Origin of the sequence: Xanthobacter sp. YC-JY1, assembly GCF_021730305.1 — a bacterium.
Taxonomy (GTDB): domain Bacteria; phylum Pseudomonadota; class Alphaproteobacteria; order Rhizobiales; family Xanthobacteraceae; genus Xanthobacter; species Xanthobacter flavus.
Window position 1 is genome coordinate 113837 of the sequence record NZ_CP032674.1, and the last position, 55315, is coordinate 169151.

55 protein-coding genes (2 of these 55 cut by a window edge) are annotated in these 55315 nt (G+C 69.2%); 17 read left to right on the top strand and 38 right to left on the bottom strand.

What is annotated here, in order from left to right; translation table 11 throughout:
• The 5 genes from lspA to D7006_RS00585 all read left to right on the top strand — a co-directional run.
• On the top strand, positions 1-113 hold the 3' portion of the coding sequence (lspA, locus tag D7006_RS00565) for a signal peptidase II (RefSeq protein ID WP_169123250.1). The gene continues 418 nt to the left of window position 1, outside the view; 113 of the gene's 531 nt are visible here — the last part of the coding sequence; the start codon falls outside the window, past its left edge; its stop codon occupies positions 111-113.
• Positions 114-165: 52 nt separating this feature from the next.
• On the top strand, positions 166-900 hold the full coding sequence (locus D7006_RS00570; protein ID WP_237355146.1) for a hypothetical protein: 735 nt from the start codon (positions 166-168) through the stop codon (positions 898-900).
• 127 nt (positions 901-1027) lie between these two features.
• On the top strand, positions 1028-2437 hold the full coding sequence (locus tag D7006_RS00575) for a pitrilysin family protein (protein WP_237355147.1): 1410 nt from the start codon (positions 1028-1030) through the stop codon (positions 2435-2437).
• A 116-nt stretch (positions 2438-2553) separates the two neighbouring features.
• A complete protein-coding gene (locus D7006_RS00580; protein ID WP_229646150.1) occupies positions 2554-3846 on the top strand; it encodes a pitrilysin family protein in 1293 nt (430 codons plus the stop codon).
• 177 nt (positions 3847-4023) lie between these two features.
• On the top strand, positions 4024-4980 hold the full coding sequence (locus tag D7006_RS00585) for a hypothetical protein (RefSeq protein WP_237355151.1): 957 nt from the start codon (positions 4024-4026) through the stop codon (positions 4978-4980).
• Between the two features lie 24 nt (positions 4981-5004).
• Here D7006_RS00585 and D7006_RS00590 read toward each other — a convergent pair whose 3' ends face one another.
• A complete protein-coding gene (locus D7006_RS00590; RefSeq protein ID WP_237355153.1) occupies positions 5005-6126 on the bottom strand; it encodes a linear amide C-N hydrolase in 1122 nt (373 codons plus the stop codon).
• A 310-nt stretch (positions 6127-6436) separates the two neighbouring features.
• Here D7006_RS00590 and D7006_RS00595 point away from each other — a divergent pair, with 310 nt between their 5' ends.
• Complete coding sequence (locus D7006_RS00595) at positions 6437-6829, top strand: acyl-CoA thioesterase (protein WP_024276778.1); 393 nt, start codon at positions 6437-6439, stop codon at positions 6827-6829.
• A 69-nt stretch (positions 6830-6898) separates the two neighbouring features.
• On the opposite strand, the gene hrpB is transcribed toward D7006_RS00595, so the two are convergent.
• Positions 6899-9406, bottom strand: coding sequence for an ATP-dependent helicase HrpB (gene hrpB / locus D7006_RS00600; protein WP_237355155.1), 2508 nt, complete (start codon positions 9404-9406; stop codon positions 6899-6901).
• A gap of 133 nt (positions 9407-9539) precedes the next feature.
• On the opposite strand from hrpB, the gene D7006_RS00605 reads away from it, so the two are divergent.
• The 3 genes from D7006_RS00605 (at position 9540) to D7006_RS00615 (ending at position 12667) form a co-directional block, all read left to right on the top strand.
• Complete coding sequence (locus D7006_RS00605) at positions 9540-10544, top strand: WD40 repeat domain-containing protein (RefSeq protein ID WP_237355157.1); 1005 nt, start codon at positions 9540-9542, stop codon at positions 10542-10544.
• A gap of 150 nt (positions 10545-10694) precedes the next feature.
• Complete coding sequence (locus D7006_RS00610; protein WP_169123244.1) at positions 10695-11444, top strand: acetoacetate decarboxylase; 750 nt, start codon at positions 10695-10697, stop codon at positions 11442-11444.
• A 71-nt stretch (positions 11445-11515) separates the two neighbouring features.
• Positions 11516-12667 (top strand): patatin-like phospholipase family protein, encoded by a 1152-nt coding sequence (locus D7006_RS00615; protein WP_229646169.1) that lies wholly within the window; start codon positions 11516-11518, stop codon positions 12665-12667.
• 12 nt (positions 12668-12679) lie between these two features.
• Here the strand turns inward: D7006_RS00615 and D7006_RS00620 are convergent, their stop codons facing one another.
• Together D7006_RS00620 and D7006_RS00625 are read right to left on the bottom strand one after the other, a co-directional pair.
• The gene (locus D7006_RS00620) at positions 12680-13468 is read right to left on the bottom strand and encodes a sulfite exporter TauE/SafE family protein (protein ID WP_237355159.1); all 789 of its coding nucleotides are present in this window, start codon (positions 13466-13468) and stop codon (positions 12680-12682) included.
• A 15-nt stretch (positions 13469-13483) separates the two neighbouring features.
• On the bottom strand, positions 13484-14134 hold the full coding sequence (locus D7006_RS00625; protein ID WP_169123242.1) for a glutathione S-transferase family protein: 651 nt from the start codon (positions 14132-14134) through the stop codon (positions 13484-13486).
• Between the two features lie 382 nt (positions 14135-14516).
• Between D7006_RS00625 and D7006_RS00630 the strand changes: the two genes are divergently transcribed.
• The 4 genes from D7006_RS00630 to D7006_RS00645 all read left to right on the top strand — a co-directional run bounded on the left by D7006_RS00630 (position 14517) and on the right by D7006_RS00645 (position 19222).
• Complete coding sequence (locus D7006_RS00630; protein WP_229646171.1) at positions 14517-15734, top strand: polyhydroxyalkanoate depolymerase; 1218 nt, start codon at positions 14517-14519, stop codon at positions 15732-15734.
• A gap of 191 nt (positions 15735-15925) precedes the next feature.
• Positions 15926-17143, top strand: coding sequence for an MFS transporter (locus D7006_RS00635; protein ID WP_237355160.1), 1218 nt, complete (start codon positions 15926-15928; stop codon positions 17141-17143).
• A gap of 249 nt (positions 17144-17392) precedes the next feature.
• Positions 17393-18823: a homospermidine synthase gene (locus D7006_RS00640; RefSeq protein WP_237355162.1), complete on the top strand. Its 1431-nt coding sequence runs from the start codon at positions 17393-17395 to the stop codon at positions 18821-18823.
• A gap of 36 nt (positions 18824-18859) precedes the next feature.
• Positions 18860-19222: an MmcQ/YjbR family DNA-binding protein gene (locus D7006_RS00645; RefSeq protein ID WP_237355164.1), complete on the top strand. Its 363-nt coding sequence runs from the start codon at positions 18860-18862 to the stop codon at positions 19220-19222.
• Positions 19223-19306: 84 nt separating this feature from the next.
• Here the strand turns inward: D7006_RS00645 and D7006_RS00650 are convergent, their stop codons facing one another.
• Together D7006_RS00650 and D7006_RS00655 are read right to left on the bottom strand one after the other, a co-directional pair.
• A complete protein-coding gene (locus tag D7006_RS00650) occupies positions 19307-19861 on the bottom strand; it encodes a GNAT family N-acetyltransferase (protein WP_229646175.1) in 555 nt (184 codons plus the stop codon).
• A gap of 270 nt (positions 19862-20131) precedes the next feature.
• Complete coding sequence (locus tag D7006_RS00655; RefSeq protein ID WP_169123237.1) at positions 20132-21262, bottom strand: type III PLP-dependent enzyme; 1131 nt, start codon at positions 21260-21262, stop codon at positions 20132-20134.
• A gap of 828 nt (positions 21263-22090) precedes the next feature.
• Here D7006_RS00655 and hemA point away from each other — a divergent pair.
• Complete coding sequence (gene hemA, locus D7006_RS00660; protein ID WP_169123236.1) at positions 22091-23374, top strand: 5-aminolevulinate synthase; 1284 nt, start codon at positions 22091-22093, stop codon at positions 23372-23374.
• Between the two features lie 58 nt (positions 23375-23432).
• Here hemA and D7006_RS00665 read toward each other — a convergent pair whose 3' ends face one another.
• The 7 genes from D7006_RS00665 to D7006_RS00695 form a co-directional block, all read right to left on the bottom strand.
• Positions 23433-24257 (bottom strand): phosphodiesterase, encoded by an 825-nt coding sequence (locus tag D7006_RS00665; protein ID WP_237355165.1) that lies wholly within the window; start codon positions 24255-24257, stop codon positions 23433-23435.
• A 3-nt stretch (positions 24258-24260) separates the two neighbouring features.
• The gene (locus D7006_RS00670) at positions 24261-25301 is read right to left on the bottom strand and encodes an ABC transporter ATP-binding protein (RefSeq protein ID WP_237355167.1); all 1041 of its coding nucleotides are present in this window, start codon (positions 25299-25301) and stop codon (positions 24261-24263) included.
• Positions 25298-26089 carry an ABC transporter permease gene (locus tag D7006_RS00675; RefSeq protein ID WP_169123233.1) on the bottom strand — a complete coding sequence of 264 codons (792 nt, stop codon included), beginning with the start codon at positions 26087-26089 and terminating at the stop codon, positions 25298-25300. The genes D7006_RS00670 and D7006_RS00675 overlap by 4 nt, the downstream gene beginning before the upstream one ends.
• A gap of 9 nt (positions 26090-26098) precedes the next feature.
• Positions 26099-26917, bottom strand: a complete 819-nt coding sequence (locus D7006_RS00680) for an ABC transporter permease (protein WP_169123232.1) — start codon at positions 26915-26917, stop codon at positions 26099-26101.
• 21 nt (positions 26918-26938) lie between these two features.
• Positions 26939-27964: an ABC transporter substrate-binding protein gene (locus D7006_RS00685; RefSeq protein WP_237355168.1), complete on the bottom strand. Its 1026-nt coding sequence runs from the start codon at positions 27962-27964 to the stop codon at positions 26939-26941.
• A gap of 9 nt (positions 27965-27973) precedes the next feature.
• A complete protein-coding gene (locus D7006_RS00690; RefSeq protein ID WP_237355170.1) occupies positions 27974-29035 on the bottom strand; it encodes a LacI family DNA-binding transcriptional regulator in 1062 nt (353 codons plus the stop codon).
• A 181-nt stretch (positions 29036-29216) separates the two neighbouring features.
• On the bottom strand, positions 29217-29816 hold the full coding sequence (locus tag D7006_RS00695) for a hypothetical protein (RefSeq protein ID WP_237355172.1): 600 nt from the start codon (positions 29814-29816) through the stop codon (positions 29217-29219).
• 199 nt (positions 29817-30015) lie between these two features.
• Here D7006_RS00695 and D7006_RS00700 point away from each other — a divergent pair, with 199 nt between their 5' ends.
• Together D7006_RS00700 and D7006_RS00705 are read left to right on the top strand one after the other, a co-directional pair.
• A complete protein-coding gene (locus tag D7006_RS00700) occupies positions 30016-30738 on the top strand; it encodes a response regulator (protein ID WP_229646182.1) in 723 nt (240 codons plus the stop codon).
• Complete coding sequence (locus D7006_RS00705; RefSeq protein ID WP_237355174.1) at positions 30735-32084, top strand: ATP-binding protein; 1350 nt, start codon at positions 30735-30737, stop codon at positions 32082-32084. Before D7006_RS00700 ends, D7006_RS00705 begins: the two co-directional genes overlap by 4 nt.
• A 72-nt stretch (positions 32085-32156) precedes the next feature.
• On the opposite strand, the gene D7006_RS00710 is transcribed toward D7006_RS00705, so the two are convergent.
• The 8 genes from D7006_RS00710 to D7006_RS00745 form a co-directional block, all read right to left on the bottom strand.
• Entirely contained in the window at positions 32157-33038 is an 882-nt protein-coding gene (locus tag D7006_RS00710) for a 3-hydroxybutyryl-CoA dehydrogenase (RefSeq protein WP_169123228.1), read from the bottom strand.
• A gap of 90 nt (positions 33039-33128) precedes the next feature.
• Positions 33129-34073 carry an electron transfer flavoprotein subunit alpha/FixB family protein gene (locus D7006_RS00715; RefSeq protein WP_237355176.1) on the bottom strand — a complete coding sequence of 315 codons (945 nt, stop codon included), beginning with the start codon at positions 34071-34073 and terminating at the stop codon, positions 33129-33131.
• Positions 34073-34822: an electron transfer flavoprotein subunit beta/FixA family protein gene (locus tag D7006_RS00720; protein WP_237355177.1), complete on the bottom strand. Its 750-nt coding sequence runs from the start codon at positions 34820-34822 to the stop codon at positions 34073-34075. Before D7006_RS00720 ends, D7006_RS00715 begins: the two co-directional genes overlap by 1 nt.
• 132 nt (positions 34823-34954) lie before the next feature.
• Entirely contained in the window at positions 34955-35686 is a 732-nt protein-coding gene (locus D7006_RS00725) for a rhomboid family intramembrane serine protease (protein ID WP_237355178.1), read from the bottom strand.
• Positions 35687-35844: 158 nt separating this feature from the next.
• Positions 35845-36441: a cob(I)yrinic acid a,c-diamide adenosyltransferase gene (locus D7006_RS00730; RefSeq protein ID WP_229646216.1), complete on the bottom strand. Its 597-nt coding sequence runs from the start codon at positions 36439-36441 to the stop codon at positions 35845-35847.
• A 5-nt stretch (positions 36442-36446) separates the two neighbouring features.
• On the bottom strand, positions 36447-36641 hold the full coding sequence (locus D7006_RS00735) for a twin transmembrane helix small protein (protein WP_169124918.1): 195 nt from the start codon (positions 36639-36641) through the stop codon (positions 36447-36449).
• 19 nt (positions 36642-36660) lie between these two features.
• Positions 36661-37161 carry a TspO/MBR family protein gene (locus tag D7006_RS00740; RefSeq protein ID WP_371745141.1) on the bottom strand — a complete coding sequence of 167 codons (501 nt, stop codon included), beginning with the start codon at positions 37159-37161 and terminating at the stop codon, positions 36661-36663.
• 118 nt (positions 37162-37279) lie between these two features.
• Positions 37280-37726, bottom strand: coding sequence for a host attachment protein (locus D7006_RS00745; protein ID WP_169124916.1), 447 nt, complete (start codon positions 37724-37726; stop codon positions 37280-37282).
• 270 nt (positions 37727-37996) lie between these two features.
• Between D7006_RS00745 and D7006_RS00750 the strand changes: the two genes are divergently transcribed.
• The gene (locus D7006_RS00750) at positions 37997-38335 is read left to right on the top strand and encodes a hypothetical protein (RefSeq protein WP_237355180.1); all 339 of its coding nucleotides are present in this window, start codon (positions 37997-37999) and stop codon (positions 38333-38335) included.
• 22 nt (positions 38336-38357) lie between these two features.
• Here D7006_RS00750 and D7006_RS00755 read toward each other — a convergent pair whose 3' ends face one another.
• From D7006_RS00755 to D7006_RS00835, 17 genes are all read right to left on the bottom strand, one after another.
• The gene (locus D7006_RS00755) at positions 38358-40742 is read right to left on the bottom strand and encodes a Tex family protein (protein ID WP_237355181.1); all 2385 of its coding nucleotides are present in this window, start codon (positions 40740-40742) and stop codon (positions 38358-38360) included.
• Between the two features lie 264 nt (positions 40743-41006).
• Positions 41007-41948 carry a phosphotransferase enzyme family protein gene (locus D7006_RS00760; protein ID WP_237355182.1) on the bottom strand — a complete coding sequence of 314 codons (942 nt, stop codon included), beginning with the start codon at positions 41946-41948 and terminating at the stop codon, positions 41007-41009.
• Positions 41949-42101: 153 nt separating this feature from the next.
• Positions 42102-42701, bottom strand: a complete 600-nt coding sequence (locus D7006_RS00765; RefSeq protein ID WP_169124913.1) for a HupE/UreJ family protein — start codon at positions 42699-42701, stop codon at positions 42102-42104.
• A 36-nt stretch (positions 42702-42737) separates the two neighbouring features.
• The gene (hypE, locus tag D7006_RS00770) at positions 42738-43820 is read right to left on the bottom strand and encodes a hydrogenase expression/formation protein HypE (protein ID WP_256444951.1); all 1083 of its coding nucleotides are present in this window, start codon (positions 43818-43820) and stop codon (positions 42738-42740) included.
• On the bottom strand, positions 43817-44941 hold the full coding sequence (gene hypD / locus D7006_RS00775; RefSeq protein WP_237355183.1) for a hydrogenase formation protein HypD: 1125 nt from the start codon (positions 44939-44941) through the stop codon (positions 43817-43819). The genes hypE and hypD overlap by 4 nt, the downstream gene beginning before the upstream one ends.
• An 11-nt stretch (positions 44942-44952) precedes the next feature.
• Positions 44953-45252 carry a HypC/HybG/HupF family hydrogenase formation chaperone gene (locus D7006_RS00780; RefSeq protein WP_237355184.1) on the bottom strand — a complete coding sequence of 100 codons (300 nt, stop codon included), beginning with the start codon at positions 45250-45252 and terminating at the stop codon, positions 44953-44955.
• A 197-nt stretch (positions 45253-45449) separates the two neighbouring features.
• Positions 45450-46925: a sigma-54 dependent transcriptional regulator gene (locus D7006_RS00785; protein WP_169124911.1), complete on the bottom strand. Its 1476-nt coding sequence runs from the start codon at positions 46923-46925 to the stop codon at positions 45450-45452.
• Positions 46922-47911 (bottom strand): hydrogenase nickel incorporation protein HypB, encoded by a 990-nt coding sequence (gene hypB / locus D7006_RS00790; RefSeq protein WP_237355186.1) that lies wholly within the window; start codon positions 47909-47911, stop codon positions 46922-46924. Before hypB ends, D7006_RS00785 begins: the two co-directional genes overlap by 4 nt.
• Positions 47911-48252 (bottom strand): hydrogenase maturation nickel metallochaperone HypA, encoded by a 342-nt coding sequence (gene hypA, locus D7006_RS00795; RefSeq protein WP_237355188.1) that lies wholly within the window; start codon positions 48250-48252, stop codon positions 47911-47913. The genes hypB and hypA overlap by 1 nt, the downstream gene beginning before the upstream one ends.
• On the bottom strand, positions 48245-49219 hold the full coding sequence (locus D7006_RS00800) for a nickel-dependent hydrogenase large subunit (RefSeq protein ID WP_237355190.1): 975 nt from the start codon (positions 49217-49219) through the stop codon (positions 48245-48247). Before D7006_RS00800 ends, hypA begins: the two co-directional genes overlap by 8 nt.
• Positions 49216-50106 (bottom strand): [NiFe]-hydrogenase assembly chaperone HybE, encoded by an 891-nt coding sequence (hybE, locus tag D7006_RS00805; RefSeq protein WP_237355192.1) that lies wholly within the window; start codon positions 50104-50106, stop codon positions 49216-49218. The genes D7006_RS00800 and hybE overlap by 4 nt, the downstream gene beginning before the upstream one ends.
• An 8-nt stretch (positions 50107-50114) precedes the next feature.
• Positions 50115-50969 carry a hydrogenase expression/formation protein gene (locus D7006_RS00810; RefSeq protein WP_237355197.1) on the bottom strand — a complete coding sequence of 285 codons (855 nt, stop codon included), beginning with the start codon at positions 50967-50969 and terminating at the stop codon, positions 50115-50117.
• A 12-nt stretch (positions 50970-50981) separates the two neighbouring features.
• Positions 50982-51386 (bottom strand): hydrogenase, encoded by a 405-nt coding sequence (locus tag D7006_RS00815; protein WP_169124905.1) that lies wholly within the window; start codon positions 51384-51386, stop codon positions 50982-50984.
• Complete coding sequence (locus D7006_RS00820; RefSeq protein ID WP_237355198.1) at positions 51386-51718, bottom strand: HypC/HybG/HupF family hydrogenase formation chaperone; 333 nt, start codon at positions 51716-51718, stop codon at positions 51386-51388. The genes D7006_RS00815 and D7006_RS00820 overlap by 1 nt, the downstream gene beginning before the upstream one ends.
• Before the next feature lie 3 nt (positions 51719-51721).
• Positions 51722-52348: a HyaD/HybD family hydrogenase maturation endopeptidase gene (locus D7006_RS00825; protein ID WP_237355199.1), complete on the bottom strand. Its 627-nt coding sequence runs from the start codon at positions 52346-52348 to the stop codon at positions 51722-51724.
• Between the two features lie 410 nt (positions 52349-52758).
• Positions 52759-53514 carry a Ni/Fe-hydrogenase, b-type cytochrome subunit gene (gene cybH / locus D7006_RS00830; protein ID WP_237355200.1) on the bottom strand — a complete coding sequence of 252 codons (756 nt, stop codon included), beginning with the start codon at positions 53512-53514 and terminating at the stop codon, positions 52759-52761.
• A gap of 12 nt (positions 53515-53526) precedes the next feature.
• Positions 53527-55315, bottom strand: partial view of a nickel-dependent hydrogenase large subunit gene (locus D7006_RS00835; protein WP_169124901.1) — the 3' portion only. Its footprint extends 26 nt past the window's final position; the window shows 1789 of its 1815 coding nt (coding positions 27-1815); its start codon lies beyond the right edge, outside the window; it ends in the stop codon at positions 53527-53529.

The window sequence follows — 55315 nt, forward strand, 5'->3', positions numbered from 1 at the left end:
TTGTTGTGGGCGTGGGACTGCTCCTTTACGATGCATTTCTCGGTGGCGCCTCAAAATCGCCGCCCTCGGCCGCGCCAATGGCGCCCCGGTCCGAAGCTGAGCGCGAGCCGTGAGAGCGCACGCTTTGAGAACGCATCAGAGGATGGCATCGAGGACGTGAGACCCATGCGAGAGATTTCCCTTTTCCCGCATAGCGCTGATGCCGCGCCGCGCGCGGCGGGCACCATCCTGTCCCCCGCATTCCGCCTGATCCCGCTTCGTGTCGGGGGCGGCGCGCTGCTCGCCACCTTTGCCCTCATGCTTGCCGCGCCCGCACCGGCCGCCGCGCAGAGCCTCGACGGCAGCACCAATATCTTCGACAGCGCCATGCAGATGCTTGGTCTGAAGGAGGAAGAGGAGAAGCCGGAGATCGACTATCGCGAGCGCGCGCCCCTGGTGGTGCCGCCGCGCGTGCCCGACGCGCTGCCACCGCCGCAGAAGAGCGCCGCGGATTCCCATCCCAACTGGCCGAAGGACTACGACCTTCAGCGCCGCAATGCCGCGGCGCAGGCGGCCAAGCAGCCCATCGTGCGTGACGATCCGGGCAAGCCGCTGATGCCGTCCGAACTCAACCGCGGCAAGAAGCGGGCGGTGGGCAACAGCACCTCGCCGACCGAGCCGGTGGGCGCGGGCTCAACCCGCGACGTGCTGATGCCCAGCCAGCTCGGCTCCTCCGGCTTCCCGGGGCTCGGCGGCCTGACCGGCAAGCAGGAGCAGCTCACCTTCAATGGCGAGCCCAACCGCGAGAACCTGATCCAGCCGCCGCCCGGCTACCAGACGCCCGCCCCCAATGCCCCCTATGGCGTGGTGGAGGAGAAGAAGGAGCCCTGGAAGATGCCGACCCTGTTCGATCGCCAGTGACGGACGCGAGGGACGGACACAGGGACCGGACGGAGCGGGGCAGCGGATGAAACCGCGGCGGCCCGTCCTTTTAAGCGGCGGCGGGCACCCTATCTTTCCTTGACGGACGCGCTTGCGGGCGCGTCGAATGCCGAAAGATCCTCACGTGCAGATGAGCCGTCTCGCCATGGTTGCCATTCTCGCCGCTGGAGCGGCCGCATTTTCTCCCCGCCTCGCTGACGCGGCGGGCCCCGAAGTCACCGAATTCAAGCTCGCCAACGGCCTTCAGGTCATGGTCATCCCCGATCACCGCACCCCGGTGGTCACCCACATGGTGTGGTACAAGGTGGGATCGGCCGACGAGCAGCCGGGCAAGTCCGGCATCGCCCACTTCCTTGAGCACCTGATGTTCAAGGGCACCGATGCGCACCCGCAGGGCCAGTTCTCGGCCGAGGTGGCGCGCCTCGGTGGCCAGGAGAACGCCTTCACCTCGCAGGATTACACCGCCTATTTCCAGCGGGTTGCGAAGGAGCACCTGGAGACCGTGATGGGGTTCGAGGCCGACCGCATGCGCGGCCTCAAGCTCTCCGACGAGGTGGTGCTGCCCGAGCGCGACGTGGTGCTGGAAGAGCGCCGCATGCGCACGGACAATGATCCCGGCGCCCGCCTCTCCGAGGTGCTGCAGGCCACGACCTACGTGAACCACCCTTACCAGCATCCCATCATCGGCTGGGAGCACGAGATCAAGGGCCTCAACCGCGAGGACGCGCTGGCCTTCTATCGCCGCTTCTACGCCCCCAACAACGCCCTGCTCGTGGTGGCCGGTGATGTGGACCCGGCCGAGGTGAAGGCGCTGGCGGAAAAGACCTACGGCAAGGTCGCCCAGGCCGACACCCCGCCGCGCAACCGCCCGCAGGAGCCGGAGCCGCGCGCCCATCGGCGCGTGTCGTTGGCTGACCCGCGTGTCGCCCAGCCGAGCCTGCAGCGCTCCTACCTCGTCCCCTCGGCCCGCACCGCGGCGCCGGGCGACGCCGAGGCGCTGGAAGTGCTCTCGCACATTCTCGGCGGCGGGCAGACCAGCCGCATGTACCGCACCCTCGTGGCCGAGAAGGGCCTCGCTGCCGGCGCCGGTTCCTGGTATCAAGGAACCGCCTACGATGCGACGCGCTTCGTCGCCTATGCCTCCCCGCGTCCGGGCGTGAGCCTCGAGACGCTGGAGGCGGCCGTCGACGCGGTGGTTGCCGAGCTGCAGGAGAAGGGCGTCGACGACCTGGAACTGGCCCGCGCCAAGACTCGGCTCATCGCCGACACCATCTATGCGCAGGACAACCAGGCGACGCTCGCCCGCATCTATGGCGCCTCCTGGGCCACCGGCCTCTCCGCCAAGGACGTGCGCGAGTGGCCGGAGCGGCTCAAGGCCGTGACCGCCGATCAGGTGCGCGACGTGGCCCGCCGCTATCTCGTCACCGACCGGGCCGTGACCGGCTATCTCAAGCAGACCGAGCCGAAGGCCGGCGACGCGGGCAAGACGGACGGCAAGAAGGACAATCGCTCGTGACGGCGGCCGTCCCGGCTTTCGAGGTGTTCCGTTCGCCGGCCCGTTCGGGCCGGCGCGCCTTTTTCGCGGGCGCGGGCCTTCGCCCTGCCGCCCGGCTCTTTCTTGCGATGGTTACGATGGCCCTTTCCCTTCTCGCCGCCGATACGGCGCAGTCCCAGTCGAGCCGCATCACCGAGGTGACGAGCCCCGGTGGCATCAAGGCCTGGCTGGTCCATGACACCACGCTTCCGCTCATCGCCTTCGAGTTCGCCTTCCTCGGCGGTGCCGCCCAGGATGGCCCCGAGCATGCCGGCCTTGCCAACCTCGCCTCCTCGCTGCTGGACGAGGGCGCCGGCCCGATGGATTCCGACGCCTTCCAGCGGGCGCTCGCCGATCATGCGGTGGAGCTGCATTTCGACGCCGGCCGCGACGAGATGCGCGGTTCCCTGCGCACGCTTTCGGAAAACCGCGACAAGGCCTTCGAGCTGCTGCGCCTCGCGGTGAACGAGCCGCGCTTCGACGGCGAGGCGGTGGAGCGCATCCGCGCGTCCCAGCTCGCCATGTTGCGCCGTCGCTCCACCGAGCCCAATGCCATCGCCAACGACCGCTGGTTCGCGCTCGCTTTCCCCGGCCATCCCTACGGCCGGCCGGTGGACGGCACGCTGGACAGCGTCGCCAAGCTGACCCGCGAGGACATCGCCGGCTTCATCGGCAAGACCTTCGCCCGCTCCAACCTGCGCGTCGCCGTGGTGGGCGACATCAGCGCCGAGGAACTGGGCAAGCGGCTCGACGAGGTGTTCGGCAAGCTTCCGGCCCAGGCGACGCTGACGCCCGTCGCCAATGTGACGCCGCAGAAGATCGGCACGGTGGAGGTCATTCCCCTCGACGTCTCGCAGTCGGTGGTGGTGATGGGCACCGGCGGGCTGGAGCGGCGCGACCCGGACTTCATCCCGGCCTACGTGCTCAACCACATTCTCGGCGGCAGCGCCTTCTCGTCGCGCCTGTTCAAGGAAGTGCGCGAGGCGCGGGGGCTGGCCTATTCGGTGTATTCCTACCAGGTGGCGCTCTCCCACGTGGGCCTCTGGTTTGCCGGCACGGCGACCAAGAATGAGCGGGCGGCGGAATCCATCTCCCTCATCACCCACGAGTTCGGCCAGATCCTCAAGGACGGACCGACCGCCAAGGAGCTGGAGGAGGCGAAGAGCTACCTGATGGGCAGCTATGCCCTGCGCTTCGACACCTCGTCCAAGGTCGCTGGCCAGCTGCTGCAGATCCAGCTCGACGAGCTCGGCATCGACTATATCGACCGCCGCAACGCGCTGATCGCCGCCGTCACCCTCGACGACCTCAAGCGCGTCGCCGGCCGGCTGGCCACGGCGAAGGATGCGTTGACGGTGGTGGTGGGCAAGCCGGTCGGCCTCGGAGGCTGATCGGCCCGCGGTAACCTTACTTTCACGGAGCCGGCGCAGGGGACCCGCAGGGGCGGGCGGGGAGTCCCCACGCCGGCTTCCCTTTGCTATAAGCGCGCGATCCAGGGCGCCCATGGAGTTGAAGATATGGCGGGTGCAACACGGACGGTCGCGCAGATCCGGGCCACCGAAAGGCCCGTGACGGCAGCTTCACGCGTGTGCGCACCCCCGTCCGATCCGGCGGGCCGCCTCGGCTTCCCGTTTCCCCGGCTTTCCGTCGCGCGACTGGTGCTGCCCGGCCTGATGGCGGCCGTCCTCGCCGGCTGCGCGGGTGGTGAAGGCCTCGATGGTTCCTTTGGCGCGCAGGACACGGGCGTCGCCGGTGGCACCGCCATTGCGACGCCGGGCGCCACCTCTGCCGGTGTCGTGAACAGCGCCACCTCCGGCTCGCTCGTGGTCGGTGCCGGCCCGGACCAGGTGTCCTATGATTGCCCCATGCTCACCGTGCGCACCGGCGCCGGCAGCTGGCAGGTCACGGCCGGCGGCGGGCTGCGCTATCAGGCCACCATCGGCCGCCTCGCCCGCGAATGCACCATCTCCAACGGCATGATGCTGGTGAAGGTGGGCATCGAAGGCCGCGTCCTGATGGGCGAAAAGGGCAGCCCCGGTCAGGTGAAGGTGCCGGTTCGCATCGCCGTGGTGAATGAGGGCCCCTCGCCCAAGACCGTTACCACCAAGTTCTTCGCCGTTGCCGTCGACGTTCCGGCCGATCCGGGCCACGCGCCCTTCACCGTGGTGGAGGACCAGATCGCGTTCCCGCTGCTGAAGCCGTACGAGATGGAGCGCTACATCATCTATGTGGGTTTCGACCCGCAGGGCACGCCCGAGGTGCGCGAGCGGCCCAAGCCTTCCGCCGCGCGGCCGAAGCCGAAGCCGCCGGCTACCGCCGCGCAGCCCGCCCCGGCACCCGCCGCCGCGAGCGCGCCGGCGCCCGCGAGCTCGTCCTCCAGCTCGTCGTCTTCCACCTCGAAGGACGTGTTCGGGCCGCCGCCGTCGAGCGGCGGCAGCAGTGGCGGCAGTTTCGCGCCGCCTCCGTCGAGCGGCGGTTTCGCCCCGCCGCCCTCCACCAGCACCTTCGCGCCGCCGCCCAAATAGGCGGCGCGCCGATCCGCGAGCGGCTCAGTCCAGCTTGACGGGCAGGAAGGTGAAGGGCTGCGCCGGCACGAACCGCGCGGCCGCGTTACCGCCATAGACCTTGCCGCCGGTGAGATCGAGCTTCTTCACCGGCGCGCCCGGCTTCAAATCGAGGTCGGCGATCGGCACCCAGAAGGTGTTCGGGCTGGTGGCGGAATCGAAGAAATAGACTCTGTCCTTCTGGTCGCTCACCGTCCGCCACAGGGTGGAGGCGATGTTCGGCTCGCCCGGCGTCGAAAGGCCGAGCGGCACGCTCACCGACCGCATCACGCTCGCGACGCTCGCCACCGCCTGGTTGGCGTAGGTCTGGTCCGGGACGGCGGACAAAATCTCCGGCGCCGCCTTCGCGGGGACGGCCTTGATGAAGAAGCTGGCGCGGGCGAAGCGGTCCGCCGCGCGGTTGGTGCCGGGCAGGAACACGGTGCCGCCGATATCCTGCCAATAGGCGTTGAGCGCCAACTGCTGGTCATAGCTGGGTGAGTTGGTCATCACCTGGTACTGCCGCCCGTGATGCACCACCAGCTTGCCGCCAAGATACTCGAAGATGGCGCTGTCGCCGGAGGGATCGGAGATGGCGAGGTGGAGCTGGGCCCCGGAGCCGTTGGGCAGGGTCGCCGTCACCACCACGAACGGCTCGGCGGAAAGCGCCGTGACCGCCTCGGCGACGGTGGCGAAATTGTCCAGCACGTATTGCGCCCAGACGCTGATGGAGAGGGCCGGCTTGCCGTTGGGCTTCGCGTATTCGGATTCGGCGAGGTACAGCAGGTTGGCAACGAGACCCTTCTCGTTCATGCCGTCGGCCGTGCCGACGTCATAGCCCGAGGCGGTCACGCTGCCGTATTTCGACACCCATTTCGGGGTGTTGGCTCCCGCCGCCCCATCGCGCGCCATGCCGGCCGGGAAGGCCCACAGATTGGTGCGCATGTCCTCCATCCAGTCCATGGACCGGCCGGTGATGACGATGCCGTCGGAGCCCAGATAGACCGCGCGCGTGCAGGCCTGCGCCACCGGGGCGAGCGTGGCGGCGAGCGCTCCGGCCAGCATTGTCGCGGCGAGGGCACGGCGGCGGATGCGGGAGATGCGGCTTTCGGGACAGGTCTGGACCATGGGGGCCTCCGATGCGACCGGCCCAAAATGAAAACCGCCGGTAACGAGGTCAGCCCCGTTCCGGCGGAATCATGTGCCGGCCTTTTGAAAAGGTTCGGCTGAAAGAGATACCGGCTCCGCCCACACAGCAAGGCGGAGCCGGTCATCCATGCCCTGTCTGCCCCGAAAAGACATGGACAAGTGTTAGAAACCACACCCCCGCCCTCGATTCTCTGAGATGGATCAAATTTGGCGGCGCAGCGGCGAAATTTTGCTATCAGCTTCGGCGGAACGTTGCGCAGAGCACGCCTCAGGCGTGCGGGGAGAAGGGATGCACGACAAGGAGTCGCAGATGCCGGATGGCATTCCGGTCATCCGGACCATCGCCATGCCGGCCGATACCAATCCGAGCGGCGATATCTTCGGCGGCTGGCTGATGTCGCAGATGGACCTTGCCGCCGGAAACGTGGCGGCGCGCCGCTCGCGGGGCCGCGCGGCCACGGTGGCGGTGGAGGCCATGAGCTTCCTCTCCCCGGTGGCGGTGGGCGACGAGGTGAGCCTGTTCGCCAACATCGCGCGGGTGGGGCGCACCTCGCTGCGCATCGAGGTGGAAGCCTGGCGCCGGGCGCGCGAGAGCGAGCAGTCGACCAAGGTCACGGAAGCCGTCTTCACCTTCGTCGCCATCGACGGCGAGGGCCGCCCACGGGCCATCCCCGCGGAGTAGCAGGGCTCCTCAAGGGGCGCTCACACAGCCCGCGCGGCGCCTGAGCGAAGGCAAAGAATGCCCCGCCCCTCACGTCCCGCGCGGTTTCGCCCGCGTGGTCGGCGGGGCGGCGGCGGGGTCTTCCGGCCAGGGGTGCTTGGGGTATCGGCCGCGCATGTCGGCGCGAACATCCCGCCACGAGCCACGCCAGAATTGCGGCAGGTCCTTCGTCACCTGGATCGGCCGGTGCGCGGGTGACAGCAATGCGAGGGTCAGGGGCACCCGCCCGCCCGCGATGGCGGGATGGGCGGTGAGGCCGAACAATTCCTGCACCCGCACCTCCACTGCCGGCCCACCCTCCGCGCCATAGTCGATGGCGAGGCGCGAGCCCGTGGGGGCGGCGAAATGGGTGGGCGCCTCCGCCTCCAGCCGGGCCGTCAGCTCATAGGGCAGCAAGGCGTGAAGGGCGTTGCCCACGTCGGCGCCGCTGATGTCCGCAAGGGCTGTGCGGCCGGAGAGAAACGGCGCGAGCCATGTCTCGACCGATGCGGCCAGCGCCGCGTCGGAGAGGTCCGGCCACGGTTCCCCCTCGGCCGCGCGCAGGAACATGACGCGCTCGCGCCATTGCCGGGACGCGGCGGAGAAGGGCAGGCGTCCGATGTCCGCATCCGCGATGCCCCGGGCGAGCGCGCGCGCCGTCTCCGCATCCGCCGGAACCGGCTGGGGCCGGGCGGCGAGCACCAAAGCCTTGAGCCGCCGCACCTCCCGCGCCCGCACCGCCATGGCGGCGGGGTCGAACGCGACTTCGAGGCCGGAGGTGATGTCATCCGCGAACAGCGCCTCCACCTGCTCCGCCGACAAAGCGGCCGCGAGGGTGATGCGGGCGCCCTCGGCGCGGCCGGAGGCTTCCGCCACGGCGAGGAAGGGCGCGCGGGCGAGCGGGGATGTACCCTCCAGAACCGCACCGCGGCCATTGGCCATCAGGAAGCGCACCTGGGTCTCGCCAGCCCGTCCCTCACGGGCCTTGGCCACCCGGTCGGGAAAGGCGAGCGCCAGCAGGGCGGCGGGGGAGAGGGGAGGCGCGGTGCCAGGAGAGCACGCGTCTGCCGCCAGTTCCCGCGCCGCCATCTCCGCCCAGCGCCCGGCGAGGCGGCGGGAATCCTCCGCGCGACGGGAACGGTCGCGGCGGAAGCCGTCGAGGCGGGCGAGGAGGTCCACGCTGTCGCCGCCGAGCCCGCGCTCCACCAGCAGCGCGGCGATCTCTGCACCCAGGCGCCCCATGCCCCGCGCCGCCCCGATGGCGACCATATGGGCGAGGCGCGGCGGAAGGGGCAGGCGCGCCATGAGGCAGCCGAGCGGCGTCACCGCCTCCTCGGCATCGAGTGCGCCGAGCAGGCGCAGCAGCGCCTTCGCCTCGGTCACGGCCGGCGCGGGGGGCGGATCGAGGAAGGGGAGGGCGGCGGGATCGCGCACGCCGACGCGGGCGAGATCGAGCACAAGGCCGGTGAGGTCGGCGGCGAGGATTTCCGGCGTGGCGAAGGCCGGCAGGCTCGCCGTCTCCCCCTCGCTCCACAGGCGATAGCAGACCCCGGGCTCGGTGCGGCCGGCGCGGCCCCGGCGCTGGTCGGCGGCGGCGCGGGAGACGCGGACGGTCTCAAGCCGTGTCAGCCCCACGTCGGGCTCGAAGCGGGGCACGCGGGCAAGGCCGCTGTCCACCACCACGCGCACGCCCTCGATGGTGAGCGAGGTTTCGGCGATGGAGGTGGCCAGCACCACCTTGCGCCGTCCCTCCGGCGCCGGCAGCACGGCGCGGTCCTGCTCAGCGGCGTCCAGGGCGCCGAACAGGGCGACGATATCGACCTTGGGGTCGCGCACCGCGTCCAGAAGCAGGGTCTCGGTGCGGCGGATTTCGGCGGCGCCGGGGAGGAAGGCCAGGATGGAGCCGTCTTCCCGCTCCAGCGCCCGGCGGATGGCGTCGGCCATCTGGCGGTCGATGGGCGCGCGGGGATCTCGGCCGAGATAGGCCGTCTCCACCGGAAAGGCGCGGCCTTCGCTCTCGATCACCGGCGCGGGCGTGCCTAAGCCCATCAGGGAGGCGACGCGGGCGCCGTCCAGCGTCGCCGACATGGCGAGGAGCCGGAGGTCGTCCCTGAGCCCGCGCTGGGAATCGAGGGCGAGGGCGAGGCCGAGATCAGCATCGAGGCTGCGCTCGTGGAATTCGTCGAACAGCACGGCGGCGATCCCGGACAGTTCGGGGTCGTCAAGCACCATGCGGGTGAAGATGCCTTCCGTGACCACTTCGATGCGGGTGCGGCGCGACACCTCGGAGGCAAGCCGGGTGCGAAAGCCCACGGTGCCGCCCACCGCCTCCCCGAGGGTCTGCGCCATGCGCCGGGCCGCCGCGCGGGCGGCGAGGCGGCGCGGCTCCAGCACGAGGATCTTCCCGCCCGCGGCCCACGGCTCATCCAGCAGGGCCAAGGGCACGCGCGTTGTCTTGCCGGCGCCGGGCGGAGCCACCAGCACGGCGCAGGGGGTGGACGCGAGCGTCGAGCGGATGTCGCCGAGGACGGCGTCGATGGGGAGCTTGGTGTAGAACATGGCGCGCCCGCCCTTATGCGGCCGCGCCGCGCGAAGGCCAAGGGTTGAGGAGGGACCGGGCAGAGGGGGTGTTGCCAGCGGCCCGCATCGGTGCCTTAAGGAACGCCCCGTCCATCACCGGGATCAGAGCACCATGGTTTCCGCCCCGTCCAGCCTCACCAGCAAGGTCCGGCCGCTCGCCTTCGAGACCGGCATCGTCGCCCTCGCTTTTCTTGATTCGAAGGTCGCCTTCGTCGGCACGGACGGCGCGGTGTTCCTGATTGGGCTCGAGGAAGGGGCGACGCCGGTTGCGGTCGTGGTGCATCAAGGTGGCGTGTTGAGCGCGGCCTCGGACGGCAAGCGGCTGGTGACCGGCGGTGACGACGGGCGGGTGATGGAGCTGCTGTCGGACGGCTCCACCCGCGAGCTGGCGCAGCAGAAGGGGCGCTGGATCGACCGGGTGGCGCTGGGGCCGGACGGGGCCGTGGCCTATTCGGCCGGCAAGGTCGCCCACGTATTGCAGGCCAAGGGCGAGGCGAAGTCGCTGGAAGTGCCCTCCACCGTGGGCGGCCTCGCCTTCGCCCCCAAGGGCCTGCGCCTCGCGGTGGCGCATTATGGCGGCGTGTCGCTGTGGTTTCCCAATGCGGCGGGCGCCAAGCCGGAGGTCTATGGCTGGAAGGGCTCGCACCTCGGCGTGACGTTCTCGCCCGACGGCCGCTTCCTCGTCACCACCATGCAGGAGCCGGCGTTGCACGGCTGGCGCGTGGTGGACGGCGCGCACATGCGCATGTCCGGCTATCCCTCGCGGGTGAAGTCCTTCGCCTTCACCGCCGACGGCAAGTGGCTCGCCACCTCCGGCTCGGGCGAGGCCATCCTGTGGCCCTTCCAGGCCAAGGACGGCCCCATGGGCAAGGAGCCGGCCATGCTGGCGCCATCGCCCACCTCGCGGGTGACGGTGGTTGCACCCCACCCCAAGGACCCGGTGATCGCCATCGGCTACGAGGACGGCATGGTGATGATGGTGCGCATCTCGGACGGCGCCGAGATCCTGCTGCGCGCCCCCGACACCGACCCCGTGACCGCCATCGCCTGGCATGGCTCCGGCGGTGCCGTTGCGTTCGGGACGGAAAAGGGCCAGGGCGGGCTGCTGGCCTTCTGAGCCGCGGCGCGGTACCCGCGTGGCGCACCAAGTCCTTAGCCGCACAGGAAACTTGTGCTGCGGGCGGCTTTTCACGGGCGCGCGTCCGCTCTACCTTGGCGGCGTCCATTCGCAGGTGCGAAACGGGACAAGCGCACGAGAGACCTGCCGATGAAGATCGCCGACGTCCGCCGCACTGCCTACTCGATGCCGCTCACCAACCCCTCCTTCCCGCCGGGGCCCTACCGCTTCATCGACCGCGAATACATGATCATCACCTACCGGACCGATCCGGAGGCGCTCGCGAAGGTGGTGCCCGAGCCGCTCGAGATCACCGAGCCGGTGGTGAAGTACGAATTCATCCGCATGCCCGATTCCACCGGCTTCGGTGACTATACCGAGACCGGACAGGTCATTCCGGTCCGCTTCAACGGGCAGGAAGGCGGCTACGTCCACTCCATGTATCTGGACGACGAATCCCCCATCGCCGGCGGACGCGAGCTGTGGGGCTTTCCCAAGAAGTACGCCCAGCCGAAGCTCAAGGTGGAGACCGACACGCTGGTCGGCACCCTCCATTACGGCAGCGTGCTCTGCGCCTCCGCGACCATGGGCTACAAGTGGGTCGCCGGCGACAAGGAGAAGATCCTCGCCTCTCTGCTCACCCCGAGCTTCCTGCTCAAGATCATCCCGGACGTGGACGCCACCCCCCGCATCTGCGAGCTGGTGCGCTACTATCTCGTGGACGTCACGCTCAAGGAATGCTGGGTCGGGCCCGGCGCCCTCGGCCTGTTCCCGCACGCTCTGTGCAACGTCGCTGCGCTGCCGGTGCTGGAGGTTCTCTCCGCCGTGCACATCAAGGCCGACCTGACGCTCGGCCTCGGCGAGGTGGTCTACGACTACATGAAGGAAAACGGCGCCTGACGTCCGCCTTCCAGCGGCGGCGCAATGCGCGCCGCCGGTCGAGGGAAGCAACTTCAAGAAGGTGAGGGTCGATGACCGAGGCAGCCAACCAGCGTTCCGCCGAACTGTGCGACATCATCGACGAATACAAGCGCGTGGCGCTGGTGTTCCAGGGTGGCGGCGCGCTCGGTGCCTATCAGGCCGGCGTCTACGAGGCCCTGTCCGAGGTCGGGTGCGATCCGAACTGGATATCCGGCGTGTCCATCGGTGCCATCAACTCGGCCATCATCGCCGGCAACGCGCCGCAGGACCGGGTGACGAAGCTCCGGGACTTCTGGGAGACCATCACCTCCCAGCGCATCCTGCCCTTCGACCTCGAAGGCGATATCTTCCGCCAGTGGCGGAACCAACTTAGCGCGACCCGCACCATCCTGCAGGGTCAGCGCGGTTTCTTCACGCCACGCTTTCCCAATCCCTGGATGCTGCCGTCGGGCGCCGCCGGGGCGACGTCTTTCTACGATACCGCTCCGCTCCGGGACACGCTGCTGCGGCTGGTTGACTTCGATCGCATCAATTCCCGCGAGAAGCGCTTCTCGGTTGGGGCGGTGAACGTGCGCACCGGCAACTTCATCTATTTCGACAATCAGGAGCACAAGATCGCGCCCGAGCACATCATGGCCTCCGGCGCGCTCCCGCCTGGCTTTCCCGCCGTGAAGATCGACGGCGAATATTATTGGGACGGCGGTGTGGTCTCCAACACCCCGCTCCAATTCCTGCTCGACCAGCCGGATCACCCCAGCGCCCTTGTGTTCCAGGTGGATCTGTTCAGCGCGCGCGGGCCGCTGCCGCGGGACATGTTCGACGTGTCCGAACGGCAGAAGGACATCGGCTATTCGAGCCGTACCCGCTACACCACGGACGTGTTTCGCCGGGTGCAGGATCTCAGGTCCAAGCTCTATGACGCGCTCCAGCGCATCCCCGAGCAGCTGCGCACGGAAGAGGACATCGCCCTCATCGAGGATTATTCCAGCTCCGGCCCCGCCAACATTTGCCACCTGATCTATCAGGAGAAGGCCTATGAGCGGGAATCCAAGGACTATGAATTCTCGCAGACGTCCATGCGCGAGCACTGGCAGACCGGCTATGAGGACACGGTGAAGACGCTGCGGCGGACGGAGTGGCTGCGCAAGCCCGACGATTCCATCGGCATCGTCGTGCACGACATCCATCGCCTCTCCGAGTGAGAGGCGGCCGGCTCAGAGGAGGCCGCGCGCCAGCATGTAGGCGCCGAGCAGGCCGAGGCCGGAGAAGAAGATGCGCCGGAACATCTGCGGAGACGCCGCCCGGCGCACCATGGCGCCGAGCTGCATGCCGATGAAGGCCGGCAGCAATGCGGCTGCGGACGCGAGCGCGGTGGCCGGATCAGCCATCGCCCCGCCGCCGTCTCCGGGGTGGAACAGCACCACGGCGAGTGCGGTGGTGGAGACGATGAAGGTGAGGCCGAGAGCCTGCACCAGATCATCCCGCGCCAGCCCCAGTGACTGGAGATAGGGCGCCGAGGGCATGACCGAGACGCCGGTGGTGCCGGTGACGAGGCCGGTGAGGAAGCCCATGAGCGGGGACAGCCACGGCTCGTGCCGCGGTGGCACCTTCAATTGCACCGAGGACAGGCCGAGCGCGCCATAGGCCAGCAGCGTCGCGCCGAGCACCGGCTGAGCGGCGGGCGAGGCGAGGCCGCCCAGCAGAAGGCCGCCAACGAGCGTGCCCGCCGCCACCATCACCATCATCCAGAAGAAGCGCCGGGCGATGGGCAGGATGTTCGGCCCGGTGAAGTATTGCCAGAAATTGGTGACGGTCGCGGGCAGGATGAGCAGCGCCGCCGCATCGGGCGGCGCCAGGAACACGCTGAGCAGGCCGATGCCGACCGTCGGCAGGCCCATGCCGATGACGCCCTTCACCATGCCCGCCAGCACGAGCACGGCGAAGCCGGCGGCGATCAGCCCCGGATTGACCGAGGCGACGGCGGCGGCCGCCGTTTCAATCACCGGAAATCGGCCGCATCAGAATTCGGCGTCCAGCTCTTCCAGCTCTTCCGGCTCGGACAGGGCTCCGTCGATCCATTCCTGCACCAGCGGCAGCGCCATGATGCGGGCGCGATAGGCCTCGCATTCCGGGTCGAGCTTCACGTCGTAGGTCGTGAAGCGCGAGCAGACGGGCGCATACATGGCGTCGGCCAAGGTGGGCGTCGCGCCCATCAGGAACGGACCGCCATGGGCAGTGAGGCAGCCGCGCCAGATGGCGGCGATGCGCTCGATGTCCGCCTGCGCGCCGGCCCAGACCTTGAAGCCCGGATAATGCGCCTTGATGTTCATCGGCAGGGCCGAGCGCATGTTGGCGAAGCCCGAATGCATCTCGCCGGAGATGGAGAGGCAGTGCGCGCGCACCGCGCGGTCGGCGGGCAGCAGCCCGGCCTCGGGGAAGACTTCATTGAGGAAGGCGGCGATGGCCAGCGTGTCCCACACCGTCACGTCCTCGTGCACCAGGCGCGGGACGAGGAAGGAGGGCGACAGCAAAAGCAGCTCCGCCTTGGCGTCTGGATCGTCGGTGGGCACCCGCTCCTCATCGAAGGAGAGGCCGGCCATCTTGCACAGCAGCCAGCCGCGCATGGACCAGGAGGAGTAATTCTTGCTGGAGATGGTGAGCGTCGCCATGCCTGTCCCGTGCCTCGGATTTGCGATCCCTGACCTGACCGTTCCCCTCGACCCTTCCGCCCTTTGTTTCTTCTTGGCGCAGCCGGCGGCTTCGACTTTGGTCGGGCATCCGGCGCGGTCGCTCGGCCTTCAGCCCCACTGCTAAGGATGCGTGTTGCAATGCACCACGCATAGCTCCAATATCAACTTAACAGGTACATCCGTTCAGGCTTGCTGCAAAGCGGAAAGCTGGGCCTGCGACAACTACTTAATGCTTCCGCCGGCCGTCGGGGGCCGGGCGTGGGGGACGCGGAGCAGAAGGACCTTTCGGCATCATGCTGCAGACTTCTTCCAGGTTCATTCCTCCGGCACCGCGGTGCCGGACGGTCCGGCGCGCGCTGCCATGATCTATTCCGCCTATCAGGCCCAGGCCGACCTCATGAGCCCGATGAGGTTCTTCGCCAGCCTCGCGCGGCAGACCCTCAACGGCCCCCTCGTCAATGGCTACGGCCATCTCGGCTTCCGTCAGCTCGCGGCCGCCTACGAGCTCATCGAGCGCGCCGGCCTCACCCACGGCCGACCATCCTTCGGCATCAAAACGGTTGAAGTCGGCAATCGCGAAGTTCAGGTCACGGAGGAAAACGCCGCCGTCCTGCCCTTCGGCACCCTGTTGCGCTTCAAGAAGGACGTGGACGTCGCCCAGCCGCGCGTCCTCGTGGTCGCGCCCCTCTCGGGCCATTTCGCGACGCTGCTCGTCAACACCGTGAAGACGATGCTGCCGGATCACGACGTCTACATCACGGACTGGCACAACGCCCGCGAGGTGCCGCTCTCGGCCGGTCCTTTCGGCTTCGACGATTATGTCGAGCACGTCATCCGCTTCCTGGAGATCATGGGGCCCGGCTCCCATCTCGTGGCGGTGTGCCAGCCGTGCGTGCAGTCCCTCGTCGCCGCGGCGGTGATGGCGCAGGAGAAGAACCCGGCGGTGCCGGCTTCCATGACGCTCATGGCCGGCCCCATCGACTGCCGCATCAACCCCACCAAGGTGAACGAGCTCGCCACCTCCAAGCCCATCTCCTGGTTCGAGAAGAACCTGATCTCGACGGTGCCGAAGGGTTTCGCCGGCTCGGGGCGGCGGGTCTATCCCGGATTCCTCCAGCTTACCGCCTTCGTGAACATGAACCTCACGCGGCACATCAAGGCGCACCTCGACCTCTACAACGCCCTCGCCGAGGGTGACGAGGAGAAGGCGGAGACCACCAAGGCCTTCTACGACGAATACTTCGCCGTGTTGGATCTGGCCGCCGAGTTCTACCTTGAGACCGTGCGCTACGTATTCCAGGAATACCGTCTGCCCAAGGGCGAGCTGACCTATCGCGGCCGACCCATCGATTTCCGCGCCATCCGCAAGACGGCGCTGCTGACGGTGGAAGGCGAGCGGGACGACATCTGCTCCATCGGCCAGACCATGGCGGCGCAGGACATCTGCTCGGCGCTGCGTCCGCACAAGAAGCGCCATCACATGCAGGCCGGCGTCGGCCATTACGGCGTGTTCTCCGGCCGCAAATGGGCCTCTCAGGTCTATCCCATCGTCCAGAACCACATTCTGGCGAGCGATTGAACGGCGAGCATTTGAACCCTGCGTGAGCGGACGCTGGGGCATGAGTTGCCAACCCCTGCCTGCGGCGGTACGCGGACGGGGTCCAACGCGCGTCCCGCCTTCGGACCTGCCACCCCGCGGACCTGCCCCGTGATCGTGCCCCCGCTCCGTCCCTTGCTGCCCTCGTGACCGCGGCTGCGTCTTCCGCCGAAATGCGGCTTCGGGATCATCCCGCCTTTGTGCTGTTCTGGATCAGCCGCGTCTCCTCGGCGCTGGCCTTCCAGATGCTGGGGGTGGTGGTGGGCTGGCTGGTCTACAGCCTCACCGGCAGCGCTGCTGCGCTGGGCCTCGTGGGCCTCGCCCAGTTCCTGCCGATCCTGTGCCTGACCCTGCTGGTGGGCCATGCGGCCGACACCTTCGACCGGCGGCGCATCGTGCTGGCCTGCCAGACGCTGTCTGCGCTCACGGTGGGGGCTCTCGCCCTCGCGGAAGGCTCCGGCCATGCCGGACTTCTGCCGATCTATGCCGCCGTCATCACGATCGGCGCCAGCCGCGCCTTCGAGGCGCCGACCATGGCGGCACTCCTGCCCCGCCTGGTTCCCGGCGAGGTGCTGCCGCGGGCGCTGGCGGTGGCCTCCTCCGCCATGCAGATGGCGACCATCGCCGGCCCGGCCGTGGGCGGCTTCGCCTATGTCTTCGGCCCGGCCGTGCCGCTGACGCTGGCGGCAGCCTGCTATGCGGTGGCGGCCGGCTCCATGGCCTTCATCCGCCACGTGCACGCGCCCGGGCCGCGCAGCGCCATGACCCTCGAGACGCTGCTCTCGGGCCTTTCCTTCATCCGCCGCAGTCCGGTGGTGCTGGGCTCCATCTCCCTCGATCTCTTCGCCGTGCTGCTCGGCGGCGTCACCGCGCTCCTGCCCATCTATGCGGGCGAGATCCTGCATGTGGGAACGCAGGGCCTCGGCGCCCTGCGCGCCGCGCCGGCGGTGGGGGCCGTGCTGATGTCCCTCGTGCTGGTGCGCCGGCCGCCCACCCGCCGGGTGGGACACGTCATGTTCGCCGCCGTGGCGGTGTTCGGGCTGGCGACGGTGGTGTTCGCGCTCTCCTCCAGCTTCCTTTTGTCGCTGGGCGCGCTGTTCGTGCTGGGCGCCGCGGACAATGTGAGCGTCGTCATCCGCTCGTCCCTCGTGCAGCTCTCCACGCCGGACGAGATGCGCGGGCGGGTCAGCGCGGTGAATTCCCTGTTCGTCGGCACCTCCAACCAGCTCGGGGAATTCGAATCCGGCATGGTGGCCGCACTCATCGGCGCGGTGGGTGCGGGGGTGGTGGGGGGCGTCGGCACGCTCATGGTCGTGGCGCTGTGGACGCGGCTCTTTCCCGCACTCTTCCATGTCGACGCGATGCCGGTGAAGGTTGAAACCCGGCGCTGATCCAAACCCCGCCGCGCCCGCGCCGCTGCTTGGTTTGCCGGCTTTGCTCAAGCTCTTCGGTTGACGCCGGGCTGCGCTTTTCCCATGGTGCGCCCGCACGCGCTTTGGCGCTGCCTTTCCCCCGCCGCGCCCGAGCGCGGCATCGTATCCACGCCGCGCCGATGTCACGGGTTGCCCCGTTGTCGCGCGTCCCGTGACTTTCGCGGCGCCGTGACGAGCCGGCGCTGCCACCCCGAGGAGTGTTTCACCATGAGCGACTGGCCGGTCCACGCAAAGATCGACGGCCCCATCGTGATGATCGGATTCGGCTCGATCGGCAGGGGCACCCTGCCGCTCATCGAGCGCCATTTCGATTTCGACCGCGAGCGCATGGTGGTGATCGATCCGGTGGCGGACCACCGCAAGCTGCTGGATTCCCGGGGCATCCGCTACGTCCAGTCGGAAGTGACCGCCGAGAATTATCGCGACCTGCTGACCCCGCTGCTCACCAATGGCGGCGGCCGCGGCTTCTGCGTGAACCTCTCCGTGGACGTGTCCTCGGTGGCGGTGATGGAGCTGTGCCGCGAGATCGGCGCGCTCTACATCGACACCGTGGTGGAGCCCTGGAAGGGCTTCTATTTCGATGAGGCGATGCCTACCGCCGCCCGCACCAATTATGCGCTGCGCGAGAGCCTGCTCGCCGCCCGTCGCCGCAATCCCGGCGGCACCACCGCGGTGTCCACCTGCGGCGCCAATCCCGGCATGGTGTCCTGGTTCGTGAAGCAGGCGATGCTCAACATCGCCGCCGACACCGGCCTCGACCGGCCGGAGCCGAAGACCCGCGAGGAATGGGCGCAGTTTGCCCGCAGCCTCGGCATCAAGGGCATCCACATCGCCGAGCGCGACACCCAGCGCGCCCGCGAGCCGAAGGTGATGGGCCAGTTCTGGAACACCTGGTCGGTGGAGGGCTTCGTCTCCGAGGGCCTGCAGCCGGCCGAACTGGGCTGGGGCACCCACGAGAAGAGCCTGCCGGCGGACGGCCGCACCCACGAAGGGGGCTGCGGCGCGGCCATCTACCTGCTCTCCGCCGGCGCCGCCACCCGCGTGCGCTCGTGGACGCCGACGCCGCAGGCCCAGTACGGCTTCCTCGTCACCCACAACGAGAGCATCTCCATCGCCGACTATCTCACCGTCCGCGACGGCGACCAGGTGCTCTACCGCCCGACCTGCCACTACGCCTACCACCCCTGCAACGACGCGGTGCTGTCGCTGCACGAGATGTTCGGCAATGGCGGGCACTTCCAGGAGAGCTGGAAGATCCTCGACGAGCACGAGATCGTCGACGGCATCGACGAACTGGGCGTGCTCATCTACGGCCACGCCCGGAATGCCTACTGGTTCGGCTCCCAGCTCTCCATCGAGGAGACGCGCGAGCTCGCCCCTTACCAGAACGCCACCGGCCTGCAGGTGACCTCCGCCGTGCTCGCCGGCATGGTGTGGGCGCTGGAAAATCCCGAGGCCGGCATCGTCGAGGCCGACGAGATGGACTTCCGCCGCTGCCTCGAAGTGCAGCTGCCCTATCTCGGCCCGGTGATCGGCACCTATACGGACTGGACGCCCCTCACCGGCCGGCAGAAGCTGTTCCCCGAGGACCTCGACCTCGAGGATCCCTGGCAGTTCAAGAACATCATCGTGCGGTGAGGCCAGCGGAGGTCTCCCGTCCAAAGGAGACCTTCGATGGCGGTCGATGCCGCGCGTGTCCGGGAGATGGCCCTCGCTCTGCCTGAGGCGAGCGAGGCGCCGCACGTCGATCGGCGTGCCTTCCGCACGCCACGCAAGATCTTTGCGACGTTGGGGCCGAGCGGGCTCGACCTCAATCTGATGTTCGATCCCGACCTGCGCGATTTCTACTGCGAGCAGGTGCCCGAGGCCTTCGCCCCGGTTCCGGGAGGATGGGGCAGGATGGGCGCCACCCGCTGCGACCTCACAATGGTGGACGCGGCGACGCTCGCCTCGGCGCTTCAGGCAGCGCACCGCCTCGCCGCACCCAAAGCCAAGTCGAAGCCGAAGCGGCGAACGGCTTCGGAATCTGAGGCCTGACCCATAAACAAAAATCCCCGGCTCGATGGATCGAGCCGGGGATTTTGTCGTGGGCTGTCTCGACGTTGGCGCGTCGCGGACGCGTCAGGCGGACTTCAGCAGCGCCGGCGCCAGAAGCTCTGCCAGCGAGGGCAGGGCGATGCGGGTGCCCGTGGGGCTGATGAGGCCGCGGGCGCCATCCAGCGCACCGGCTTTCAGCTCCAGCGCGAGCAGCCGGTTGCGGTCATAGGCGCCGGGCATCCAGAGCTGCCCAGTCTTCTCCGCGGAGAAGCCGAAGCGCTCGTAATAGGCCGCATCGCCCACCAGCAGGATGGCGCCGTGGCCCTTGGCCCGTGCCGCCGCGATGGAGGCGCGCATCATGTCGCCGCCCAGGCCGCGGGTGCGGAACCAGGGATGGACCGCGAGCGGGCCGAGCAGCAGAGCCGGACGGGCGGGGCCCGCCGTCACGTTCCACAGCCGCACGGTACCGGCCAGACGGCCGTCCGGGCCGTGGGCGGAGAAGGCGAGGCCTTCCGCCGGCAGGCGGCCCTCGCGCAGACGCTCGGACGACTTGGCCTTGCGCCCCTCGCCCATGGTGAGGTCGAGCAGGGCCTCGCGGGGGGCCACATCTTCCACGGATTCAAGCACGATCTCGGTCATCGGCAGCTCCTGCGCCAACGTGAGAGGTGAAGAAGCCCGTCCCGGCTGCATCACAGCCAGGAAAATACCTTCGGGGCGATCGCCTTCGGGGACGGGTGCGGAAGACGAGGGGACACATCCCCTCCTCACGCCCCGGACGGCGGGAAGCCGATGCCGGGGGACCTTCTGCGGCCGGGTCGCGGAATACGCTCGGGCGCCGCGCGGGCGGTCTCTGCGTGGCTCCGCTCAGGGAGCCACGGGAGCTTGGATCTTTCGGCGGCGGAAGCCGCCTCAGATCACGTAGGACTTCAGCGGCGGGAAGCCGTTGAACGCCACCGCCGAATAGGTGGTGGTGTAGGCGCCGCACGCCTCGATGATGATCTTGTCGCCGATCGAGAGCGAAAGCGGCAGCTCGACCGGGGTCTTCTCATACATCACGTCGGCCGAATCGCAGGTCGGGCCGGCCAGCACGCAGGGGGCGGTGTCGTCGCCGTCGCGCGGGGTGCGCAGCGGGTAGCGGATCGCCTCGTCCATCGTCTCGGCGAGGCCGCCGAACTTGCCGATGTCGAGATAGACCCAGCGCATGGCGTCCTGCTCGGACTTCTTCGAGATGAGGACGACCTCGGTCTCGATCAGGCCGGCATTGCCCACCATGCCGCGGCCCGGCTCCATGATGGTCTCGGGAATCGCGTTGCCAAAGTGGCGGCGCAGGGAGGCGAAGATCGCCTCGCCATAGGAGATGGCGCCCGGCACGTCCTGCAGGTAGCGGGTGGGGAAGCCGCCGCCCAGATTGACCATGGACAGCGAGATGCCCCGCTCGGCGCAGGCGCGGAAGATCGCGGCGGCAGAGGCGAGCGCGCCGTCCCAGGCGTGCACGTTCTTCTGCTGCGAGCCCACGTGGAAGGACACGCCATAGGCAGCGAGGCCGAGGCGATGGGCGTGCTCCAGCACGTCCGCCGCCATCTCCGGCTCGCAGCCGAACTTGCGCGACAGGGGCCATTCGGCGCCGGCACCGTCGCAGAGGATGCGGCAGAACACCTTGGCGCCGGGGGCGACGCGGGCGATCTTCTCGACTTCCTCGTAGGAATCGACCGCGAACAGGCGCACGCCCAGCTTGAAGGCGCGCTCGATGTCGCGCTCCTTCTTGATGGTGTTGCCGAAGGAGATGCGGTCGGCGCCCGCGCCGGTGGCGAGCACCATGTCGATCTCGCCGGTGGAGGCGCAGTCGAACGAGGAGCCGAGCTCCTCCAGCGCCGTCAGGATGGCGGCATCGGGATTCGCCTTCACGGCATAGAACACGCGGGTGTCCGGCAGCGCGCGGGCGAACGAGAGATAGTTGGTGCGGACCACGTCGAGGTCCACCACCACGCAGGGGCCATCCTCTCGTCGGGTACGCAGGAATTCGCGGATGCGATCGGTCATGGATACCTCCCCGTGACCTGAAGCCTCGTGAAGCGCAGGGAACTGCGCGACGACAGGACGGACGCTCCTTCTGGGAGAGCCCGGGGCACGCGCTCGCATTCGCCCGGCGATGTGGACACGCCGACCGTCTGCGGGCCGTACCCGCTTCGCCGGGGCTTTACCCGGCCGCATCATCGGACCGAACGGCAGCAGAACCGCCCGCTTGGCCAAAGGGCTAAGCAGGGTGGAGACGACTGCGCACGATTGGAGAGGGGATATCCCGCTCCGCACGGCCGGCAAGATGTAGTGCCTCTTTAGTAACGCCGACCTTTGGAGGGCCGACCGAGACCAAAAAAGCCCTTACGTCGTTGCTTCAAGTCACGTCCCCCGCATTGAGGAGCGGGGTGGGCCGGTTCCCTCCGGCTTGTCGATCGTCCTGGCAGCTTTCCGGCCTCTTGTCCGGAGATCCTACCGACCGACACGCGACCACAGGCACGTGCGAATTTGGGCAACGCGGATTTAGGGGATTCGCCCCGCCCGTGCAAGAGGCAATTTGATGAAAATCAGTGCGCCGGCGCAGGGCAGGTCTGACAAGATTGCGCAGGTCGCGGCGTGATCCGCCGGAAGCCGCCATTTTCACGCAAGCTGCACGGAAGGCCGTTGCCCTACCTTGCTTCCGCACGGCCTGTTGCGGTGCGGCATTTGTGCAGTTCCTGCACGGGGTTGCGCCGGATCGCCGCGCGTCGCGCTCAGCCCTTGATTGGCATCAATACAAGGAGCAAGCTTGCAGCATAATCTTAGAACAATGAGGATCCACCCGCGATCCCGTCTGCCGCCGCAGGGTTCGGAATGACCTACGACACCTTCTTTGCCGACGCCATCGACGCCCTGCGCAAGGAGCGCCGCTATCGCACCTTCGCCGAGATCGAGCGCGACGCCTCGCACTTCCCGCGGGCGGTGTGGCACTCGCCGGGCGGTCCGCGTGACATCGTGGTGTGGTGCTCCAACGACTATCTCGGCATGGGCAGCCATCCCGACGTGGTCGCCGCCATGTGCGACGCGGCCAAGGCGCGCGGCGCCGGGGCCGGCGGCACCCGCAACATCTCGGGCAACAGCCATGAGATCGTGATGCTGGAGCGCGAGCTCGCCGACCTGCACGGCAAGGAATCCGGCCTCGTCTTCACGTCGGGCTACATTTCCAACGCCACCGGCATCTCCACCATCGTCAAGCTGATCCCCGACTGCGTGGTGATCTCGGACGAGCTGAACCACAATTCCATGATCGAGGGCGTCCGCCACGGCGGCCGGCAGAAGGCGATCTTCCGCCACAACGACCTCGACCATCTCGAAGAGCTGCTGAAGGCGGCGGGCGACCGGCCCAAGCTCGTGGTGTTCGAGAGCGTCTATTCCATGGACGGCGACATCGCCCCCATCGGCGCCATCTGCGACCTCGCCGAGCGCTACGGCGCCATGACCTATCTCGACGAGGTGCACGCGGTCGGCATGTATGGCGAGCGCGGCGGCGGCGTCGCCGAGCGTGACGGCGTGATGCACCGGGTGGACGTGATCGAGGGCACGCTGGGCAAGGCCTTCGGCGTGGTCGGCGGCTACATCACCGGCAAGCGCCTCGTCATCGATGCCGTGCGCTCCTATGCGCCGGGCTTCATCTTCACCACCGCGCTGCCGCCGGCCGTTGCTGCCGCGGCCACCGCCTCGGTGCGCCACCTCAAGAATTCGCAGGCCGAACGCACCGGCCAGCGCACCCAGGTGGCCAAGGTCAAGGCGGCCCTCGCCGCCGCCGGCCTGCCGCAGATGGAGACGCCGACCCACATCGTTCCGGTGATGGTGGGCGACGCCAAGGCCTGCAAGATGGCTTCGGACCTGCTGCTCGCCGAGTACGGCATCTATATCCAGCCCATCAACTACCCCACCGTGCCGCGCGGCACGGAACGCCTGCGCATCACCCCCACCCCGTTCCACGACGACGCGCTGATCGCCCATCTGGCGACCGCTCTGTCGGACGTGTGGGAGCGGCTGGAGCTGCCCTATGCGGACCGGGTGACGCAGCACACCGCCTCGCGCAGCACCGCGGCCGGGGCGGCGCCCATCCCGCTGCCGATGGCTGGCGGCTGACCCGATCTCTCCCCGACTGAAAAGCCCCGGCTGTGCCGGGGCTTTTTGTTTTTGAGGCTCAGCCCAGCGTGCCGATGGCCTTGCCGTCCGGCCGGAAGAAGGGATGCGGGCCGGAAAAGCTGCCGATGAAGCTGCGGTGGGTCACCAGGCGCCCGTCTTTCAACAGGTGCAGCGACAGGCTCGGCGGCTCCATGTGGAAGGTCGGCGGCGCGTCCGGGTCCAGCGCGAGGCTGACCGAATGGGCCGGGGCTGGCGCGATGGTGGCGGCCATGCCGGCGAAGGTGGTCGTCACCGCCCGATGCACGTGGCCGCAGGTGAAGCCCAAGACCTGCGGATGCCGCCGCAGCACCGCCTCCAGCGCCGGAGCATCGAACAGGTTCTGCACGTCCATGTGGCGGATGCCGGTGAGGAACGGCGGATGGTGGGTTGAGACCAGCGCCGGCCGGTCCGGCGCGGCGGCGAGCGCGGCATCGAGGAAGGCGAGGCCCTCGTCGCCCAGCGTGCCATGGGGGCGGCCGTAGACGGTGGAATCGAGCATCACCAGCCGCAGCGGGAAATCCTCCACCACATAGTTCACCCGCCCGCCCGCGCAGCGCGCGGCGATCTCGGGAAAGGCGGCCAGCAGCCCGGCGGAACTGTCGTGATTGCCGGGAATGGGAAACAGCGGCAGGCCGAGGGGCGCGACGATGGCGCGGAAGCGGGCGAATTCTTCCGGGTCGTCGAAATCGGTCAGGTCGCCGGTGACGATCACCGCATCGGGGCGCGGGTCCAGGGACAGGATGTGCGCCACCGCAGCTTCCAGATAGGTCGCGGTGTCCACTACCCCGTAAGCGAGCGTGCCGGGGCGGCGGATGTGGGTGTCGGTGAGCTGGGCGATCAGCATGGGTCAGGCCAGAATGTAGCGGTTGGCGTCGAGGACGAGGCCGATGGCGGTGCCGGCGCTCAGGGGCAGGTCGGCGGGCGCCTCGGCGATGATGCGTGTTCCGTCGCCCGCATTCAGCGTTACCCGCTGGCGCGGCCCCTGAAACTCCACCTGCGTCACCTGAAACACCAGCGTCGCGTCGGCCGGGCTCACGAGGCGCACGGCCTCGGGGCGGAACAGGAGACGCGCCTTGGCGCGGTCCGGCGCCGCGACGCGCAGGATGCCGGCGGCAGTCTCGAAGCGGCCGTTGCGCACGATGCCCTCCAGCCGGTTGGTGATGCCGACGAAGCCGGCGACATAATCGTCCGCAGGCTGGAAGTACACCTCCCGCGGCGTGCCCACCTGGGCGATGGCGCCGTTCTTCATCACCACGATGCGGTCGCCCAGCGCCAGCGCCTCGGCCTGGTCGTGGGTGACGTAGACGGCGGTGATGGCGAGGCGGCGCAGCAGCGCGTCGATCTCGCTGCGCAGATGCTCGCGCAGGGCGGCATCGAGGGCGGTCAAAGGCTCGTCCAGCAGCAGCACGCGCGGCCGCACGGCGAGCGCCCGGGCCAGGGCGACGCGCTGGCGCTGCCCGCCGGACAATTGGTCGATGCGCCGCTCGGCCAGCGCCTCGATGCGCATCATGGCGAGCACGGAGGCCGCCTGCGCCCGCCGCGCGTCCGTTGCCACGCCGCGCACGCGCAGGCCATAGGCCACGTTGTCGATGACGCTCATGTTGGGGAACAAAGCGTAGGACTGGAACACCATGCCCACGTTGCGCTTCTCGATGGGCAGGGCCGTCACGTCCGCGCCGTCGAAGGCGATGCGCCCGCCGACGTCGGGCGTCTCCAGCCCGGCGATGAGGCGCAGGAGGGTGGTCTTGCCGCAGCCGGAGGGGCCGAGCAGCACCAGCGTCTCGCCCGCCTTCACCTCCAGATCCACCGGCGAGAGCGCCCGCGTGCCGTCCGGATAGGTCTTGCCGCAGCCGGCGATGGAAATGGCGGCGCCGGTGGGGGCGGTCATCGCGCGCTCCCCGTGGTGCGGCCGAACAGCTGGAGGGCGAGGAGCAGGGGCACGATCATGACGAAGAAGACCAGCGTGTAGGCGCTCGCGATTTCGAGTCGCATGGAGGCGTAGCTGTCGGCGAGGCCCACCGGCAGCGTCTTGGTCAGCGGCGTGTGCAGCATCCAGGTGAGGTTGAACTCGCCGATGGAGAGCGTCACCACCATCAGCGCCCCGGCGAGGATGCCGCCCTTCGCATTGGGAAGCACCACATGGAAGAAGCGCTGCAGCGGCGAGGCGCCCAGCGACGCCGCGCCTTCCTCCAGCGAGCGGATATCGACGGCGGCGAGCACCGCCATCACCGAGCGCAGCATGAAGGGCAAAGTGTAGAGCACGTGGCCGGTGAGGATGAAGGCCGGGCTCATGCGGAACTCGCGGATGGCGCCGTAGGCGAGGATGAGCGCCAGCGCCAAGGCAAGGCCGGGCACCGCGACCGGCAGCGTCACCACCTCTTCCACGATGCGGGCAAGCCGCGAGGGGCGCCGCACCAGCGCCCAGGCGGCAGGTACAGCGAGGACGAGGGTCGCCGCGAGGGTGCCGAGCGCGATGCCGATGGAAAGCCAGATGGTGTCCGAATAAAGCGCCAGCACCTGCTTCACCCAATCCAGGGTGAGGCCGGAGGAGACGCCGCGGAAATAGTTGGCGGTGAAGCCGGCGAGGATGGAGGCGCCGGCCGGCACCATCAGGAAGGCGGCCGCCAGCAAGGTGACGAACAGCTGGAAGGCGAAGGTGAGGCGATGGGTTTTCATGGATCGCCCTCAGCCCGCCGCCGCCACGCCGGAGCCGGCGAGGTTGCGCGAGAGGGCGAGCACCGCCCAGGTGATGAGGCCGAGGGCGATGGAGAGCGCCGCCGCCGTGGCGAAGTTCGCGTTGAGGGTAAACTCCGTATAGATGGTCATCGCCAGCACATCGATGCGCGTCGCCAGCGTGAAGGCGGTGCCGAACGCCCCCATGGCCGTGGCGAAGGCGATGGCCCCGGAAGCCATCAGCGCCGGCGCGATGCCCGGCAGGGTCACGTCCCTGAGCACCTCGAAGCGCCCTGCGCCGAGCGAGCGGGCCGCCTCCTCCAGCGCCGGATCAAGCTTCTCCACGGCGGCCATGAGGGTCACGAGCACCCGCGGCAAAGAGAAATAGACATAGCCCGCGAACAGGCCGGCCATGGAATAGGCGAACACCCATCGCCCCATGCCGAGGCCCATGGAGAGGCTGGCGAGCAGCCCCTGCCGGCCGGCGAGCAGGATCACCATGAAGCCCACCACCACGCCGGGAAAGGCCAGCGGCAGGGTGAGGCACGAGACCAGCAGCGGCCGGCCCCAGAAGCGGTTGCGGGCGAGGAACAGGGCGACGACGGTGCCGATGGCGAGGGTCGCCGCCGTCACCGCCGCCGAGAGCAGCAGCGTCGCGACCAGCGTCGCGACGTAGCGCGGGTTGGTGAGGATGGCGACATACTCCGCCATCCCGTTGGGGCCGGACCCCGCCACACCGATGAGCCGCACCATGGGCAGCAGGAAGAAGGCCGCCACGAACAGGAAGAGCGGCAGCAGGAACAGGCGGGCGAGGCGATCGGCGCTGTGCATGGCGTCAGGCGCGAGCCCGCCTCACTTCACGTTGTTGAGGTAGGCGTCGGAGAAGGCCTTCTGCGCCGTCTCCATGCGAGCATAGTCCACGGGCTTCGCGCGGGCATAGTCCGCGGCCGGCAGGAAGCGGCTGGCGATTTCCGGCGGCAGCGCGATGTTGCGGGCGGGGCGCAGATAGGCCTTGGCCCACATGGCCTGTCCCTTGTCGGAGAGCACGTAGTCGAGCACCTTCTTGGCCGCCTCGGGGTGCGGCGCGCCCTTCACCATGGTCATCACATAGGGGACGACGACCGAACCCTCGCAGGGGATGACGAAGGCGAAGTTGCCCTTCTCGTTGTACTTCGCGCGATAGGCGTTGAAGTCGTAGTCGAACAGGATCGGGATCTCGCCGGAAACCACGCGGGCGTAGGACGTCTGCTTGGGCACGATGGGCTGGTTGGCCTGGAGCTTCTTGAAGTATTCGATGCCCGGCTTGAAGTCCTCGAACGAGCCGCCCATGGCGCCGTTCACCGCCACCGCGCCCACATAGCCCACGAAGGCGGAGGTGGGGTCGAGATAGCCGACGAGGCCCTTGTATTCGGGCTTCAGCAGGTCGGCCCAGCAGGCCGGCACCGGCGCGCCGCCCAGCGCATCCTTGTTCACGAACAGGCCGAGCGTGCCGGAATGGATGGTGAACCAGTTGCCGTCCTTGTCCTTCAGGCCTTCGGGAATGTCGGCGAAGCCCTTGGGCTCATAGGGCTGGGTGACGCCGGCGTCCTTCGCCTTGATGCCGAAGGTGACGCCGAGATAGGCCACATCCGCCACCGGGCTCGCCTTCTCCGCCAGGATCTGGGCGAGGGACTGGCCGGAATTCTTGTTGTCCTGCGGAACGTCGATGCCGGTGTCGGCCTTGATGGCCTTCAGCATGGCGCCCCAGTCGGCCCATTCGGGCGGGCAATTGTAGCAGATGGCGTCCGCCGCCGCGGCCGGCCGGGCGGGCGCGACGGCGACGGCGGCGAGGGTCAGGACGGAAAGCGTCACGGCGGAGAGGGTCTTGAGGTGGCGCATGGCTGGGCCTCACGTGTTGGGCAGGGACGGCGGGGTAGGTTCCTGTCGGCGGGGCGGCTTCGGCGCGGCGGCAAGGGTGCCGCCGGACCGCAGGCCGAAGGGCAGCCGCTCCACGCGGGGGGCGGCGCCGGTCTCGATCATCTCGAACAGCAGCTCCACCGCCTGTTCGCCCATGCGGCGGGTGGGGGTGTCCACGGTGGCGAGGCTCGGGCTCATGGCGCGGCCGAGGGCGATGCCGTCGAACCCGGCCACCGAGACGTCATCCGGCACGCGGATGCCGAGGTCGCGCAGCGCGCCGGTGACGGAGAGGGCCAGCAGATCGTTGGAGCACAGTGCGGCGGTGGGGGCGGATATGCCCCCGAACAGCCCGGCGAGCGCGGCGGCGTGGCTCGGCGCGTCGCCCAGATAGTCGAGTTCCAGCGGCGCGGCGGCATGGAGCCCGGCCTTCTCCATGGCCGCGCGATAGCCCTCATAGCGCCTGAGCGAGCGGTCGGAGGTGGCGAAGCGGCCGGCGAGATAGGCGATGTTGCGGTGGCCGGCTGCGATCATCGCCTCCGTCAGGGCGGAGGTGGCAGCCGCATTGTCCACGCACACGGCGGCGCGGGCATCGCCCTCCGGCTCGTTGTGGACGAGCACGAAGGGAATGCTCTCCGCCTCCAGCAGGTCGAGCGTCGCGTTGTGGCCGGCGCAGGCGACGGTGAGCACGAGGCCGGCGACATTCTGCGCCACCAGCGTTTCCACCAGCTCCGCCTCGGCGGCGGGCTCGTAGTCGGTGGCGGTGAGGAGCAGGGTGTGGCGGCGCTCGCGGGCGGCCGCCTGCATTCCCGCCACGGAGGCGGCGAAGACCGGATTGGTGAGGCTCGGAATCAGGACGCCGACGGTGCGGGTCTTGAGCGTCTTCAGCGCCCGGCCGATCTCGCTCGGGCGGAAGCCCAGCTCGTCGATGGCCGCACGGACCCGGGCCTCCACTTCGGCGCTGGTGGGAGCCGAGCGGTTGATGACGCGGCTGACCGTCGCGATGGAGCAGCCCGCCCGTTCGGCGACGGTCCTGATGGTGACGATGCGCGGCACGTCCGACCCCGGTGGGCTCCAATGGAGCGTGAAACCGTTTTCAGATCAATAGGTGCAACGCGCGACAGGCGTGTGACGGGCTGGGAGGGGACGGGAAATGCGGACAGCGGGCGTGCCGAGGCACGCCCGCTGCGGGGAAGGGAAGATCAAGGGCGGCGAGATTCCCTTCCTTCTCGTGGCCTCACGGACGCGCGGGTGGCGGCGTGGGGCGATCGGGGTGGCCGCCGAACGGCACGCCGGGGGGCGGCGGAGGCGGCGGCAGAAGTGCGAATTCGAGGCGGCCCAGCTTCTCGATCTGGTCGGGCGAGAGGCGCGCCTTCAGGGCGTCCACGGCCTTGAGGAGCCGGGTCCCGGCTTTGCCGGCCTCCTCGCTGCGCACGCCGAACGCGGTGACGAGGGAGAGCGGCGCAGCGCCGGGCTGAGGGGGCGGCGGCGGGGGCGGCAAGGCCTCCTGCAGCGCATCGGTGAAGTCGCGCCAGGCGTCCAGCTGGTTGGCGCGGATGCCGAGGGCGGTCTCGGCGGCGGCAAGGTGGCGGGCGAGGGTCAGCGGACCACCGATCGGTCCACCCCCCGGGCCATGGGGCGGGCCGAAGGGCATGGGCGGCGTATCCGGCCCGGCCGCGAACTGGTCCTGCGGGGGCATGTGGTCGTCCACCTTGGCGTATCCCGGCGAGGACACGATGAAACCGGCGACGGCCAGAATGCCGAGGGTCGCCCCGGCGAGAATGAGGGCCCGGAAACTCTGGCGCGGCGTCTTCCGTATCGGTGCGTTGCACGTCATGGCGTGCCTCCTGTCCATCAGGTTGCCGCGAGGATGGAGGCGGCTCGTAGCCAAATGAGGTCCGGGAGGTATCGCTACTTGTCCCGCCGGGCGGAATTTGTAACGCAATGTTGCCGGGCGCCCCGTGGCAATGCTGGGAAGCATGGATGCGTGCGGCGGCGGGGGAGGCGGGATAGCATCGGTCCGAACGGAGGAACCGGTGCAACAGGACGGTCCGCATATTCTCGTCGTCGACGACGATCTCGAAATCCGCAAGCTGCTCAGCCGCTATCTCGCCGCGCAGGGCTTCCGCGTGACCGCGGCCGGCGACGGGCGGGAGATGGACGAGAAGCTTACCACCCAGCGCATCGATTTCGTGGTGCTGGATTTGATGCTGCCCGACGCCTCCGGCCTCGACCTCTGCCGTGCCCTGCGCGCCCGCTCGCGGGTGCCGGTGATCCTGCTCACCGCCCTGAAGGAGGACGTGGACCGCATCATCGGCCTCGAGATCGGGGCGGACGACTATCTCGGCAAGCCGTTCAATCCGCGGGAGCTGGTGGCCCGCATCCGCGCCGTCCTCAGGCGCACCAGCGTCACCGATCCCACGTCCTCCGCCGTGCGCGCCTACGGCTTCGCCGGCTTCCGCGCCGAGCCGGACCTGCGCCGCGTCACGGCGGCGGACGGCTCGGAGGTGCCCCTCACCGGGGCCGAGTTCGACCTGCTGATGGCGTTTCTGGAGCGGCCCGGCCGCATCCTCTCCCGCGATCAGCTGCTCGACATCACCCGCGGGCGGGAGGCCGGCCCGTTCGACCGCTCGGTGGATGTGCTGGTCAGCCGGCTCAGGCGCAAGCTCGGCGACCAGGGCGCGTTCCAGATCCTGAAGACGCTGCGCAACGGCGGCTACCAGCTCTCCGTGCGGGTGGACATCGAGGAGGCGCCGTGAGGACCCTGCGCGCCCAGGTCACCGCCATCCTCGTGGTGGCGGTGCTGGTGGTGATCGCGCTGGCGAACGGAGCGTCCTTCTTCATCGCCCGCCCCCAATGGCCGCCCTTCGGCGACCATGGCACCCATGCCGCCGACCTGCTCCTCATGGCCGATCTGGCGGCAGCCGTTCCGCAGGGCACCGAGGTCCGGTCGCAAATCGGCGCGGCGCTGCTGCGGCACGACCCGCCCGCGGGCGACATCGATCCGGTTGAGACGCGGCTGATGAGCGAGGCGCTGGCTCGGCTCGGCTCCACCTTGCCCGTCCAGGTGCTGCGTCGCCCACCGCCGTCCGGGCCGCCGGGTTCCGCCCCTCCTGACGATCCCGGCCCCGACGGCGCGGCGGGGGTTACGGCTCTGCGGTTGCCGGACGGGCGTTGGCTGGTGGTGGATGGCCGCCGGCCGCCCCGTCCGCCGCCCGGCCCGCCTGGCGGTGCGGTGGGCTTTGCGGTGTGGCTTGCCTTCATGATCCTCGGCGTCACCGGGGTCGTCATCCTCGCCGTGCACCGCCTCACCCGTCCGCTGGCACTGGTGGAGGAGGCGGCGCGGCGCATCGGTCCCGATGGCGAACTGCCCGTGCTGCCCGAACGGGGGCCGACCGAGGTGCGCGCCGCGGCCGCCGCCATCAATCGGCTCTCGGCGCGGCTGAAGGCCTCCATGGACAGCCGGATGCGCATCGTCGCCGGCGCGGCCCATGATCTGCGCACGCCCCTCACGCGCATGCGCCTGCGCGCCGAATTCATCCCGGATGAGGAGGAGCGCGCCCAGTGGCTCTCCGACCTCGCGGAGCTGGACCGCATCGCCGACAGCGCCATCCGCCTCGTGCGCGAGGAGGTGGAGGGCGGCACGCTGGAGACGGTGCGCATCGACCGCCTCGCCGCCGACGTGGCGATGGAATTGAAAGAGATCGGGCTCGCCGTCGCCCTCCTCGCCGCGGTGCCGGCCTATGTGGCGGGGCGGCCATTGTCGCTCAAGCGCGCGGTGCGCAACCTCGCGGTCAATGCCGCCACCCATGGCGGCGGCGCGCGGCTCGCCGTCAGCGCCGATGCGGAGCGGGTGGTGCTGGTGATCGAGGATGATGGCCCCGGCATTCCCGAGGCCTTGATGGGGCAGGTGTTCGAGCCGTTCTTCCGGGTCGACCCGGCGCGGCAGGTGAAGATCCCCGGGGCGGGCCTGGGCCTTGCCATCGCCAACGAGATCATCGGCCGCCATGGCGGGCGGCTCACCCTCTCGAACCGTCCCGGGGGCGGCCTGTTGCAGCGGGTGGAATTGCCGGCGGCCGAGGCGGGGCAGGACGCCGACGCGTGATCGGGCGCCCGGCCGCCTTCGGCCGGGGCTGATATCAGGGGAGAGGCCGGGCCGACCTCTCCATCCCGAGCCTCAGCGGGTGGGGACGGGCTTCTCGCCGCGATAGTCGTAGAAGCCGCGCTGCGTCTTGCGGCCGAGCCAGCCGGCCTCGACATACTTCACCAGCAGCGGGCAGGGCCGGTACTTGGAATCGGCGAGGCCCTCGTGCAGCACCTGCATCACCGCGAGGCAGGTATCGAGGCCGATGAAGTCGGCGAGCTGCAGCGGACCCATGGGGTGGTTCGCGCCAAGCTTCATGGCGCGATCGATGGAATCCACCGAGCCCACGCCCTCATAGAGGGTGTAGATCGCCTCGTTGATCATCGGCAGCAGGATGCGGTTGACGATGAAGGCCGGGAAGTCCTCGGCCACCGCATAGGTCTTGTGCAGGCGGGTGACGAAGGTCTTGGAGGCCTCGAAGGTCTCGTCGTCGGTGGCGATGCCGCGCACCAGCTCGACCAGCTCCATCAGCGGCACCGGATTCATGAAGTGAATGCCGATGAAGCGCTCCGGCCGGTCGGTGGCGGCGGCGAGGCGGGTGATGGAGATGGAGGAGGTGTTGGAGGCGAGAATCGCCTCCGGCTTCACCACCTGGCACAGCGCGGAGAAGATCTTGCGCTTCACCTCTTCCCGCTCGGTGGCCGATTCGATCACGAGGTCGCAGTCGGCGAGGTCCTCGGTCTTGTCCGCGGCGACGATGCGGGCGAGGGCTTCCTGCCGGTCGGTCTCGGACACGGAGCCCTTCGCCACCTGCTTGGCCATGTTGCCATTGATGGTGGCGAGGCCGGAGCGGATGCGGTCGGGGTCCGCGTCGTTCAGCGCCACGTCGTAGCCGGCGAGCGCGCACACGTGCGCGATGCCGTTGCCCATCTGGCCTGCGCCGATGACCCCGACCTTCTTGATCTCGAGCGGCATGATTCTCTCGTTTCGCCTTGTTTGCCGGTGACCGGGGCGGGCATCCCCGAAACTGCGGCCGGTGGTTCTCCGGCCGCAGCCAGAATGATCCTATCCCTTAACCTTGGCGATTTCCGCCTTGAGTTCGGGGATGACGGTGTTGATATCGCCGACGAGGCCGTAGTCGGCCACCTGGAAGATGGGGGCCTCCTCGTCCTTGTTGACGGCGACGATGACCTTGGAGTCCTTCATGCCGGCGAGGTGCTGGATGGCGCCGGAGATGCCGAGGGCGATGTAGAGCTCGGGGGCGACGACCTTGCCGGTCTGGCCCACCTGCCAGTCGTTCGGGGCATAGCCCGCATCCACCGCGGCGCGCGAGGCGCCCACCGCCGCGCCCAGGGCGTCAGCCAAAGGCTCGATCAGCTCGGCGAACTTCTCCCGCGAGCCCACCGCGCGGCCGCCCGACACGATGATCTTCGCGGCGGTCAGCTCGGGACGGTCGGAGGCGGCGATGCTCTCTTCCACGAAGGTGGAGAGCGCCGGATCGGACGCCGCGCCAACGGTCTCGATGGCGGCCGCGCCGCCCTCGGGCGTGGCGGCGAAGGAGGCGGTGCGCACCGTCACGACCTTCTTCGCGTCGTTGGACTTCACCGTCTGGATGGCGTTGCCGGCATAGATGGGCCGTTCGAACGTGTCGGGCGCCACCACCTTGATGATGTCGGACACCTGCATCACGTCCAGCAAAGCGGCGACGCGCGGCAGCACGTTCTTGGCGCTGGCGGTGGAGGGGCCGACGATGGCGTCGTAGGACCCGGCCAGCGAGACGACCAGCGCCGCCAGCGGCTCGGCGAGACGGTGGGCATAGAGCGCGTCGTCGGCGAGCAGCACCTTCTCGACGCCCGAGAGCTTCGCGGCGGCCTCGGCCACGCCCTTGGCGTTCTGGCCGGCCACCAGCACGTGCACGGGGGACCCGAGCGCGGCGGCGGCGGTGAGGGCCTTGGCGGTGACGCCGTTGAGGGCCGAATTGTCGTGTTCGGCAATGAGCAGAACGGCCATCAGATCACCCCCGCCTCGTCCTTGAGCTTCGCCACCAGCTCGGCCACCGAGCCCACCTTCACGCCCGCCTTGCGGCCGGCCGGCTCCTGGGTCTTCAGCACCTCGAGCCGCGGGGCGACGTCGACGCCGTAATCGGCCGGCGTCTTCTCGCCGATGGGCTTCTTCTTCGCCTTCATGATGTTGGGAAGCGAGGCGTAGCGCGGCTCGTTGAGGCGCAGGTCCGTGGTGACGATGGCCGGGCCGTTGAGCTTGAGGGTCTGCAGGCCGCCGTCGATCTCGCGGGTGACGACCACGCCGCCGTCTTCCACCACGACCTTGGAGGCGAAGGTGGCCTGAGGCCAGCCGAGCAGCGCCGCCAGCATCTGGCCGGTCTGGTTGCAGTCGTCGTCGATGGCCTGCTTGCCGAGGATCACGAGGCCGGGGGCTTCCTCGCCCACCACGCCCTTGAGGATCTTGGCGACGGCGAGCGGCTCGACCACGCCATCGGTCTTCACCAGAATGCCGCGATCGGCGCCCATGGCCAGCGCCGTGCGCAGCGTCTCGGAGGCCTGGGCCGGTCCGATGGACACCGCCACAACCTCGGTCGCCTTGCCGGCTTCCTTGAGGCGCAGCGCCTCTTCCACCGCGATCTCGTCGAACGGGTTCATGGACATCTTGACGTTCGCAAGCTCCACGCCCGACCCGTCAGACTTCACACGAACCTTAACGTTGTAATCCACCACCCGCTTAACGGGCACCAGGATCTTCATCGACACACGCTCCCCGTTCCCGAAATCTCGACCGGCGGTCGCAAAATCCGCCGATGATCGTGACTTCCGCTCTTATCCCTGCATTGCAGCATTTCTTGCGGGCGGGCAACGTAGGAGGGGCCAGAAAGTGTGTCAACGCTCGCTCCGGCGCGGCGTTCGGACGCTCGGCACGCCGGAGGGATCGCGATCGAACAGGGCGACGCCCGGCCGGCGCATCAGCGCCACCAGCACGGCTCCGGCGAGAAAGCCGCCCACGTGCGCCCACCACGCCGTCTCCTGGTCCGAGCTCGACAAGATCTGCCACACCTGAAGGCCGAACCACGCGCCGATGGCCCAGTAGGCGGGTACCCGCAGCGGGATCTTCATCAGCACCAGCGCCCACAGGCGGATGTTCGGGTGCAGCACCAGATAGGCCGCGATCACCCCGGCCACCGCCCCGGACGCCCCCACCAGCGGCGCCTCCGACCCCGGTTCGGCCACCACATGGACCAGCCCGGCGACGACCCCGCACAGCAGGTAGAAAATGAGGAAGCGGCCATGGCCCATGGCGTCCTCCACATTGTCGGCGAACACCAGCAGGAAGGCCATGTTGCCGATAAGGTGGAGCCAGCCGCCGTGCAGGAACATGTAGCTGACGAGGGTGAGGGCCGGCGGCAGCCGCTCATAACCCTCGGGCAGGATGGCGATGCCGCTCACCACGGCGGGAATGGCGCCGAAGCCGAGCACGCCGGCCTCGCTCACCGGCCCGAACGCACCACGCTGGAGCGCGACGAACACGAACACGTTCAGCGCGACGAGCCCCCACGTGACGTAGGGGCGGCGCACATGCTCCAGCGGGTTGGCATCGGCGATTGGAACGAACATCAGACGGTCCCGGGGACTCGTCTGCCGCCCGCGGCCGTCCTGTCCCGTTACGGCAAGCTTAGAGCATTTTCGCGCGAAGTGGATACCGGCGCGCGTGGAGAAAATGCGTCAACTCAATACCCTAGAGCAGGGGGATCGCTGCGGTGACCGGGGCGGCGTCAGGTCCGGCTCGCGCCCGGCACCCACAGCACGTCCGCGGCGCCGCGCGCATTGGCGTAGCGGCCGGCGACGAACAGGAGGTCCGACAGCCGGTTCACGTAGTGCAGCGCCGGCGCACCCACCGCGCCCTCTCCCACCGTGCCTTCGCCCTGGTGCGACAATGCGACCATGATGCGCTCGGCCCGCCGGCAGATGGTGCGGGCGAGGTGGAGGTGGGCGGATGCGGCCGTTCCCGCTGGCAGCACGAAGGAGGTGAGGGGGGAGAGTTCAGCATTGAGGAGGTCGATGTCGTCCTCCAGCCGCTTCACCTGCGCCGGCACGATGCGCAGGCTCGCGCCCTGCTCCTCGTTGGCCGCGGGCGGCACGCAGAGGTCGGCGCCGAGATCGAACAGGTCGTTCTGGATGCGCACCAGGATGGCTTCGAGCAAAGGCTCGCCGGAGAGGTGGAGCCGGGCGATGCCGAGGGCGGCGTTGGTCTCATCCACCGCGCCATAGGCCTCGACGCGCAGGTCGTATTTGGGCACGCGCTTGCCGGTGCCGAGGCCCGTGGTGCCGTCATCTCCGGTGCGGGTGTAGATCTTGTTCAGCTTGACCATGACCGTCAGCGACCCATGGCGAAGATGGTGGCCATGACGATGATGATGGCGAGGAACTGGAACAGCACGCGCATCTGCATCAGCTTCTGCGAGCGTTGCGGCGAGCCGCCCGAGGCGAAGTTGAACAGGCCGAGGAAGAGCACGCCGGCCACCAGCGCCAGCGCGAGCGGGATGAACAGAAAGACCGACCAGTGCACCATCTTCGTTTCCTCCCGGCGCTCAGTTGAGCACGGCGATGCCGGCATTGAGCGTCGAGGCGTAGCACACCCAGACGAGATAGGGCACCAGCAGCCAGCCGGCCGTGCGGTCCAGCGGGAAGGTGGCGCGCAGCGTCAGCGCCAGCAGCACGACGAGGCCGATGATGATGACGAGCCCCGCGTGGATCGCGTGCAGGCCGAAGAATACCGGTGACCAGATGAAATTGAGCGCCAGCTGCGCCAGGAACAGGCCGATGGCCACGGTGCGCGCGGAGGAGGGGGGCACCTTGTCCCACAGCCGCCAGAGGCTCACCGCCATCATCAGATAGAGCAGCGTCCAGACGATGGGGAAGGCGGCGTTGGGGGGCGTCCAGCCCGGCTTCACCAGACCTTGATACCAGGCGGGGATGGCCGGCGAGGTCACCGCCCCGCCGACAGCGCCCACTCCCAGCATCAGCGCGAGGCAGCCGAGCAGCCGCAGCCGGGAGACGGCGCAGGGCGAGAGCGAGCGGGGGGACGTCATGGACATGTGGAAGCACCTTTCCACCGCCGGCCATGCGGGCGGCAGCTTCTCCTTATCCGAACGCCACACCCCGGCGGATCGTTTCGCCTGCCGGGGCCACGGCTCAGGTGGCCAAGGCTCAGGTGGCGATGTGGCTGGCGATCTCGTCCACCGGGAGCTTCACCAGATCCTTGGCGATCTCGCCATCCACCAGCGGCTTGACGCGGTGGGACAGCGCCTCCCGCAGCACGCCCAGCGCCTTGGGCGGGGCGACGAGGAGGATGCGGGCCGGGGCCTCGCCCGAGGCCACCAGCGCATCGAGCCTTCCTGCGACCCGGGCGATGAAGGCCGCTTCCGCCTGGGCGTGCAAATCGGTGGTCTCCACCGCGCTGCGGGCGACGGTTGCGGATTCATGCACCCGGCCGGGACGATCCGTGCCGAGGGCGGCGGTGCCGGGATGGGGCTCGCTGAAGCTCTCGATCACAGACAGGCGCGGCGCCGGGGCGATGCCGGTATCGGCGAGCAGGACGGCCTTGGCGCCGTCGCACACCACCACGAGGCGGTTCATCTTGTCGGCCTTGGTCATGTCCCTGTCTCCCTGATCGTATGACGCCCGAAGGCGCCGTCTGGGGCCGGTGGTCAGGCCTTTGTGTCACATGGGTGGGGCCGGGGCTTTGTCCAGAGACAAACGCGGCGGCAGCATCTGCGACCTTGTGACGACGGGCGGGCGCTTGTCCCACGGGAAGTGGCGTGAGACGCTTCGATCAAAGAGGTCTGCGGCTATCGGCGATCCTTCAGGCGATCCGGCGCGGTGCGCGCCATCGCCAGCCGCCCAGCCCTGCCGAGGAATACCGCCATGCCGTTCCTGGTTCGCTTCCTTCTCCGCCACGCCGCCATCGGCATCGGTGTCGCGGCCGTGTTCGTGGCGCTTCTCGTCGCCTTCGACGTGGCACACCTCGCCAGCCTGTTCGCGCATTCTCCGGATGGATGGCTCGCTCTGGGCGTTCTCACGGTGGCGCTGGGCATCACCTTCGGCAGCGTGCAGATGGGCTTCGCCGTCATGCTGATGGACGACGAGGACGGCCCGCCCTCCGGCCGCCGCGCCCGCCTGACGCGCCTCGTGCCCAAGCTCGCGCGGGTCCACGCCCGGGCGCTGACGCTTCCGTCTCTGATTGCAGAAGCGGCCGGGCCCTGAGCCCGGCCGTTTTCGTTTGGGCCTACTGGCCCTTGCGCCGCATGGCCTCGGCCAGTGCCGCGCCGAAGGCGCCTTGCCCACCCTTGTCGCCGCCCTTGTCCCCCGGCTTCCCCGGCTGCGGGCGGCGAGCGTCGGTGCCTCGGAAATCGTTGCCGCGGCCGTCATTGCGCGGCTGGTCCGGCCGGCCTCCGGCGGGGCGGGAGGCGCCGGCATCGTCCTTGCGCATGGAGAGGGCGATGCGCTTGCGCTTCACGTCCACTTCCACCACGCGCACCTTCACCACATCGCCCGCCTTCACCACCTCGTGCGGGTCCTTCACGAAGCGGTCGGCCAGCGCCGAGACATGGACCAGCCCGTCCTGGTGGACGCCGATGTCCACGAAGGCGCCGAAGGCGGCCACATTGGTCACCGTGCCTTCCAGCACCATGCCCGGCTTGAGGTCGCTCATCTCGTGAACGCCCTCGGCGAAGGTTGCGGTCTTGAAGGCCGGGCGGGGGTCGCGGCCGGGCTTTTCCAGCTCCGTGAGGATGTCGCGCACCGTGGGCAGGCCGAAGCGCTCGTCCACGAAGGCGCGCGGGTCCAGCGCCTTCAGCGCCGCCGTGTCGCCCATGATCTGGCGCACGTCGCGCCCGCAGGCGGCGACGATCTTCTTGGCCACCTCATAGGCTTCCGGATGCACGGCGGACGCATCCAGCGGCTCGGCACCGTCCGGGATGCGCAGGAAGCCGGCGGCCAGCTCGAAGGTGCGCGGGCCGAGGCGGGAGACCTTCAGCAGTTCCTTGCGGGTCTTGAACGCACCCACCGAATTGCGATGGGCCACGATGGCCTCCGCCAGCGAGGCGCCGAGGCCGGACACGCGGGCGAGCAAGGAGGCCGAGGCGGTGTTGAGGTCCACGCCCACGGCGTTCACCGCGTCTTCCACCACCGCGTCCAGGGCTTTGGCGAGGCGGGCCTGATCCACGTCGTGCTGGTACTGGCCGACGCCGATGGCCTTGGGCTCGATCTTCACCAGCTCCGCCAGCGGGTCCTGCAGGCGGCGGGCGATGGAGACGGCGCCGCGGATGGACACGTCGATGTCCGGCATCTCGGCGGCGGCGGTGGCCGAGGCGGAATAGACCGAGGCGCCGGCCTCGCTCACCACCACCTTGATGGGCTTCCGGCCATTGGCGTCCGGCGGCAGCGCGGCAATCATGTCTGCGGCGAGCTTGTCGGTCTCGCGGCTGGCGGTGCCGTTGCCGATGGCGATCAGCTCCACATTGTGCCGGCGGATGAGGTGCGCCAGCTCCGCCATGGCGCCCTGCACGTCGTTGCGCGGCTGGAAGGGATAGACGGTGGACGTGGCGATGAGCTTGCCCGTGCCGTCCACCACCGCCACCTTCACGCCGGTGCGGATGCCCGGATCGAGGCCCATGGTGGCGCGCGAGCCGGCCGGGGCGGCCAGCAGCAGGTCCTTGAGGTTGCGGGCGAAGACGCGGATGGCCTCTTCTTCCGCCCGCTCGCGCATCTCGCCCATCAATTCGACGGTGAGGTGGAGCGAGAGCTTCACCCGCCATGCCCAGCGCGCCACCTCCAGCAGGAAGCCGTCCGCCGGCGCGCCATTGGCGAGGGGGATGTCGTAGGCCTCGGCCACGATGCGCTCGGCCGGCTTCACCGGGGTGGTGGCATCCTCGTCCACCACGAGGTCGAGGGTCAGCATCTCCTCGTTGCGCCCGCGCAGCATGGCGAGCACGCGGTGGCTCGGGGCGGTGGCCCATTTCTCCGAATGGTCGAAATAGTCGCGGAACTTGGCGCCCGCCTCCTCCTTGCCCTCGGCCACCTTGGCCTTGAGCATGGCATTGGCCTTGAGGTGTCCACGCAGGCGGCCCACCAGCTCGGCATTCTCGGCGAAGGTCTCCACCAGAATGTCGCGGGCGCCGTCCAGCGCTGCCTTGATGTCCGCCACCTGCTCGTTGAGGAAGGCGGCCGCGCGCTCGGCCGGAGCGACGGAGCGGTCGGCGAGGATCGCCTCGGCCAGCGGCCCGAGGCCCTTCTCGCGGGCGATTTCCGCCTTGGTGCGGCGCTTGGGCTTGTAGGGGAGGTAGAGGTCTTCTAGCTCCGCCTTGGTGGTGGCCGCCTCGATCTTGCCGCGCAGCTCGTCGGAGAGCTTGCCCTGCCCGTCGATGGAGGAGAGCACGGCGGCGCGGCGGCTTTCCAGCTCGCGCAGGTAGGAGAGGCGCTCTTCCAGCGTGCGCAGCTGGGTGTCGTCGAGGCCGCCCGTCACTTCCTTGCGGTAGCGGGCGATGAAGGGAACAGTGGCGCCTTCGTCGATGAGGGAGACCGCGGCCGTGACCTGCGCCGGGCGGGCATTGATCTCGGCGGCGATGAGGCGGGCGATGGCGTCTGCGTTGCCCTGCGGTGCGGCGGCCATGGGGTCTCATCCTCTCCTGCGGTGACGGGGGCACGCCCATAGCCGAGCAATGGGGCGCTGTCACGTTACGGCTGGGGAAAGAACCGTTCGTGTGCCCCTCATCTGTCGTCCGCTCATCGTGATGGGTCATCGTTGCGTGTCATCGCCCGGCTTGTCCGGGCGATCCACCCATCCGCCTGCGCGCTGTCCGGAAACCCGAACCCGTCCAACCGTGGATCGCCCGGATAAGCCGGGCGATGACGGCGGTGCAAGGGGCCAGGATGGCTACCCCCGCCGCGTCAGAAAATCCTCGGCCAGCGCGAGCGTCCCGGCGGTATAAGGCGCGCCCATCGCCTGGGCGGTCGGCGTCTCGGCGTGGGAGGCGACCCAGGCGGTGAGCAGCATCCGGCGCAGCATCACGAACACGTCGAGCTGCGCGTCGGCATCCGCCGGCAGGGGGGCGAGGGTGCGGTAGCCGTCCGCCCACGCATCCTTCAGGGCCGGCACCAGCGGCGAATGCTCCATGAAGGAGACGGCCGAGGCGAAGTCGTAGAGGAACCAGGAGAAGCCGCAGTCGTCGAAATCGATGAGGGTCAGGCTGTCGCCGTCCGCCAGCAGGTTGGCGAGGCGCAGGTCCGCATGGATGAGGCCGAAGCTATCCGGTGTCGTGAGCGGCGCGAGCCGGTCCTTCAAGGCAAGCGCCGTGCGCTCCAGCAGCGCGCGGCCGGCCGCATCCAGCCCCAGCGCGGCGCGGAAATCGCCCCAGAGCGGGCGTTCGCCCAGCGTGCTCTCGAAATCCCACACCTTGCGGGTGAAGCCCTCCGGTCGCCGCCAGCCTTTGGCGTGGGCGTGGAGCCGGGCGTGGAAGGCGCCGAGGCGGCGGAACCAGCCCGGCAGGTCCGCGCCCTCCTGCGGCTCGCCGCCGGGCACGAAGGCGAAGGCGGCCAGCCGGCGCGGGGCGCCGTCCTGCCCGACCTCGTTGAGGAGGTGGCCATCGCGTGTGGGGAGAATGGCGGGGGTCGGGACCACCTCGTCGGCCCGCAGCGCGGCGATCCAGGCGAGTTCGGAGCGGATCTCCGCCGCCTCGTGATAGCCCGGCCGGTAGACGCGGACCACGATGTCCTGCGGGCCGGCGGTGGCGCGGAAGGTGGCGTTCTCGGAGATGGAGAGGAGCTGGAGCGCCGCGTCCGGCGGCAGGCCCCAGTCCGGCAGATGGGCGCGAACCATCTCTTCGGTCCGCGCCAGATATGCCTCGTCGTACAGCACCCGTCCGGCCTCTCAAGCGTGTCGGACGGGCGCTATAGCATGTTGGAGGGCGCGCACCATCGGGGCCGGCCTGCGACCGGCGCCGATTGGCTTCGCTCAGGCGCCGCGCGGGGCTCAGACGAGCCCGGCGAGGATGCCGACGCCGGCCACCGCCACCGCCGCGCCCGCGCCGCGCACGAACTTCTCGCCATGCAGCTCGCCGAAGCGGCCGATGGCCATGCCGAGTCCGAGGCCGGCCACGTGGAGGAGCGCGGTGGCCGACATGAAGCCGAGGCCGTAGGCAAGGCCCGAGGCGTCCGCCGGCATCTCGGCGCCGTGGGCGTGACCGTGGAAGATGGCGAAGAAGCCGACCATGGCCATGGCCGCCGCCAGCGGCGCCTTGACGCCGAAGGCCACTACGCCGCCGAGCACGATCACCGAGAGCGCGATGCCCAGCTCCACGAAGGGTACGTCGATGCCGGAGATGCCGAGCGCGCCGCCCACGGCCATCAGGCCGACGAAGGTGGCGGGCACCGCCCACACGGCGCGACCGCCCAGCTGCCAGGCGAAGATGCCCACAGTCACCATGGCGAGCAGGTGATCGAGGCCGCCGAGGGGGTGGGCGAAGCCGTGGCTGAAGCCGTGGACGTCACCGACGCCGGTATGGGCGAAGGCGAGCTGCGGCAGGAGGGTCAAGGCTGCAGCGGCGGCTGCCGTGCGGATTGTGCGGTGCATGAAAGTCTCCCCGGTGTTTGAAGGTTTGAAAAGGGTTCAGCAGATGCGGGGCAGTTGATCGCCGACCAGCATGTCGACGATGCGCTCGCCCCCGAAGCGCGTTCTCATGACGACCCGGCCGGGCCGCTCGGACGTGACCTCGCCGATCACCGCCGCCTCGCGGCCCAGCGGATGGGCGCGGAGCGCGGCCAGCGCCGCCTCCGTCTCCCCGGCGGGCACCACGGCGAGGATCTTGCCCTCATTGGCGAGATAGAGCGGGTCGAGGCCGAGGATCTCGCAGAAGCCCATCACCTCCGGCCGCATGGGCAGGCTCAGTTCGTCGAGCCGCACGCCGACCTTGCTCGCCTCGGCAAGTTCATTGACCACCGCCGCGATGCCGCCGCGCGTGGCGTCGCGCATCATGCGCAGGCCGGGGGCGGCGGCGATCAGCGTGTCGATGAGGCCGTTCAAGGGCGCGCAGTCGCTCGCGATGGCGGTTTCGAGGGCGAGATCACCGCGGGCGTTGAGGATGGCGGCGCCGTGGTCGCCTAGCAGGCCGTTGACGATCACCCGGTCGCCCGGCCGCGCCTTCGTCACGCCCACGTCGAGGCCGGCGCGGATGACGCCGATGCCGGTGGTGGTGATGAAGAGCTTGTCGCAGGCGCCGCGCGCCACGACCTTGGTGTCGCCGGTGGCGATGTCCACCCCCGCCGCATGGGCCGTCTCCGCCATGGAATGGACGACGCGGCGCAGCGTCTCCACCTCCAGCCCCTCCTCGATGATGATGGCGCAGGAGAGCGCCACGGGCTTCGCCCCGCCCACCGCGAGGTCGTTCACCGTGCCGCACACGGCGAGCTTGCCGATGTCGCCGCCGGGAAAGAACAGGGGGTCCACCACGAAGCCGTCGGTGGTGAAGGCGAGCCGGTCGCCCCGCGCCATCAGGGCGGCGAGGTCGAAGCGGGCCTGATCCTCCGGCGCGGCGCGACCCGCGCCCGAGAAGGCGGAGAGGAACACGTCATCGATGAGATCACGCATGGCGCTGCCGCCGCCGCCATGGGCGAGCGTCACGATCTTCTGCGTCAGCGGCCGCCGGCGCGCGGCAGCGGGGGGTGCGACGGGGATGGCGGTCGAGATGTTCATGCGGCCTCTCCCCGTATACCGCCATATTGATAGTAAGCCGCGCAAGAACCTTCGGACGACACCATCAGCGCGCCGAGCGGCGTCTCCGGCGTGCAGCCCTTGCCGAACTCCGGACAGGCCCACGGCTTTGCGGCGCCGGTGAGCACCTCGCCGCAGCGGCACTGGGCGGGATCGGCCACCTTGATGTCCGGCACGGAGAAGCGCTTTTCCGCATCGAAGGCCGCATAGGGCGCCGTCAGCCGCACGCCCGAGCCGGCGATGGAGCCGAGGCCGCGCCACTCGAACGTCTCGCGTGGCTCATAGACCTCCTGAACCGCCCGGAGCGCGGCCGGGTTGCCGTGCTCCGGCACGACGCGGGCATACTGATTCTCGATCCGCGCCTGACCGGCCTCGATCTGCCGGAGCACCATGAGCAGGGATTGCAGGAGGTCGATGGGCTCGAAGCCCGACACCACCAGCGGCCGGCCGAACTCTTCCGCGATGAAGCGATAGGGCGCCGTGCCGATGACCATGGAGACATGCCCGGGCCCGATGAAGCCGTCGATGCCGAGGTCCGGCTGCTCCAGCAAAGCGCGCAGCGTCGGGATGATGGTGATGTGGTTGCAGAAGAGGGAAAAGTTCGTCACGCCCTCGCGCAGGGCCCGCTGCACGGTCAGCGCCGTGGAGGGCATGGTGGTCTCGAAGCCGAGGCCGAAGAACACCACCTCGCGGTCGGGGTTGCGCTTGGCCAGCGTGAGCGCATCCAGCGGCGAATAGACCATGCGCACGTCGGCGCCGTCGGCCTTGGCCTGCAGCAGGCTCTTCTTCGAGCCGGGCACGCGCATGGCGTCGCCGAAGGTGGTGAAGATCACCTCCGGCCGCTCGGCGATGTCCACGCAATCATCCACCCGGCCCATGGGCAGCACGCAGACGGGGCAGCCCGGGCCGTGGACGAATTCCACGAGGTCGGGCAGCAGGCCTTCCAGCCCATAGCGGAAGATGGCGTGGGTGTGCCCGCCGCACACCTCCATGATGGCGAAGGGCTTGTCGCGTCCGCGCTCGAGGCGGGCGGCGATGGCGCCGATCTCCTTCACCAGGGCCGAGGCGAGGGCGGGGTCGCGGAACTCGTCGACGAAGCGCATGTCCGTCCTCCTCAGCGCGGGGTGGAAAGCAGCTCGACGCTGCCTTGGGTGAGCGCTTCCATCTCGGCCGCCGCCTCGCCGATCTCGGAGAGCACCTTGAGGGTGGCGGCGGCCTCCTCCTCGTCGATGCGGCTCATGGCGAAGCCCACATGGACCAGCACCCAGGCGCCCACGAGGTCGTCCAGCGGCGCGCCGGGCTCGGCCACGCACACCACGTCCACGGTGCGCCGGACGCCGGAAACGTCCACCACGCACAGCATGGCCTCCGCGTCGGCGACGGCGACGATCTGTCCGGGAATGCCGAGGCACATGGGCTGGCTCCTACTGGCGAGGCGGGGGAGGGGTTACGAACAATCCGTCATGGCCGGGCTTGTCCCGGCCATCCACGTGGATCGGCCGGGCACAAAGGACGAACAGGTACGCAGTCGGGTCGACGTGGATGCCCGGCACAAGGCCGGGCATGACGGCGGCTTCGGCTTCATCGACGTTTGCGTCCATCCCCATCCCCTCAATGCTGGCCAAACGCCCCACCGCGGGCGATGCCGTAGCGGTCGAGCTTGGCGCGCAGGCCAACGCGGGAGAGGCCTAGCTCCTCGGCCGCGCGGCTCTTGTTCCAGCGGCAGCGCACCAGGGTTTCGGTGAGGATGGTGGCCTCCATGCGCTCGATGCGGTCCTTCAGCGGTCCGCTGTCGGGCAAGGAGATGGAGGAATTGGCCAGCGTCTCCGGCGCCCGCGTCTCGGCCGCGGCGGCGCGCACCACGTGGGGGGAGAGGAGATCGGCGGAGAGGCTGTCGCGCTCGGCGAGCACCAGCATGCGGGTGATTTCGTTCTGCAATTCGCGCACGTTGCCCGGCCAGTCATAGGCGGACATGCAGGCGAGGGTCTCCTCGCTGAAGCCGCGCACGCGCTTGCCGTGCTGGCTGGAGAGCGCATCGAGCACGCTCTGGGCGAGGACCGGAATGTCCGCCCGTCGCTCGCGCAGCGCCGGCAGGGTCAGCACCATGGCCGAGAGGCGATAATAGAGGTCTTCGCGGAAGCGGGCACGGGCCACCTCGCCCTTGAGGTCGCGATGGGTGGCGGCGAGCACGCGGACATTCACCCGCTTCGCCTCGTTGGAACCCACGGGGCGGATCTCGCCCTCCTGCAGGAAGCGCAGCAGCTTCACCTGGAAGGCGGGGGAGACGTCGCCGATCTCGTCGAGAAAGATGGTGCCTCCGTCCGCCTGGTCGAGCAGGCCGATGCGGGTCACGTGGGCGCCGGTGAACGAGCCCTTCTTGTGGCCGAACAGCTCGGATTCCAGCAACTCGTCCGGGATCGCCCCGCAATTCACCGCGAAGAAGGGCCGGTCCGAGCGCAGGCTGGAATAATGGATGGCGCGGGCGAGCAGTTCCTTGCCGGTGCCGGTCTCGCCATGGATCAACACGGGCACGTCGAAGGTGGCCACCTGAGCCGCGCGGGTGCAGACCTGCGAGAGCGGGCTGCCGGGGGCGCGCACCAAGGTGTCGAAGTGGAAATTCTGCTTCACCCGCGCTTCCAGCGCGCCGAGGCGGGCCTCGGCATTGGAGGCGGTGAGCTTCATCTCCAGATTGAGCCGCTCATGGTCGCGCTGGAGCTGGAACAGGTGCGCGGCATTGCGCGCGGCCAGCAGCAGCTGGTCCGGATGCCAGGGCTTGGGGATGAACTGGTAGATGCCGGCGTCGTTGATGGCGCCGATCATGTCCTCCGGCTCCGTGTAGCCGGTGACGATGATGCGCAAGATGTCCGGCCAGCGCTCGCGCACTTCGGTGAGCAGCGCGACGCCGGAGGTCTGCGGCATGCGCTGGTCGCAGAAGATCACCTGGATCCACTCATTCTCCAGGATGCGCCGCGCCTCCTCCGCATTGAGGGCGGTGAAGACGTCGAACTCCTCGTCCAGCACGCGGGCGATGACCTCCACCGAGCGCGGCTCGTCATCCACAACGAGGATGGCCGGGCGCCGGTTCATCGCGCGCCTCCCGCCGCCGCGCGCAGGGCCGAAGCTTCCGCTTCGCGGGCGCTCGCAAGGTCGTTGAGGCGGACGGCGCGGGCGGCTTCGAGCCAGGCGATCCAGCGGGCGAGGCCGATCTCGCCGCGGGACGAGGTGGTGAGGATGTCCGCCGTCGGGTTGATGCGGCGGATGTTGGCCTCCAGCGTCGCCATGTCCGCATCCACATAAGGCGCAAGGTCGGCCTTGGTGATGAGGACGAGGTCGGCACCCTCGAAGATGTCGGGATATTTGAGCGGCTTGTCCTCGCCCTCGGCCACCGAGATCAACGTGACGCGCTTGGTCTCGCCGAGGTCGAAGGCGGCGGGGCAGACGAGGTTGCCCACATTCTCGATGAAGAGCACGCCGCCGGGCGGCAAGGGCAGCTTTTCCAGCGCGTGGCCGACCATGTGGGCGTCGAGGTGGCAGCCCTTGCCGGTGTTGATCTGCACCGCCGGGGTGCCCACCGCGCGGATGCGGGCGGCGTCGTTGTCGGTCTGCTGGTCGCCCTCGATGACGGCGCAGGGGATGCGGCCGGAAAGCGCCTTCAACGTCTCCACCAGAAGGGTGGTCTTGCCGGCGCCGGGGCCGGAGAGGAGGTTCAGCGCCAGCACGCCCGCAGCATCGAGCCGGGTGCGGTTGCGGCCGGCATAATCGTCGTTCTTGGCGAGGATGGAGGTCTCGATCTCCACCATGCGCGCCTGGGAGAGCCCCGGCGCATGGGCGCGGGCGGGGCCGGTGCCATAGTCCAGCGTGCCGGCGTCGGGCGCGGGGGCGTGATCGTCGTGGTGATGATGGTGGTGACCATGGTCGTGGTCATGCCCATGGCCGTGATCGTGCCCGTGCGCATGGCTGTGGGTGGTGCCATCCGCATGGGTGTGGGTGTGCGGATGGGCGTGATCGTGGGAATGGCCGTGGGCCTCGGAAATGGTGGCGCCGTCGCCGCTGCAGCCGCAGACCGTGCACATCACATCACCTCCAGGTCTTTGATCTTCATCTCGGTGCCGCCATTGGGCACGAGCCGTTCCCCGCCGCATTTTGGGCAGGGGGCGAGGCGGTGGGCCAGCGGCACGGTGTCGGAGCAGTCGAAGCACCAGGCGGTGCCGTCCTCCTCCAGAACCACCAGCTCGGCGCCGTCCGCCAGCGAGCCTTTCGTCACCACGTCGAAGCCGAAGCGCAGCGCTTCCACCTCGATGCCGGCGAAGCGGCCGATGGCGAGGCGCACGCGGGTGACGCGCGAGAAATTCTGCGCCTTCGCCGCCTCTTCCATTGCCGAGAGCAGGCTCTCGCACACGGCCATCTCATGCATAAGCGGGCTCCGTGGCGAAGGAGAGGGTGACGGGCACGCAGGGATTGATGGCGCAAACGAGCAGCGGCGCAAGCCACCGCGTCCGCCAGCCGGGGGAAAGGGCGGCGAAGGCCCGCTCCAGAAGTCCGCCCGGGGCGAGGTTCCAGGCGCTGGGGGAGAGGATGCGATAGGCCTTCACGCGCCCAGCCTCCACCGCCGCCCGATGCCCGAGCAGCCCGCGCGCGGCCGGCGCAATGCCGGCCGGAAGGGGCGGCGCAGGGCGGGGGGCGAGATGGGCAAGGCCATCCACCAGCCGGGCAAGGAGGCGCACGAACAGGCTCGGCCCTTCCGACGCGAGCAGCGCGGCCATGAGCGGCGTCGCCGCGACGCGCCCCAGCGCCCCGGTCTCGCGGTGGGAGCCGATGGCGGCGGGGGGCCGCGTGAGGGTGGCCGCGAGCACGTCCGCGCTCAGCTCCGGCAGATGCACGCGCCCTTCCGCGGGATCGGCCTCGCGGATGCGGGCGAAGACGCGGGCGGTGGGCGTCGGCGCCGCGGCGAGCCACGTCTCCAGCTCGGCGGGGGAGAAAGAGGACAGGTCGCTGGCGTCCCCCACCAGAGCCGCATGGAAGGCGGCGCCGTCCGGCCGGGCGAGGAGGGCCAGCGCAGTGCGGTCCGGCGCCATGCCCAGCGCCACCGGCAAGGTGTGGAGAAGGGCGAGCGCGTGGTCGCGCACCGTCTCGCGCGCCATCATCGCGGCATCGGCTGCGACGGGCAGGCCGAGCGCGGAGCGGGCGGCGAAGGCATGGGCCGCGCCGCACAGGTTGAAGACGAGGGGGGCGAGCCGCGCCGCCTCCTCCGGCGTGCGGCCGATAAGGGCCGCTGCGGGGTCCGGCCCCTCCTCCCGCGCCACGCGCCAGCCGCCCGCGCGCCCGTCCGGCACGAGGGTGAGGCTGCGGAGTGCGCGGGGCAGGGGCGCGCGCGAGTTCATGCCGCGCCGTCCCGCATTTCTTCCGCGCGCAGGTCTTCCGTGCCAGCGCGGGGGCCGAGGATGAGCGAGCGGCGGGACAGTTCCGCCGGCGCCTCGCGGCGGGGAGCCTCGGTCTCCGGGGCGGCCGCGGCCGTCTCGGCCGCGACACGGGCGGCTTCCTCGGCCTCCGCCCGGCGGCGGATTTCGCCGGAGCGGGTGCCGTCCTCCCGGTTGCCGGCATCGAGCAGGCCGGGCATCACCGCCTCGGCCGTCTCCACCGCCTGCAGCATGGAGGAGAAATCGAACATGGGGGAGAACAGCGAGCAGGCCTTGTAGGGACCGGTCTCAGGCCGGTTGGCGGCGAGGAACTCGTAGGTGCCCGAGGGAAAGTCGATCAGCTCCTTCTCGCCGGTCCTCAGCTGCGACCAGTCGTCGGCGGCGTTGGGCAGGAGCACGATGTTCATGAACCAGGGCGTCACCAGCACGCCCATCACCCGCCCTGCATGGATGCGGAAGCCCACCGCCTTCACCCCGAGGGTGCCGTTGACGAAGGGCACGCCCTTCATCTTCGCCGCATGGATCTCGCGGAACACCGCCTCGAACAGGCCGGGCGCCTCGGCGAGCTGGCGCTCCAGCGCCGGATCGACCAGCGAGGGGCGCATCACGGCCGGCAGGTCCGGCGTGCCGCCATCGAGCACCATGAAGGCATCACGGGCGCCGTCGCAGACCGGGCAGCGCCAGTGATCAGGCAGCGCGTTGAACGGCGTGCCGGGGGGAATCTGCCACGCCTCGCACCCCTCGGCGGGGTCGTAGACGTGCCAGCAGACCTTGCATTCCAGCCGCGCGGTGGGGGCAAGCCGCGCGCGATCGCCGAGATAGGAGCCGTCGAAGAAGCTGTGCTGGGACATATCTTGCCTCACCGCATGGCCGCCAGCACCTCGACGAGGCGCTCGGCGGAATCGGCGATGTCCTCGCGGGCGGCGCAGGCCACTTCCGGCACCTCGCTCACCTCGATGGTGTCGAGGATGAGCATGTCCTGCGAATTGTAGAAGCGCACCCGCCAGACGTGCCGCGTGCCCGTGGCGTCGATGCGGCAATTGCCGTAGCCGCGCGAAAGCACGGTGGTCGCGCCGGGGCCGAGGCGCGCGTCCAGCATGGCGAGGTCTTCCGGCGTGTGCGGCAGCAGGGAGAGGTTGATGACGTGGGCGCCATCGCCGGGCTGGCGGTTGCGGGAGCGGTCGTCGATCTCCACCAGCAGAGCCGGGGCGTTGAAGATGCCGGGGGCGGGCACATCGAGGCCGGAGAGGTCGATGCCCGCGCCACCACCGAACGCCCGCACCAGCGCACCGCGCGGGAAGGCGCCGATCTCGATGCGGTCGGTGCCCGCCGCGCCGCGCAGGCGCCAGACACCGGCGAAGGTGGCTTCCTGGATCTCCATGGCGCGGGCATCGCCGCGGCCTTCCACCTTCACCGCCACCTCACCCTCGCCCATGGCCTCGTCCACCAAAGCGACGTTGGCGGCGTCGAGATGGGCGAGGTCGATGATGCGGCTCTCGCCCGGCTGCCAGCTTTCCAGCGCGGCGATCACCTCCTCCAGCACGGCGAAGGCGGGGGCGTAGCGGTCCTTGTCCTCGACCTCGATGAAGGGCGCCTCGAAGGTGCGCATGCCCGAGGGCATCTGGAGATAGGCGAGGCCCTCGTCCTCGGCGGTGGACTGGCTGCCGGGGCCGAAGCCGATGGGGGGCTGTGTGGCGAAGGGGGACGAAGACATTGGGGGCAGCCTTCAGTGGGTGGCGGCGGAGGGGGCGGCGAGCAGGGCGCGGAGCTTGTCGAGATATTCGTCCCAGTCCCGCATGCGGGCGATGGCGCCCACCGGCTGGCCGGCGCGCAGCACCACGATGGCGGGGAGCGCGAGGCTCATGGTTTCCCGCAGCGCCGCTTCCGCCTTGGGACCGGCGATGGCGATGCCGATGGCCTCCTGGCCGCCCAGCGCCTTCACCAGCTCGGGCAGCACCACGGCGATGTCCGGGCTCTCCAGATGCGCCTTGCCGTGGGAGGGCAGGAACAGGAAATGGTCGCGGGCATCGAGGGTTGCGGCATCCTCCAGCGTCTCGACGGAGGGCCAGGCGCCGGCCTCGCTGAGGCGGCGGACGAGGGGGTGGAGATCGGGGGCGGCGACCGGGGGCATCAGGCTTCCTTTCGGCCGGCGGCGTAGGCCGCGGCGAGATGGGGCGGCAGGACCGGCTCGCGGTCCACGAGATCGGCGAAGGCGCGGTCGATGAGGGCGGTGTCGGCCTCCCCCGCCATGATGGCGGCGACGCCGGAGAGGGCTTCGGTGATCAACTGCGCCTCCTCCGCATCGAGACGGCGGCGGGCGGTGCCCTGGAAGACGAGGACGTGATCGCCGACCCCGGCCTCGGGCACGAGGGAGAGATCCACCCGCTCCTCCCGCCCCTCGGCCGAGCAGAGCGCGTAGGGGCCTTCGAGGCGTTCGATGCGCATGGGCAGGCCGAGACACATGGCTCAGGCCTCACCCCGAACGAGCACGCGCGCATCGCCGATGCGGCAGGCGTCCTCGGCGCTCGGGCGCTCGGTCTCATAGGGATCGCGGGCGACTGCGGCGGTGACGAGCGAGCCTTCACCCGCGCGGGGTTCCGGCACGATGCCGAACTCGTCCTTGAGGATGGCGAGCACCTTGCGCGCGGCGGGCTCGATCTGCGCGGCGACGGTGGCGGTGAGGCCGCCGCCATAATCGTCCAGCACTTCCGGCTGCACACCCACCAGCACGATGCGGCCGGGTGTGTGGCCGCGCAGCGCGAGAAGACCGAGGATTTCCTGGAAGCCGGTCTGGTGCAGGCTCACCTTGCGGGCAGCGAGCACGGCCGGCACGTCGGCATCGGCGCGGATGTGGACGGTGCCCGGCGGGGAGCCGAAATCCACGGCATCGACGATGACGACGCCTTCAGCTTCTTCGAGATAGGGCAGGAGATAGAGGCCCTGGGTGCCGCCATCGAGCAGCGTCACCGGCTCGGGGAAAGTGTAGGCGCGATCCAGGGTTTCCAGAACCCGCACGCCGAAGCCCTCGTCGGCCCACAAGATGTTGCCGATGCCGAGCACCAGAATGCGCGCGCAAATCCGTTCGCCGTCCATGCGACGCCGCCCTCCCTGCGATGGCCTCCCACGACGGTCTGCCGCCGTCTGATTTCGAGTTCGACTAAATCAAGGACCGTGCCAATCCGGCTGGAAGCCGGCCAACCGGTTGATTCGGATCAACAGTGGGCAGAGAGGGTGGGGCGGGGTTGCTGGCCGATATTGTAAGGAGTGTGATCGATATTGGCTGAAAATGGAATCTTGATTTCCATATTCCGCCATCCGGGATGGGTTTTCGCCGGTTCGGGAGAGGGCATGCCTGCGACGATCGTTAGCAGGTGCAGCGCGAAGTGGAATGCGTCGCACCATGTCTGCCGGCCGTCCTGCGCCGGAGCCCGGCCCACGAAAAAGGGCGCAGCCGAAGCCACGCCCTCTTGTCGTTCTGGCCCTGTCCGGTCGGCCGTGGCCGCTCAGTCCGGATCGTCGTCCCGGAAGGTGCGGTGGCCGTTGGTGATGGCCGAGACCATGGACTGGCGGGACATGATGTCCTCGCGGATCACCGAATAGACGTGGATGATGATGAACACGATGATCACCCACATGCCTAGGTGATGCAGCGTGTGCACCTGCATGGAGCCGCCCAGCAGCGGGATGACCCAGCCGAACAGCTTCGCCTGCCACGAGCCGAGCCCCGTGCCCTCCGAATAGAGGGCGAAGCCGGTGAGGATCATGAAGGCGAGGCCCAGCACCATCACGAAGAACAGGAACACCTGCGCCAGCGGATTGTGCCCCACGAACTTCAGCGGGCGCGGCTTGAGGAAGGCATACCACTGCACCTCGGTGAAGAAGCCCTTCCAGAAGCTCTTCCGCCAGAAGGGGAAGGTGAACAGCTCCCGGGAGTACTTGTTGCCGAAGAACGCCCAGATGATGCGCCCCAGGAAGCCCACGGCGAGGATATAGCCCGCCGCGAAGTGCACGAAGCGGATTGTGCCCATGAGGTAATGGGCGCTCGCCTCGCCCGACAGGGTGGGGAAGGGCGAGCCGATGAAGTAGCCGGTGACGCACAGCACCAGGATGGACAGGGCATTCACCCAGTGCCACAGGCGCACCGGCGCCTCATAGACATAGACGGTGGTCAGCTTCTTTCCACCGGCGATCACCCGCGCGACCTCGGTGGGGGGCGCCGCCGGAGGGGCGGTGCCGGGGGAGAGGGAGGTGTCCGTCATGGCCGCCTCCCCTCAGCGCACGGTGACGCGCGCCAGCTCAGCCCCGTCGTCGGACATGACGTGGGTGGAGCAGGCGAGGCACGGGTCGAAGGAGTGGAGGGTGCGCAGGATCTCCACCGGCTCCTCGGGGCGCTGCATGGGCGTGTTCATGAGGGAGGCCTCGAACGCGCCGATATTGCCCTTGGGATCACGCGGCCCGCCGTTCCAGGTGGTGGGCACCACGCACTGGTAGTTCTCGATCCGCCCGTCCTTGATCTTGATCCAGTGGCCGAGGCCGCCGCGCGGCGCCGCCACGGTGCCGACGCCCTTGGCCTCCTTCGGCCAGGTGGCGGGGTCCCACTTCTCCATGTTGGCGGTGGAGGTGTCGCCGGCCTTGATGTTGGCGATGAGGTGGTCGAAGTCGTCCAGCATCATCTTGGCGCAGTAATGCGCCTCCAGCGCCCGGGCGAGGGTGCGGCCGATGGTGGTCGGCAGCGCCTGCTTGGCGGTGAGGTTGGTGCCGGCGAGCGTGTTGAACGTGCCGAGCGCCTCGTCCACCTGCCCCTTCACGTAATCGACGCCCTGGGCATAAGCGAGGATGTAGCGGGCGAGCGGGCCCACCTCCACCGCATTGCCCTTCCAGCGCGGCGCCTTGATCCAGGAATACTTGGCGTTCTCGTCCACCGCCTCGATGTTGGTGCGGGTGCCCTTGGCGTTGGGGCCGAGCTTGTACTGCGGGTCGGTGACGCCGTCCCACGGATGCAGGCCCTTGTCGTTGTTGCCCTCGCCGTAGGTGTACCAGGAGTGCGCCACGAACTCCTGCACCTGCGCCGGGTCGCGCGGGTCGATGGGGTGCACCTCGTTCCAGTTGCCGTTGAGGATGACGCCGCCGGGCAGGCGGTCGGTCTTCTTCTGGCCCTGGATGGCTTCGTAATCGCCATAGTCCATGACGTTCTGGCCGGAGAGGCCGCCGCCATAGAGCCAGCCCTTGTAGAAGCTCGCGATGGCGATCACGTCCGGCACATAGACGTTCTGCGAGAACTCGAAGGCTTCCTGAAGCTTCAGCTTGACGAAGTTCAGCCGCTCCATGTTGAGCGGGGCGCCGGCGGCCATGTCGCCGTTCATGTTGATGGCGCAGGGCACGCCGCCGACAAGATAGTTTGGATGCGGGTTCTTGCCGCCGAAGATGGTGTGGACCTTCACGATCTCGCGCTGGAAGTCGAGGGCCTCCAGATAGTGCGTCACCGCCAGCAGGTCCGCTTCCGGCGGCAGCAGATAGGCCGGGTTGTCCCAATAGCCGTTCTTGAAGATGCCGAGCTGTCCACTCTCCACGAACTTCTTCAGCCGGTTCTGCACGTCGCGGAAATAGCCGGGCGAGGACTTGGAGTGGGCGGAGATGGACTGCTGCAGCACCGAAGTCGCCTTCGGGTCCGCCTTGAGCGCATTCACCGGGTTCACCCAGTCCAGTGCGTGCAGGTGGTAGAAGTGGACGACGTGGTCGTGCCACTGCAGCACCTTGGCCATGATCTCGCGGATCAGGAAGGCGTTGTTGGGGATCTTGATCTGGAGTGCATCCTCCACCGCGCGCACCGAAGTGAGCGCGTGGCAGCCGGTGCACACGCCGCAGATGCGTTCCACGAAGGCCCAGGCGTCGCGCGGGTCGCGGCCCTTGAGGATCACTTCCAGCCCGCGCCACATGGTGCCGGTGGAGACCGCGTTGCGGATGATGTTGTTGGAATCGACATTCACCTCGCAGCGCATGTGGCCTTCGATGCGGGTGACCGGATCGACGACGATGCGCTTGCCGGAGGTGTCGAGGGAA

Bases quoted from the DNA above. Each gene is read 5' to 3' on its own strand.
- D7006_RS00570 (WP_237355146.1), top strand. From the start codon at position 166: ATGCGAGAGATTTCCCTTTTCCCGCATAGCGCTGATGCCGCGCCGCGC.
- D7006_RS00575 (WP_237355147.1), top strand. From the start codon at position 1,028: ATGCCGAAAGATCCTCACGTGCAGATGAGCCGTCTCGCCATGGTTGCC.
- D7006_RS00580 (WP_229646150.1), top strand. From the start codon at position 2,554: ATGGCCCTTTCCCTTCTCGCCGCCGATACGGCGCAGTCCCAGTCGAGC.
- D7006_RS00590 (WP_237355153.1), bottom strand. From the start codon at position 6,126: ATGGTCCAGACCTGTCCCGAAAGCCGCATCTCCCGCATCCGCCGCCGT.
- D7006_RS00595 (WP_024276778.1), top strand. From the start codon at position 6,437: ATGCACGACAAGGAGTCGCAGATGCCGGATGGCATTCCGGTCATCCGG.
- hrpB (WP_237355155.1), bottom strand. From the start codon at position 9,406: ATGTTCTACACCAAGCTCCCCATCGACGCCGTCCTCGGCGACATCCGC.
- D7006_RS00605 (WP_237355157.1), top strand. From the start codon at position 9,540: ATGGTTTCCGCCCCGTCCAGCCTCACCAGCAAGGTCCGGCCGCTCGCC.
- D7006_RS00610 (WP_169123244.1), top strand. From the start codon at position 10,695: ATGAAGATCGCCGACGTCCGCCGCACTGCCTACTCGATGCCGCTCACC.
- D7006_RS00615 (WP_229646169.1), top strand. From the start codon at position 11,516: ATGACCGAGGCAGCCAACCAGCGTTCCGCCGAACTGTGCGACATCATC.
- D7006_RS00625 (WP_169123242.1), bottom strand. From the start codon at position 14,134: ATGGCGACGCTCACCATCTCCAGCAAGAATTACTCCTCCTGGTCCATG.
- D7006_RS00630 (WP_229646171.1), top strand. From the start codon at position 14,517: ATGATCTATTCCGCCTATCAGGCCCAGGCCGACCTCATGAGCCCGATG.
- D7006_RS00635 (WP_237355160.1), top strand. From the start codon at position 15,926: ATGCGGCTTCGGGATCATCCCGCCTTTGTGCTGTTCTGGATCAGCCGC.
- D7006_RS00640 (WP_237355162.1), top strand. From the start codon at position 17,393: ATGAGCGACTGGCCGGTCCACGCAAAGATCGACGGCCCCATCGTGATG.
- D7006_RS00645 (WP_237355164.1), top strand. From the start codon at position 18,860: ATGGCGGTCGATGCCGCGCGTGTCCGGGAGATGGCCCTCGCTCTGCCT.
- D7006_RS00650 (WP_229646175.1), bottom strand. From the start codon at position 19,861: ATGACCGAGATCGTGCTTGAATCCGTGGAAGATGTGGCCCCCCGCGAG.
- D7006_RS00655 (WP_169123237.1), bottom strand. From the start codon at position 21,262: ATGACCGATCGCATCCGCGAATTCCTGCGTACCCGACGAGAGGATGGC.
- hemA (WP_169123236.1), top strand. From the start codon at position 22,091: ATGACCTACGACACCTTCTTTGCCGACGCCATCGACGCCCTGCGCAAG.
- D7006_RS00665 (WP_237355165.1), bottom strand. From the start codon at position 24,257: ATGCTGATCGCCCAGCTCACCGACACCCACATCCGCCGCCCCGGCACG.
- D7006_RS00670 (WP_237355167.1), bottom strand. From the start codon at position 25,301: ATGACCGCCCCCACCGGCGCCGCCATTTCCATCGCCGGCTGCGGCAAG.
- D7006_RS00675 (WP_169123233.1), bottom strand. From the start codon at position 26,089: ATGAAAACCCATCGCCTCACCTTCGCCTTCCAGCTGTTCGTCACCTTG.
- D7006_RS00680 (WP_169123232.1), bottom strand. From the start codon at position 26,917: ATGCACAGCGCCGATCGCCTCGCCCGCCTGTTCCTGCTGCCGCTCTTC.
- D7006_RS00685 (WP_237355168.1), bottom strand. From the start codon at position 27,964: ATGCGCCACCTCAAGACCCTCTCCGCCGTGACGCTTTCCGTCCTGACC.
- D7006_RS00695 (WP_237355172.1), bottom strand. From the start codon at position 29,816: ATGACGTGCAACGCACCGATACGGAAGACGCCGCGCCAGAGTTTCCGG.
- D7006_RS00710 (WP_169123228.1), bottom strand. From the start codon at position 33,038: ATGCCGCTCGAGATCAAGAAGGTCGGGGTCATCGGCGCAGGCCAGATG.
- D7006_RS00715 (WP_237355176.1), bottom strand. From the start codon at position 34,073: ATGGCCGTTCTGCTCATTGCCGAACACGACAATTCGGCCCTCAACGGC.
- D7006_RS00720 (WP_237355177.1), bottom strand. From the start codon at position 34,822: ATGAAGATCCTGGTGCCCGTTAAGCGGGTGGTGGATTACAACGTTAAG.
- D7006_RS00725 (WP_237355178.1), bottom strand. From the start codon at position 35,686: ATGTTCGTTCCAATCGCCGATGCCAACCCGCTGGAGCATGTGCGCCGC.
- D7006_RS00730 (WP_229646216.1), bottom strand. From the start codon at position 36,441: ATGGTCAAGCTGAACAAGATCTACACCCGCACCGGAGATGACGGCACC.
- D7006_RS00735 (WP_169124918.1), bottom strand. From the start codon at position 36,641: ATGGTGCACTGGTCGGTCTTTCTGTTCATCCCGCTCGCGCTGGCGCTG.
- D7006_RS00740 (WP_371745141.1), bottom strand. From the start codon at position 37,161: ATGACGTCCCCCCGCTCGCTCTCGCCCTGCGCCGTCTCCCGGCTGCGG.
- D7006_RS00745 (WP_169124916.1), bottom strand. From the start codon at position 37,726: ATGACCAAGGCCGACAAGATGAACCGCCTCGTGGTGGTGTGCGACGGC.
- D7006_RS00750 (WP_237355180.1), top strand. From the start codon at position 37,997: ATGCCGTTCCTGGTTCGCTTCCTTCTCCGCCACGCCGCCATCGGCATC.
- D7006_RS00755 (WP_237355181.1), bottom strand. From the start codon at position 40,742: ATGGCCGCCGCACCGCAGGGCAACGCAGACGCCATCGCCCGCCTCATC.
- D7006_RS00760 (WP_237355182.1), bottom strand. From the start codon at position 41,948: ATGGTTCGCGCCCATCTGCCGGACTGGGGCCTGCCGCCGGACGCGGCG.
- D7006_RS00765 (WP_169124913.1), bottom strand. From the start codon at position 42,701: ATGCACCGCACAATCCGCACGGCAGCCGCCGCTGCAGCCTTGACCCTC.
- hypE (WP_256444951.1), bottom strand. From the start codon at position 43,820: ATGAACATCTCGACCGCCATCCCCGTCGCACCCCCCGCTGCCGCGCGC.
- hypD (WP_237355183.1), bottom strand. From the start codon at position 44,941: ATGCGCTTCGTCGACGAGTTCCGCGACCCCGCCCTCGCCTCGGCCCTG.
- D7006_RS00780 (WP_237355184.1), bottom strand. From the start codon at position 45,252: ATGTGCCTCGGCATTCCCGGACAGATCGTCGCCGTCGCCGACGCGGAG.
- D7006_RS00785 (WP_169124911.1), bottom strand. From the start codon at position 46,925: ATGAACCGGCGCCCGGCCATCCTCGTTGTGGATGACGAGCCGCGCTCG.
- hypB (WP_237355186.1), bottom strand. From the start codon at position 47,911: ATGTGCACGGTCTGCGGCTGCAGCGGCGACGGCGCCACCATTTCCGAG.
- hypA (WP_237355188.1), bottom strand. From the start codon at position 48,252: ATGCATGAGATGGCCGTGTGCGAGAGCCTGCTCTCGGCAATGGAAGAG.
- D7006_RS00800 (WP_237355190.1), bottom strand. From the start codon at position 49,219: ATGAACTCGCGCGCGCCCCTGCCCCGCGCACTCCGCAGCCTCACCCTC.
- hybE (WP_237355192.1), bottom strand. From the start codon at position 50,106: ATGTCCCAGCACAGCTTCTTCGACGGCTCCTATCTCGGCGATCGCGCG.
- D7006_RS00810 (WP_237355197.1), bottom strand. From the start codon at position 50,969: ATGTCTTCGTCCCCCTTCGCCACACAGCCCCCCATCGGCTTCGGCCCC.
- D7006_RS00815 (WP_169124905.1), bottom strand. From the start codon at position 51,386: ATGCCCCCGGTCGCCGCCCCCGATCTCCACCCCCTCGTCCGCCGCCTC.
- D7006_RS00820 (WP_237355198.1), bottom strand. From the start codon at position 51,718: ATGTGTCTCGGCCTGCCCATGCGCATCGAACGCCTCGAAGGCCCCTAC.
- D7006_RS00825 (WP_237355199.1), bottom strand. From the start codon at position 52,348: ATGGACGGCGAACGGATTTGCGCGCGCATTCTGGTGCTCGGCATCGGC.
- cybH (WP_237355200.1), bottom strand. From the start codon at position 53,514: ATGACGGACACCTCCCTCTCCCCCGGCACCGCCCCTCCGGCGGCGCCC.